69 protein-coding genes and 5 pseudogenes (2 of these 74 cut by a window edge) are annotated in these 53,924 nt (G+C 51.9%); 10 read left to right on the plus strand and 64 right to left on the minus strand.

The window, feature by feature from the left end:
- From traD to traM, 31 genes are all read right to left on the minus strand, one after another.
- Positions 1–1,697 carry the 5' portion of a type IV conjugative transfer system coupling protein TraD gene (traD, locus tag ACESQ2_RS24145; RefSeq protein ID WP_110522043.1) on the minus strand. It extends 598 nt beyond the left edge of the window, so only the first 1,697 of its 2,295 coding nucleotides appear in the window; it begins with the start codon at positions 1,695–1,697; its stop codon lies beyond the left edge, outside the window.
- 206 nt (positions 1,698–1,903) lie between these two features.
- Positions 1,904–2,431, minus strand: a complete 528-nt coding sequence (locus tag ACESQ2_RS24150) for a hypothetical protein (protein ID WP_032736843.1) — start codon at positions 2,429–2,431, stop codon at positions 1,904–1,906.
- A gap of 10 nt (positions 2,432–2,441) precedes the next feature.
- On the minus strand, positions 2,442–5,285 hold the full coding sequence (gene traG / locus ACESQ2_RS24155) for a conjugal transfer mating-pair stabilization protein TraG (protein WP_032736845.1): 2,844 nt from the start codon (positions 5,283–5,285) through the stop codon (positions 2,442–2,444).
- Entirely contained in the window at positions 5,285–6,655 is a 1,371-nt protein-coding gene (gene traH / locus ACESQ2_RS24160; protein WP_032736846.1) for a conjugal transfer pilus assembly protein TraH, read from the minus strand. The genes traG and traH overlap by 1 nt, the downstream gene beginning before the upstream one ends.
- Entirely contained in the window at positions 6,642–7,205 is a 564-nt protein-coding gene (gene trbB, locus ACESQ2_RS24165; protein ID WP_224250969.1) for a type-F conjugative transfer system pilin assembly thiol-disulfide isomerase TrbB, read from the minus strand. The genes traH and trbB overlap by 14 nt, the downstream gene beginning before the upstream one ends.
- Positions 7,192–7,428, minus strand: a complete 237-nt coding sequence (gene traQ / locus ACESQ2_RS24170; RefSeq protein ID WP_032736848.1) for a type-F conjugative transfer system pilin chaperone TraQ — start codon at positions 7,426–7,428, stop codon at positions 7,192–7,194. The genes trbB and traQ overlap by 14 nt, the downstream gene beginning before the upstream one ends.
- Before the next feature lie 10 nt (positions 7,429–7,438).
- Positions 7,439–8,191 (minus strand): type-F conjugative transfer system pilin assembly protein TraF, encoded by a 753-nt coding sequence (traF, locus tag ACESQ2_RS24175; protein ID WP_042946285.1) that lies wholly within the window; start codon positions 8,189–8,191, stop codon positions 7,439–7,441.
- A 20-nt stretch (positions 8,192–8,211) separates the two neighbouring features.
- Positions 8,212–8,538: a hypothetical protein gene (locus tag ACESQ2_RS24180; protein WP_032736851.1), complete on the minus strand. Its 327-nt coding sequence runs from the start codon at positions 8,536–8,538 to the stop codon at positions 8,212–8,214.
- 46 nt (positions 8,539–8,584) lie between these two features.
- Complete coding sequence (locus tag ACESQ2_RS24185) at positions 8,585–8,770, minus strand: hypothetical protein (protein ID WP_032736852.1); 186 nt, start codon at positions 8,768–8,770, stop codon at positions 8,585–8,587.
- Positions 8,767–9,003, minus strand: a complete 237-nt coding sequence (trbE, locus tag ACESQ2_RS24190) for a conjugal transfer protein TrbE (protein ID WP_032736854.1) — start codon at positions 9,001–9,003, stop codon at positions 8,767–8,769. The genes ACESQ2_RS24185 and trbE overlap by 4 nt, the downstream gene beginning before the upstream one ends.
- A complete protein-coding gene (locus ACESQ2_RS24195; protein ID WP_032736855.1) occupies positions 8,993–9,604 on the minus strand; it encodes a hypothetical protein in 612 nt (203 codons plus the stop codon). Before ACESQ2_RS24195 ends, trbE begins: the two co-directional genes overlap by 11 nt.
- Before the next feature lie 113 nt (positions 9,605–9,717).
- Positions 9,718–11,661: a type-F conjugative transfer system mating-pair stabilization protein TraN gene (traN, locus tag ACESQ2_RS24200; RefSeq protein WP_032736856.1), complete on the minus strand. Its 1,944-nt coding sequence runs from the start codon at positions 11,659–11,661 to the stop codon at positions 9,718–9,720.
- Positions 11,658–12,284: a type-F conjugative transfer system pilin assembly protein TrbC gene (gene trbC, locus ACESQ2_RS24205; protein ID WP_032736857.1), complete on the minus strand. Its 627-nt coding sequence runs from the start codon at positions 12,282–12,284 to the stop codon at positions 11,658–11,660. Before trbC ends, traN begins: the two co-directional genes overlap by 4 nt.
- Before the next feature lie 12 nt (positions 12,285–12,296).
- Positions 12,297–13,280 carry a conjugal transfer pilus assembly protein TraU gene (traU, locus tag ACESQ2_RS24210; RefSeq protein WP_227634472.1) on the minus strand — a complete coding sequence of 328 codons (984 nt, stop codon included), beginning with the start codon at positions 13,278–13,280 and terminating at the stop codon, positions 12,297–12,299.
- A 19-nt stretch (positions 13,281–13,299) separates the two neighbouring features.
- Complete coding sequence (gene traW, locus ACESQ2_RS24215; RefSeq protein ID WP_042946288.1) at positions 13,300–13,926, minus strand: type-F conjugative transfer system protein TraW; 627 nt, start codon at positions 13,924–13,926, stop codon at positions 13,300–13,302.
- Positions 13,923–14,312, minus strand: a complete 390-nt coding sequence (gene trbI / locus ACESQ2_RS24220) for a type-F conjugative transfer system protein TrbI (RefSeq protein WP_032736860.1) — start codon at positions 14,310–14,312, stop codon at positions 13,923–13,925. Before trbI ends, traW begins: the two co-directional genes overlap by 4 nt.
- The gene (traC, locus tag ACESQ2_RS24225; RefSeq protein WP_032736861.1) at positions 14,312–16,951 is read right to left on the minus strand and encodes a type IV secretion system protein TraC; all 2,640 of its coding nucleotides are present in this window, start codon (positions 16,949–16,951) and stop codon (positions 14,312–14,314) included. Before traC ends, trbI begins: the two co-directional genes overlap by 1 nt.
- A 92-nt stretch (positions 16,952–17,043) precedes the next feature.
- Positions 17,044–17,427 (minus strand): hypothetical protein, encoded by a 384-nt coding sequence (locus ACESQ2_RS24230; protein WP_042946290.1) that lies wholly within the window; start codon positions 17,425–17,427, stop codon positions 17,044–17,046.
- Positions 17,428–17,513: 86 nt separating this feature from the next.
- Positions 17,514–17,813: a hypothetical protein gene (locus ACESQ2_RS24235; protein WP_032736863.1), complete on the minus strand. Its 300-nt coding sequence runs from the start codon at positions 17,811–17,813 to the stop codon at positions 17,514–17,516.
- Positions 17,810–18,211, minus strand: a complete 402-nt coding sequence (locus ACESQ2_RS24240; RefSeq protein ID WP_049077823.1) for a hypothetical protein — start codon at positions 18,209–18,211, stop codon at positions 17,810–17,812. The genes ACESQ2_RS24235 and ACESQ2_RS24240 overlap by 4 nt, the downstream gene beginning before the upstream one ends.
- Before the next feature lie 84 nt (positions 18,212–18,295).
- Complete coding sequence (locus ACESQ2_RS24245) at positions 18,296–18,574, minus strand: hypothetical protein (RefSeq protein WP_032736865.1); 279 nt, start codon at positions 18,572–18,574, stop codon at positions 18,296–18,298.
- 111 nt (positions 18,575–18,685) lie between these two features.
- Positions 18,686–19,255 (minus strand): type IV conjugative transfer system lipoprotein TraV, encoded by a 570-nt coding sequence (gene traV, locus ACESQ2_RS24250; protein WP_042946293.1) that lies wholly within the window; start codon positions 19,253–19,255, stop codon positions 18,686–18,688.
- A gap of 19 nt (positions 19,256–19,274) precedes the next feature.
- Positions 19,275–19,436 carry a hypothetical protein gene (locus ACESQ2_RS24255; protein WP_154235504.1) on the minus strand — a complete coding sequence of 54 codons (162 nt, stop codon included), beginning with the start codon at positions 19,434–19,436 and terminating at the stop codon, positions 19,275–19,277.
- The gene (traB, locus tag ACESQ2_RS24260) at positions 19,429–20,850 is read right to left on the minus strand and encodes an F-type conjugal transfer pilus assembly protein TraB (protein ID WP_032736866.1); all 1,422 of its coding nucleotides are present in this window, start codon (positions 20,848–20,850) and stop codon (positions 19,429–19,431) included. The genes ACESQ2_RS24255 and traB overlap by 8 nt, the downstream gene beginning before the upstream one ends.
- The gene (gene traK, locus ACESQ2_RS24265; RefSeq protein ID WP_032736867.1) at positions 20,850–21,584 is read right to left on the minus strand and encodes a type-F conjugative transfer system secretin TraK; all 735 of its coding nucleotides are present in this window, start codon (positions 21,582–21,584) and stop codon (positions 20,850–20,852) included. Before traK ends, traB begins: the two co-directional genes overlap by 1 nt.
- A complete protein-coding gene (traE, locus tag ACESQ2_RS24270) occupies positions 21,571–22,137 on the minus strand; it encodes a type IV conjugative transfer system protein TraE (protein WP_032736869.1) in 567 nt (188 codons plus the stop codon). Before traE ends, traK begins: the two co-directional genes overlap by 14 nt.
- Before the next feature lie 19 nt (positions 22,138–22,156).
- Positions 22,157–22,462 (minus strand): type IV conjugative transfer system protein TraL, encoded by a 306-nt coding sequence (gene traL / locus ACESQ2_RS24275; RefSeq protein ID WP_032736870.1) that lies wholly within the window; start codon positions 22,460–22,462, stop codon positions 22,157–22,159.
- Between the two features lie 13 nt (positions 22,463–22,475).
- Positions 22,476–22,844 (minus strand): type IV conjugative transfer system pilin TraA, encoded by a 369-nt coding sequence (traA, locus tag ACESQ2_RS24280; protein ID WP_032736871.1) that lies wholly within the window; start codon positions 22,842–22,844, stop codon positions 22,476–22,478.
- A gap of 68 nt (positions 22,845–22,912) precedes the next feature.
- Positions 22,913–23,113 carry a TraY domain-containing protein gene (locus tag ACESQ2_RS24285; protein ID WP_060415469.1) on the minus strand — a complete coding sequence of 67 codons (201 nt, stop codon included), beginning with the start codon at positions 23,111–23,113 and terminating at the stop codon, positions 22,913–22,915.
- A gap of 84 nt (positions 23,114–23,197) precedes the next feature.
- A complete protein-coding gene (locus ACESQ2_RS24290) occupies positions 23,198–23,899 on the minus strand; it encodes a hypothetical protein (RefSeq protein WP_049078394.1) in 702 nt (233 codons plus the stop codon).
- Between the two features lie 238 nt (positions 23,900–24,137).
- Positions 24,138–24,530 (minus strand): conjugal transfer relaxosome DNA-binding protein TraM, encoded by a 393-nt coding sequence (traM, locus tag ACESQ2_RS24295; RefSeq protein WP_032736874.1) that lies wholly within the window; start codon positions 24,528–24,530, stop codon positions 24,138–24,140.
- 430 nt (positions 24,531–24,960) lie between these two features.
- Here traM and ACESQ2_RS24300 point away from each other — a divergent pair, with 430 nt between their 5' ends.
- Positions 24,961–25,440, plus strand: a complete 480-nt coding sequence (locus ACESQ2_RS24300; protein WP_032716648.1) for a transglycosylase SLT domain-containing protein — start codon at positions 24,961–24,963, stop codon at positions 25,438–25,440.
- A 37-nt stretch (positions 25,441–25,477) separates the two neighbouring features.
- On the opposite strand, the gene ACESQ2_RS24305 is transcribed toward ACESQ2_RS24300, so the two are convergent.
- The 10 genes and pseudogenes from ACESQ2_RS24305 to psiB all read right to left on the minus strand — a co-directional run bounded on the left by ACESQ2_RS24305 (position 25,478) and on the right by psiB (position 30,766).
- Positions 25,478–26,008, minus strand: a complete 531-nt coding sequence (locus ACESQ2_RS24305; RefSeq protein WP_032716647.1) for an antirestriction protein — start codon at positions 26,006–26,008, stop codon at positions 25,478–25,480.
- 684 nt (positions 26,009–26,692) lie between these two features.
- Positions 26,693–26,839, minus strand: coding sequence for a hypothetical protein (locus ACESQ2_RS24310; protein ID WP_032700834.1), 147 nt, complete (start codon positions 26,837–26,839; stop codon positions 26,693–26,695).
- Between the two features lie 93 nt (positions 26,840–26,932).
- Complete coding sequence (locus ACESQ2_RS24315; RefSeq protein ID WP_032700835.1) at positions 26,933–27,280, minus strand: hypothetical protein; 348 nt, start codon at positions 27,278–27,280, stop codon at positions 26,933–26,935.
- A gap of 25 nt (positions 27,281–27,305) precedes the next feature.
- The gene (locus ACESQ2_RS24320) at positions 27,306–27,464 is read right to left on the minus strand and encodes a hypothetical protein (RefSeq protein ID WP_162180130.1); all 159 of its coding nucleotides are present in this window, start codon (positions 27,462–27,464) and stop codon (positions 27,306–27,308) included.
- Positions 27,465–27,520: 56 nt separating this feature from the next.
- Positions 27,521–27,796, minus strand: coding sequence for a hypothetical protein (locus ACESQ2_RS24325; protein WP_032700867.1), 276 nt, complete (start codon positions 27,794–27,796; stop codon positions 27,521–27,523).
- Between the two features lie 818 nt (positions 27,797–28,614).
- Complete coding sequence (locus tag ACESQ2_RS24330) at positions 28,615–28,896, minus strand: helix-turn-helix transcriptional regulator (protein WP_004118961.1); 282 nt, start codon at positions 28,894–28,896, stop codon at positions 28,615–28,617.
- Positions 28,877–29,206 carry a type II toxin-antitoxin system RelE/ParE family toxin gene (locus tag ACESQ2_RS24335; RefSeq protein ID WP_004118963.1) on the minus strand — a complete coding sequence of 110 codons (330 nt, stop codon included), beginning with the start codon at positions 29,204–29,206 and terminating at the stop codon, positions 28,877–28,879. The genes ACESQ2_RS24330 and ACESQ2_RS24335 overlap by 20 nt, the downstream gene beginning before the upstream one ends.
- A 208-nt stretch (positions 29,207–29,414) precedes the next feature.
- Positions 29,415–29,613 (minus strand): annotated as a pseudogene (locus ACESQ2_RS24340) (theronine dehydrogenase); the annotation flags it as partial.
- The gene (locus tag ACESQ2_RS24345) at positions 29,610–30,338 is read right to left on the minus strand and encodes a plasmid SOS inhibition protein A (RefSeq protein ID WP_004118966.1); all 729 of its coding nucleotides are present in this window, start codon (positions 30,336–30,338) and stop codon (positions 29,610–29,612) included. The pseudogene ACESQ2_RS24340 and the gene ACESQ2_RS24345, both read right to left, overlap by 4 nt.
- Entirely contained in the window at positions 30,335–30,766 is a 432-nt protein-coding gene (psiB, locus tag ACESQ2_RS24350) for a conjugation system SOS inhibitor PsiB (RefSeq protein ID WP_004118968.1), read from the minus strand. The genes ACESQ2_RS24345 and psiB overlap by 4 nt, the downstream gene beginning before the upstream one ends.
- Before the next feature lie 308 nt (positions 30,767–31,074).
- Here psiB and ACESQ2_RS24355 point away from each other — a divergent pair.
- Positions 31,075–31,318, plus strand: a pseudogene (locus ACESQ2_RS24355) (hypothetical protein); the annotation flags it as partial.
- A gap of 273 nt (positions 31,319–31,591) precedes the next feature.
- Here the strand turns inward: ACESQ2_RS24355 and ACESQ2_RS24360 are convergent.
- From ACESQ2_RS24360 to ACESQ2_RS24375, 4 genes are all read right to left on the minus strand, one after another.
- Positions 31,592–32,155, minus strand: coding sequence for a trans-aconitate 2-methyltransferase (locus ACESQ2_RS24360; RefSeq protein ID WP_032700843.1), 564 nt, complete (start codon positions 32,153–32,155; stop codon positions 31,592–31,594).
- A 48-nt stretch (positions 32,156–32,203) separates the two neighbouring features.
- Positions 32,204–33,511, minus strand: a complete 1,308-nt coding sequence (locus ACESQ2_RS24365; RefSeq protein ID WP_086544384.1) for a DUF3560 domain-containing protein — start codon at positions 33,509–33,511, stop codon at positions 32,204–32,206.
- Positions 33,512–33,636: 125 nt separating this feature from the next.
- Positions 33,637–33,867 (minus strand): hypothetical protein, encoded by a 231-nt coding sequence (locus ACESQ2_RS24370; protein ID WP_032700845.1) that lies wholly within the window; start codon positions 33,865–33,867, stop codon positions 33,637–33,639.
- A 128-nt stretch (positions 33,868–33,995) separates the two neighbouring features.
- Entirely contained in the window at positions 33,996–34,244 is a 249-nt protein-coding gene (locus ACESQ2_RS24375; RefSeq protein ID WP_223306709.1) for a hypothetical protein, read from the minus strand.
- Positions 34,245–34,336: 92 nt separating this feature from the next.
- Between ACESQ2_RS24375 and ACESQ2_RS24380 the strand changes: the two are divergent.
- Positions 34,337–34,549, plus strand: a pseudogene (locus ACESQ2_RS24380) (hypothetical protein); the annotation flags it as partial.
- Positions 34,550–34,659: 110 nt separating this feature from the next.
- Here the strand turns inward: ACESQ2_RS24380 and ACESQ2_RS24385 are convergent.
- The 11 genes and pseudogenes from ACESQ2_RS24385 to parM form a co-directional block, all read right to left on the minus strand.
- Positions 34,660–34,905, minus strand: a complete 246-nt coding sequence (locus ACESQ2_RS24385) for a DNA polymerase III subunit theta (RefSeq protein WP_074172513.1) — start codon at positions 34,903–34,905, stop codon at positions 34,660–34,662.
- Positions 34,906–35,090: 185 nt separating this feature from the next.
- Positions 35,091–35,282, minus strand: coding sequence for a hypothetical protein (locus ACESQ2_RS24390; RefSeq protein ID WP_032700847.1), 192 nt, complete (start codon positions 35,280–35,282; stop codon positions 35,091–35,093).
- Between the two features lie 77 nt (positions 35,283–35,359).
- Positions 35,360–35,788 (minus strand): antirestriction protein, encoded by a 429-nt coding sequence (locus ACESQ2_RS24395; protein WP_032700848.1) that lies wholly within the window; start codon positions 35,786–35,788, stop codon positions 35,360–35,362.
- 169 nt (positions 35,789–35,957) lie between these two features.
- On the minus strand, positions 35,958–36,743 hold the full coding sequence (locus ACESQ2_RS24400) for a hypothetical protein (protein ID WP_042946295.1): 786 nt from the start codon (positions 36,741–36,743) through the stop codon (positions 35,958–35,960).
- A gap of 53 nt (positions 36,744–36,796) precedes the next feature.
- Entirely contained in the window at positions 36,797–37,216 is a 420-nt protein-coding gene (locus ACESQ2_RS24405) for a DUF1380 family protein (protein ID WP_032700850.1), read from the minus strand.
- 11 nt (positions 37,217–37,227) lie between these two features.
- On the minus strand, positions 37,228–37,449 hold the full coding sequence (locus ACESQ2_RS24410; protein ID WP_032700851.1) for a hypothetical protein: 222 nt from the start codon (positions 37,447–37,449) through the stop codon (positions 37,228–37,230).
- Positions 37,449–38,129 carry a DNA methylase gene (locus ACESQ2_RS24415; RefSeq protein ID WP_032700852.1) on the minus strand — a complete coding sequence of 227 codons (681 nt, stop codon included), beginning with the start codon at positions 38,127–38,129 and terminating at the stop codon, positions 37,449–37,451. The genes ACESQ2_RS24410 and ACESQ2_RS24415 overlap by 1 nt, the downstream gene beginning before the upstream one ends.
- Before the next feature lie 377 nt (positions 38,130–38,506).
- Positions 38,507–38,786 (minus strand): annotated as a pseudogene (locus ACESQ2_RS24420) (hypothetical protein).
- 317 nt (positions 38,787–39,103) lie between these two features.
- On the minus strand, positions 39,104–39,334 hold the full coding sequence (locus ACESQ2_RS24425; protein ID WP_032700853.1) for a hypothetical protein: 231 nt from the start codon (positions 39,332–39,334) through the stop codon (positions 39,104–39,106).
- Between the two features lie 63 nt (positions 39,335–39,397).
- The gene (locus tag ACESQ2_RS24430; protein WP_032700854.1) at positions 39,398–40,069 is read right to left on the minus strand and encodes a plasmid partitioning/stability family protein; all 672 of its coding nucleotides are present in this window, start codon (positions 40,067–40,069) and stop codon (positions 39,398–39,400) included.
- A 2-nt stretch (positions 40,070–40,071) separates the two neighbouring features.
- Positions 40,072–41,043, minus strand: coding sequence for a plasmid segregation protein ParM domain-containing protein (gene parM, locus ACESQ2_RS24435; RefSeq protein WP_032425559.1), 972 nt, complete (start codon positions 41,041–41,043; stop codon positions 40,072–40,074).
- A 231-nt stretch (positions 41,044–41,274) separates the two neighbouring features.
- On the opposite strand from parM, the gene umuD reads away from it, so the two are divergent.
- The gene (gene umuD / locus ACESQ2_RS24440; protein ID WP_001568036.1) at positions 41,275–41,706 is read left to right on the plus strand and encodes a translesion error-prone DNA polymerase V autoproteolytic subunit; all 432 of its coding nucleotides are present in this window, start codon (positions 41,275–41,277) and stop codon (positions 41,704–41,706) included.
- Positions 41,706–42,977, plus strand: a complete 1,272-nt coding sequence (locus ACESQ2_RS24445) for a Y-family DNA polymerase (protein WP_373171445.1) — start codon at positions 41,706–41,708, stop codon at positions 42,975–42,977. Before umuD ends, ACESQ2_RS24445 begins: the two co-directional genes overlap by 1 nt.
- Positions 42,978–43,058: 81 nt before the next feature.
- Here the strand turns inward: ACESQ2_RS24445 and ACESQ2_RS24450 are convergent, their stop codons facing one another.
- Together ACESQ2_RS24450 and ACESQ2_RS24455 are read right to left on the minus strand one after the other, a co-directional pair.
- Positions 43,059–44,033 carry a ParB family protein gene (locus ACESQ2_RS24450; protein ID WP_021312406.1) on the minus strand — a complete coding sequence of 325 codons (975 nt, stop codon included), beginning with the start codon at positions 44,031–44,033 and terminating at the stop codon, positions 43,059–43,061.
- The gene (locus ACESQ2_RS24455) at positions 44,033–45,238 is read right to left on the minus strand and encodes an AAA family ATPase (protein WP_011977818.1); all 1,206 of its coding nucleotides are present in this window, start codon (positions 45,236–45,238) and stop codon (positions 44,033–44,035) included. The genes ACESQ2_RS24450 and ACESQ2_RS24455 overlap by 1 nt, the downstream gene beginning before the upstream one ends.
- A 129-nt stretch (positions 45,239–45,367) precedes the next feature.
- Here ACESQ2_RS24455 and ACESQ2_RS24460 point away from each other — a divergent pair.
- A pseudogene (locus ACESQ2_RS24460) lies at positions 45,368–45,443 on the plus strand (hypothetical protein); the annotation flags it as partial.
- Between the two features lie 518 nt (positions 45,444–45,961).
- Here ACESQ2_RS24460 and repE read toward each other — a convergent pair.
- Entirely contained in the window at positions 45,962–46,717 is a 756-nt protein-coding gene (gene repE, locus ACESQ2_RS24465; RefSeq protein WP_001568031.1) for a replication initiation protein RepE, read from the minus strand.
- A 739-nt stretch (positions 46,718–47,456) separates the two neighbouring features.
- Between repE and ACESQ2_RS24470 the strand changes: the two genes are divergently transcribed.
- Together ACESQ2_RS24470 and ACESQ2_RS24475 are read left to right on the plus strand one after the other, a co-directional pair.
- The gene (locus ACESQ2_RS24470) at positions 47,457–47,570 is read left to right on the plus strand and encodes a hypothetical protein (RefSeq protein WP_162180131.1); all 114 of its coding nucleotides are present in this window, start codon (positions 47,457–47,459) and stop codon (positions 47,568–47,570) included.
- Between the two features lie 128 nt (positions 47,571–47,698).
- Entirely contained in the window at positions 47,699–47,956 is a 258-nt protein-coding gene (locus tag ACESQ2_RS24475; protein ID WP_032700766.1) for a hypothetical protein, read from the plus strand.
- Between the two features lie 56 nt (positions 47,957–48,012).
- Here ACESQ2_RS24475 and ACESQ2_RS24480 read toward each other — a convergent pair whose 3' ends face one another.
- The 4 genes from ACESQ2_RS24480 to ACESQ2_RS24495 form a co-directional block, all read right to left on the minus strand.
- The gene (locus ACESQ2_RS24480) at positions 48,013–48,801 is read right to left on the minus strand and encodes a site-specific integrase (protein WP_047722707.1); all 789 of its coding nucleotides are present in this window, start codon (positions 48,799–48,801) and stop codon (positions 48,013–48,015) included.
- Positions 48,798–49,127, minus strand: a complete 330-nt coding sequence (locus ACESQ2_RS24485; protein WP_032700767.1) for a hypothetical protein — start codon at positions 49,125–49,127, stop codon at positions 48,798–48,800. Before ACESQ2_RS24485 ends, ACESQ2_RS24480 begins: the two co-directional genes overlap by 4 nt.
- 228 nt (positions 49,128–49,355) lie before the next feature.
- Complete coding sequence (locus tag ACESQ2_RS24490; RefSeq protein WP_032700768.1) at positions 49,356–49,964, minus strand: hypothetical protein; 609 nt, start codon at positions 49,962–49,964, stop codon at positions 49,356–49,358.
- Positions 49,965–50,026: 62 nt separating this feature from the next.
- The gene (locus ACESQ2_RS24495) at positions 50,027–50,380 is read right to left on the minus strand and encodes a hypothetical protein (RefSeq protein ID WP_032700769.1); all 354 of its coding nucleotides are present in this window, start codon (positions 50,378–50,380) and stop codon (positions 50,027–50,029) included.
- A 687-nt stretch (positions 50,381–51,067) separates the two neighbouring features.
- Between ACESQ2_RS24495 and ACESQ2_RS24500 the strand changes: the two genes are divergently transcribed.
- The gene (locus tag ACESQ2_RS24500; protein ID WP_049074565.1) at positions 51,068–52,063 is read left to right on the plus strand and encodes a hypothetical protein; all 996 of its coding nucleotides are present in this window, start codon (positions 51,068–51,070) and stop codon (positions 52,061–52,063) included.
- A gap of 3 nt (positions 52,064–52,066) precedes the next feature.
- Entirely contained in the window at positions 52,067–52,999 is a 933-nt protein-coding gene (locus ACESQ2_RS24505; protein WP_063858700.1) for an S-4TM family putative pore-forming effector, read from the plus strand.
- Positions 53,000–53,372: 373 nt separating this feature from the next.
- Here ACESQ2_RS24505 and ACESQ2_RS24510 read toward each other — a convergent pair whose 3' ends face one another.
- Positions 53,373–53,924, minus strand: partial view of a type II toxin-antitoxin system PemK/MazF family toxin gene (locus ACESQ2_RS24510; RefSeq protein ID WP_049074561.1) — the 3' portion only. It continues 426 nt past the right edge of the window; the window shows 552 of its 978 coding nt (coding positions 427–978); its start codon lies beyond the right edge, outside the window; the stop codon is at positions 53,373–53,375.

Raw genomic sequence — 53,924 nt, forward strand, 5'->3', positions numbered from 1 at the left:
GGTCGGGGATTGTATTTCAGGGCCAGCTTCACGGCCGGATACGGCCCCGGCAGGGTGACATAGCAGGACAGGTCAGGCAGCGTCTGGATGTCGGAGTAGCTGACAAGGGTTTCCCGCTCTTTTTCCTTCCCGGTCGACACACCATCACGCACCGGGTCAGCCCCGTAGGAATACTGCTCGCTGGCCTTGAGGATTTCTTTCTCACCGATTTCGCCGGCGGCGAACTCGGCAATCTCCTTACTCGGGGAACGGAAGAAGGCTCTTGTGTTCATCACGTCAAACAGCGTGGCGGCAGGCTTCACGCCGTAAATATCTTCCAGCTGGGCGTAAGACTGGATACCGAACACATAACAGCCACCAAACTTACGGGCTTCCGGCAGAATTTCAACCAGGTCTGGCAGCTTGTGCAGCGTGGGCAGTTCGTCAGCGAAAATCCATACACGCCGGTTACGGTTCTCCCCCATCGCCAGCAGACCGCGGATGGCAATCGACAGCCACATCGAGATAACCGGCTTCAGGGAGGCGTGCGTATCGGCATTCGAGGAGATAAACAGCCAGCCATTAGGCTGGTCTTCACGTACGCAGCGCATCCAGTCGCGGATCGTGAACGGCTCGCCATTCTTTTCAATCCCCTGCAGGTAGCGGATGGCCTTGACATAGTTGGTCAGCACGGCACGTATGGAGATGGCTGTCTTCTCAATTTTCTCCTCGACCAGGTTGGCGGCCGGGGTGTTCTGCAGGTACGCACGCAGCTTATCGATTTTGATGGACAGCATGGTATCAACCAGCTTTTCGTAACTGCGGTCCTTGTCCCCGCGCATCAGGTAGGCACCTTCGGCAAAGATGGTGCGACCGGAACCCTGCCAGAACGGATCTTCCTTCGTGCCCATCGGGATAAGGGTGTTGGAGATGTTGTCGAAATCCGGCAGCGTCAGGCACTCTTTCCACAAATCCCAGGCCGCACAGCGCGAATCCAGCGGGTTGAGGATTTTATCCAGTGACGGGTCGTAATAGCTTTTGACAAACTCACAGGACCTGTCGTAGATGATGGCCATATCGCCCCGGGCGCGGACGTAGTTCAGCAGCCGGCGGATGACTTCGGATTTACCGGAGCCCACGGTTCCGTGGAGGCAGAAATTCTGGATTTCAGAATTCTTAAGAATAGGCAGGTCGCCAATTTTAATATCGGAGGCCGCTCCATCGCGTTTCATCTGGCGGGCCACATCTTTGGGCTTATCGGAAAGCTGGCGCCCCCCGGTATTTTCATCCTCACTCTGCAGTTTCCCCTGGCGGCCCAGCACCCAGCTGGCGACAAAGAACGTCACCACGCAGATTGTCAGCGACACAATGGCGGCAAAAACAAATGCCGTCCACAGCTGCTCACCGCACCAGATAGTATATTTATCGGCAAGAATTTGTTCCGCATTATATTCCAGAGACTTTCCGTAATAGCTAATCGTATAGACCGGCTGAGAGCGAATAATATCGCGCATCGGCGCCAGTGTCGTACACCACCAGTAAACGCAGCCGTTCACAAAGGTCTGCCAGCTGAGACGGTACATCAGCATCAGCCCACATAACACCCAGAATAAAATAAACAGCACATAAAATATAATATTGGCAATCTGACCAAACATGCGAAAACGCATATTCGCAATCTGACCACCCTGCGTCATATCTTTGGCATTAAAACTCATGGCATTAATCCGTCAATTAACCATCATGGATAAAGATAACCGGGCAAGCCGGCAACGACTCACAGGCACACAAAAAATTTGCGTACCTGTGAGTCGTTTATGAACAGAACAAGAAATATTGAAAAATAACTGATTGCAGAACATGAAGATTAACAAGCCGAATTTAAAAAAACGGCCAGTTAATAGCGGAAGTTAACCCATTATTATTACTTAACTTCTTTGCTTTTTACCGATTCGATAACGGACGTAAGTGTTGCTAACTGATAGCGACCAAGATCAATATTCATTACCATAATTGTTAGTAAAAGGCTAAATCCTGTAATAACAATAAAGACAACCGCATTAATAGCGTTATATGCGGAGAAAAATGCTAAACATGAGAAGATAACAAAAACAACCACTCCATAAATTCTGCATTTCTTAGCTAAAAAGCCAAAAAACAACGATTTCTCCCTGAAGGATTGAGGTAAAGAAAGGAAGAGTGCTCTGGTATTCGCGGTTGCAATGATAGAAAAAACACCTATTGCACCAGAAAAAACCATGGCAGCTAGTCTCTCGAGACCAGAAGCATAATCACTCAACCAGTACGAGAGATAGGATGATAGTAAAAACCACACCATGCATACTAGGCCAGGCCAGATACAGCGCCAGAATGATGGGATCTCTAAATCATTATGAACCAGGATCTGTTTTAACTCCTCGATTTCACTTTGTATTATTTTATGGGTTAACATCCTATACTCCCTATTTTTTTGTTTTATCTTTTTCTAACTTAGCTGCCTTATCCAATAGCTCTTTTGTCGTATCTGCGCCAGGCAATTTAGTCTGACTTTCTTTCCTTTCATTATAAGTACTTTTGAAATCATTTCCTTTTGTTTTGTGGTCATTTTCCAGTTCAGCATTCTCTTTTTTCACTCCAACGCCTTGCTGTTGTATGGTTTCACGGGATTCCTGATGCTGTTGGTTATTCTGCACTATCATTCCATCCACTTTCGGCCCCACATTATCCTTAATACCTGCATCTCGTGTCATGGCTTCTATATTACCGGCATTATGCCCGTAGTCGGCCGTTACCGACCCACTGTCACCACCGCCTGACACACCAGGCATATTTTGGCCAATGGCTTCACGACCTTGTTGATACGCACCATCAATCTTAGGTTCAACTTGAGCTTTGACGAATTCACGCGCCAGAGCTTCACGTTGCGCTGCAACTTCCGGAGAACTGGTGTTGGTCAGAATGGCTTCAGCATCCTGTGGTGCCTGTTGCTGAACAAAGTTTGCAAACTGTTGGGTCAGATTTTCGCTCATCTGTCCGCTCATGCTCTCTGTACGTGAAGCCATTTCACTGTATTCGTGGCTACGTGTCCGGCTGTTCGTATACTGGTCATAGCTGTTTTTAGCACTAGAGAGTGATGCAGCAAACTGATCAACACGCGAGCTGGCATTATTGTCCGTTATATTACCCGATGTGGTTGTTTTACGGCTGGTAAAGTAATCAGATGCTTCTTTAAAGTCTTTGGCTGCCTGACCACTGGTATCATGTCGACTGTCATAGGATGATCTTCCTGATTCATTTGTCGAGTCAGTAGAGCCACTTGATGCATTCAAGCCAGCACTAATTTTAGCCCCCCCCTCAGCAGAGAGACCCGTAGCCCATTTACCCAGTTTCCCAGCCAGCTGGTCACCAGACCCCCACTTAGCATTACCGTACATCTCACCAGATACAGACCCTTTCGTTGACTTATCCATCAACTGCTGGAAAGACTCTTCATTGCTGATGTTGTTGGCTTTTGCATTAGAAACAACAGCACTCCACATTTTACTTCTGGCCATCGAATCCTGCGACGACTCAGTATTATCAGCGCCTGACGTCATGGACGCACTGGTCCCCATATTTGTGCCAAACTGCTTCAGGCTGTTCCAGGCACTCGTCACACTGCTGTTATAACCGTGCAGAGAGCTTTCTGCCTGAACATCTGATTCCCGGGCCATCTGTTGCTGTGCGCTGGCTATCTGCCGACCAACATTGATATCCACGGGGAGTTTTGACATGGCGCCACTACTATCCCAGACCATAGACCCATCCCGGGTCTGGGTACCCATCCCCCCATTCGCCAGCTGTCGGGTCATCTGCCCAAACGCGGTGGTGCTGTTGGTATTCCAGCTGTTCCCGCTGACATTATCCGTCTGCATATTTGAGAACGAATAGTTCCCGTCCACTACGCTGGAGGAGGCCTGCGACGTGGAGCTGAGGCCGGACGAAGCAAAGTGGCTGTAGGCGCTGGAGAAACCTGCTCCCATACTTTTAATCATCGCCCAGCTGAGCGGGGGGATCATCATCGAGATATAGCCCGCGGTGGTGGCAATATCCGAGTTTTTCAGCTGCAGCTGAGAGAGTTCAGAGAGGACCACCGGCACCCCATTTTGCTTCGCATAGTAAGCCATCGCGCTGTTCAGGATAGCGTACAGCAGAGGCCACGACTGCAGCCACATCAGGGCAAAGACGTAGCCCTTCAGCACCTGCATGGTCATCATGTTGAACATCGCCGCCATGACCATGATCGGGAACAGGCCAAACATAATACCCAGTATCACTGTCTGCATCATGGGCAGAGAACGCAGCGCCTGATGTCCCATTGTCGCCTGGGCCAGACGTTGCTTTTCCAGCGACGAGGTATTGGCAATGTTCACCAGGCTGGCCGTATCGCCACTGCGGGCTGCGTAGCTCTGGATTCCGCTGCGCAGGGCATTCATCGTCACGTTCTGGCGGATAATCTGCCCTGCATTCTGCCCCGAACTGTAGAAGAAGTTGTAGCTGTCACCGATCATCTGGCTGAACAGCAGGTCCGGGTTAGGTTTACCCCCAAAAAGCTGGCGCACATAGTAGCTCCAGGTCTTCCCGCCGGTCTGGGTATCCAGCGCCAGGGCTGATTTCAAATCACGGGAGGCTTCCTGGCAGGTTTTAAACTGATTGTTTTTGTCAAAAACGCCGCGAAGCGGGCTGGGGTTAGAAAAAATAATCGTGTAGGGGTCAGACGAGTTCAGTAGTTCCTCAAACGTATACTTGTGATTGAGAAAAATATCTCCCATCACACAGTTCTGCACGTAGTCTGAGAACAGGGTGGTGATTTCTGGATTCTGCGAGATAAAGTCCGTACTTTTCGCCACCAGGTTCCCGCCAAATAACATCCCCGTTTTGCTGTACGTCACACTGTCCGGCAGGGCGAAAATCATCTCATAGCTCTGCACCAGAGCATTGCCCACACGCGTGGTCAGTGACGCCGGAATGGCCAGCCCAATTGGCACGTTATCAACCTGATAGACCTGGGACACATTGCTGTAGTCGATAATCTGCACCGGTTTGCGGATGACGACCAGCATCGAGACCAGCGTCAGCGCAAACACCCAGCCGACCAGATCCATGATGTTGTGTTTTTTCACCCAGCTGCCGGCGACGATCAGCACGGAAAAAGCAATGCACATTTTCTCAATAGAGGACCAGGTACCGGTACTCATGAAGGCGGAAATGGCATTCAGGTTGCCCCTGAACCAGTCGCCGCCGGCTATCGTGTAGATTTCCAGCATCAGAGGCTCCCTCCGAAATGGTAGTTGTTCTGGTAACGGGTCATCATTCGGGCAGACACCTGCTGGCGCATGTAGCTCATCTGCCGGTCAACGACCAGCAACGCGTCCTGCTGGACCTGGACCCGGGACTGGAAGGCGGCTATCTGGACACTCGCCTGATTCAGGTTTTCGAGGATCATATCCATCGTTGACTGCGGGTAGTTCCCGGTGGCCACCATCGTCCTCGCCTGCTGGATCAGCTCCTGAATGTACTGCAGCAGGATGTCGTAGCCGATATAGTCCGTCAGCTGGTAAAGCAGGGTATTCGAGACCCCGAGCATCTGCGGGTCAACCAGGTATTTAAAGACCGGGATGGTGGTGCTGGAGATAAAGCCCTTCTCCTGCTCCGTTAGTTTTTCATCCGCCACAGCCTTGTTCTGGATGCTGCTCAGTAGCGTGGAAATCTGGTTCTTCAGCGCCTTGTTTGCGGCTATAGTGACCGTCGCATCCGCAACCACCTTGAGACATTTATCGGAATCATTGCAGTGGTAAATTTTTGCTGTTCCCCCCTCCATCATCGCCTTAATCAGGTCCTGATCCGTGGTCCGTGCCGGCAGCGGCGTAATTTCACTGTTTTCCCCAAAAATCAAGGTGCCGGTCAGGGTCATCACAAACTCTTTCAGCTCTTTGTTATCGTCGAAGAGCCGGTTTTTGGACAGGGCATTCCACATGATGTTGATGTTTTTCATGACCCGCTCTTTGTCCTTGTCGCTGGCCTTATCCTGCACCTTGTCCATCTGGCCGCCAACCGAACACCCCTGACGGGAAGCCGCCCAGTCGGCAAAGATATTGCTCTCACCGGCGATGTCCTGGCAGACCTTCTGCTGGGCTACCTGGGTACGAGGAAACAGTCCCCCGACGATCCCCTGTGCCGCCTGGCAGCTGCTGAGGTTCATGCTGTTGATATCGCTGGCCATCTTCTGCAGGAAGTCTTTTGCGGTTTTGATTTCCGGTACAGTGGTCTGCAGCGCGAGGTCAAAGAAGTAGCCCGCAGCATTGGACATGATTTGTTTGCCGAAGCGCTGCAGCTGCTCGCTGTTGATAAAAGAAAACGACCCGAGGTAGGCATCGATGCCGCCACAGCCGGCATTAATATCCGGCAGGGTCATACTGACCAGCTGAATGGTTTTCACCTGCGTCCGGGCATACAGCGAACCGCCAGAGGCATAGCCCGCGGCCTGCCCCTGCCAGACCTGCGGCTGGCTGGTATTGGACGCGAACCCCAGCTTATTGAAGAAGTTATTCATGTCGCCATTGACATCAGCAGAAGCCGGGAGAGAGACCCCCACCAGAAAGCCACCTGCCAGCGCAGCCATCTTAATTTTGTCCATTCCCCGGAACCTCCATCATCTGAAACACCGTATCCATTCTGGCCATAAAGCCCTGTGCATCCGTGGCCCCCTGCAGAATCGGGTATGCCGCCAGCGTGTTCACGTTGACCAGAAACGTGGTCGGCGTGGCCACCGGAATATTCGGGAAAAAGGTCTGCATCACGTCAGGCGGTGCCGGCAGCGCTTCGGGAAACGCTTCATCCCCCAGCCCGTCAATGGTGTAAGAGAACACGGAGAAACCATACTGGCCTGATAACTGCTTCAGGACCGGGTCAAACTTGTGGCAGTACGGGCAGTGTCCCTGCATAAACAACACCACTTTCCAGTCGCTGAGGTTGACCTGTTTGCCGTTGCTGAGCCGGTACCAGCGGGCCTGAGAGACCGGCTTCGCAGACGCAGATACGCCAGCGGATGTCGCCGGAGCCGCGCCAGTTATGCCCTGCGGGTCCCAGAGTGATTTCACGTCATCCAGCGTGCCAGCGTGGGTAACGGAAGACCGTGAAAATGCCAGTAACAGCAGCGTCGCGACGCCAGCGTTAATTATCTTCAGGTTGCTTTTCACGGGCTTTCTCCTGTTTTTCAGCGTCAGCAATGAGAGCATTGAGAATGCGGTACCCTCCGAACACGACCATGCCCAGCCCGAATATTTCCCCGGCCTGGACGGCCAGCTCAGGCTGCTTCCTTACCAGCCGGGCGATAAGGTGGAAAAATACGCCCACGGCCAGCACCCACATCCCGGTAATGTCTAAATCGGGAAAACGAATCTTTCGCATGACACGCTCCTTAAAAATTGGGTTTAAAGTCGCTGGAGACGTAGAGGAACTGTTTCGCCAGGTCGTCCTGGCTAATAAAGCCGTAACTGAGAGGCTTCACCTGGCCGCTTTTCGGGTTAACCAGCATCATCGCAGGGAAGAACTTCACGCCAAGCTGCTCTGCCTGGCCCTGGTCCATCCGGCTGTCAGGGAGCAGGGGATTCACCACGCCGTCAACAGAGACCGGTATCACGCTCAGGCCGTAGGTCTCTCGGAAGTTTTTGATGACCTGGACCAGTTGCCCGTCAATGGCCTCCCGGCCGCGGTAGAAAAACATCACACCATAGTGCTGCGCCAGGGAGGAGATTGCCTTGCGTTGCTCGGCGTAGTCGGCCGCAAGCTGGTTTTTCACGGTGCCGTTGTAGTGGCTGTACTGCAGGTTGTAATCGAGCTCCGGGTTTTCCAGCATGGCCTTCTTCGCGCTCATCGAGAACAGACCGGCCTGCTGCGTCCAGTAGTTCTGCAGACGGAAATACTTCACGAAATTGTCAGACGACGGATACAGAATGGCTTCATACAGTGAACGTTTGGTGGCGCTCTGCAGTTCGGCGAGTTTTGCCATAATGTCCATTCGGGCCGGCGGAGCCGCAGGCGCGGGCGGCGTATCCGGCTCCGGTTTTTTCAGCTTTTCGTTGTACCACTGCCAGCCCGCGTCTTTCGCCCAGGCTGGCATCAGGGCGCAGCAAAGGCACCCCGCCAGCATGGCGGCATGTATTGTTCGCATGGTAAATACCCTTTTATGAATTAACGCGGCTGGCGTGTCAGGTGCTGATAAACGCTGTATTTATCAAGAAGACGCCGTGTTTTTCCTGCGTCATTGCGGGCTTCAAAGCGATACCCGCTGCAGTACAGTGGAAGTGAATTCATTTCCAGGTTCACCCGCTCCCCTTCTTTAACCACCCACGCGGCCTGAGAAACCCGGTCACACTGAATACCCCAGGCCCGGTTGGTGGCCATAAACGCATTAATCTGCTTATCGCGCCACAGGCTGTAAGACATGATGCTGATCAGAAAAACGACAAACACGCCGACAAACAGCATCACCACCCCGTACGATTTTTTCTCATCCATGAACCCTCCTGTTTATTTTGCTGATTAACGAAGTGAAGCCCCGTCTTCATGGCAAAAGTCGTCTGGCTATAATCGTGAGGAAAACAATAAATAAAAGAGAACGGACCGCCACAACAGGATCGTCACTCGCTAATAACGTCGCCATGCAGAAAATCAACAGGGCAAGCACAAAAATCATTCCTGTGACTTTGCGCCATTTTTTTAATTCTTTAAATGTGGTTATCTGCTTCATTTATTCACCCTCCTTTTTTTGAATACATCCTGAAGTGCAGTAAAGAAGAGGTAACTCACCAGCCAGAAAAAACCGACCATGAGAATAAAAACCACACTCTCAATATAATCACTACCTGACGTCCCTTTGACGGCATCCCATGAGAAATACAGCACAGGGGAGATAATGATTATTGTCAGCAGTAATCTCACTACAAAATCGACGGCAGGATATTTATGAAAGTTAATTTTCATGGTTGTGTTCCTTATTACTGTTATCCTCCTTCACCTTCAGCCCGGTTTTCCCCGCGGGAAAACTGTCAGCAAAGCGAGTGGTACATTCCTCTGCGCCTTTTGATGTAAAGAATCCGGGGTCATCCTCCCCGATAATATAATCGGGGTAGGTAGTAAATCGAATATCAGAGTGATCGTCATAGTTTAACCTGCTATTATCCCTGAAAAAATCAACCCCTCCCTTATTTTTAAAGCGTTTTGCATCCTCACCTGATACTTTCATAACCAGTGAGTCGGGGTCGACCTCCCACATATCACGAGCATCCAGCATTGTCCGGGTAGCTTTAAATTCAGCTTCAAATCGTAACGCTTTCAGACCGGTGGCGTACATGGCAACCCACCCATCCATTTTTGTTTTATTTTCACTTTGCTCCGTAACCGTATACCGGGAAATCATTCTTATTTTTGTAAAAAACGTTTCATCTGTTCTCTTACACTGAATGACAGTGCCGGGCATCTGCATTGAATACAGCTTCTCGAGTTCCTCTCTGCTTGCGGCGTTTGAAAATGGCATTATTAGAATAAAAAACAAAAAAATGGTGGACCTGACCAGTCTGTTCATTTAAACCATCCTTATTATTTTCAATACGGGATAACGCGATGACATAGAAAACAAGCGACAGTGCCCCATCCCCATACACTCTGTTATCACCTTTAAATTTAATTATTCAGAAATCATTTTGCTGAAGACTGCGTGAGAAGTTCTTTTATGCGTTGTTTTGTTTTATCAGTCAGCTCACTGTTATCCGGTATTTTCTGGTTATTTATCAGGTCCTCCATGAAGTTCGTAAAGTCCAGCTGATTAAAGTTAATGCCCTGCAGTTCTGCTACCGTGATCCCCCGGCAGTCCGGACTGCTGGCGCCACCGAACCCAATATGCAGCTGTCCGTTACGGCCTTGCTCCTGGACTATCTGAGCCAGTTTTGAGTCAAACTGGCAGTAACTGCGTTTTTTCTCCAGGCAGATCCCCAGTACCTTCTTCGAGCAAAACTCACCAATACTGACTGTCAGCTTGTTGGTTTTCGCTTTGGCCAGCGCCTTCTCTTCGCTGCTGCAGCGTGCCAGGCCCACATCCTGGCCCCATCCGCTGTCCTTGCAGCAGTTGCTGAAGCCTGCAGCGAACTTCTTACAGAATTTTGCCTTGCCGGTGAATGCCCTGACGTCCACCCCGTTCAGCGCCGCAACATCTTTACCCGCAGCGGCCAGCGCCGCGAGCTCCGAAACTGCCTGTCCAAAGCCGTTGTTCGTGCCGCTGACCGCTTTATCGCATTCACCATCAAGGCAGAATACATCCTCGCCGCAGATCATCTGCTTACCGCTGGTCCGGGTTTCGCAGGAGTACGTGGCATACTCATGCAGACAGGTCCCGTCTTCACCGGTGAAGGCACACTGACGTGAAGAGAGCGTGCAGGCTGTATTGTTCATCAGGCTCTCACAGGAGCCATGATCCGCAGGCTGTGTGAGCCAGGTGTCCTTGTATTTCCAGCATGCTTCTGTGAAGGAATACGCCTTCCCGCCCAGGTTGAGGGTTTTTGTCCCGCCCGGGCTGATACATTCTTCACCTGTTTTCGTGCCTTCGTCCTTGCTGAACGGACAACTTTCAACCCAGACCACCTCTGGTGCAAATACGGTTTCCGTCTCCTCCATGACTAGTATGACCGTCACCTGAATGGATTTAACATTCACTGATGGCTGGGTTTTCGACGTTTTCGTTACCGGAAAGCTCTGCCCGGCGACAACGTTCCGGTCCATGCTGAAAGACTGATGAATTTTCCCGGTGCCATCGTAGTAATGACTTGTACAGTGTGTGTTCTGGCCCCCGGAGCACGTCGTCACCGTATTCGGCCAGGTCATCACATCAACAGGGAATGTTTTATCAAAGAGGCTGATGTTTTCACTGACTGCAAGCTTGCAACTGTCTCTGACCTTTCCTTCGTTGTCACATTCATAAATCCAGGGAACCGGCAGAGGTTCACCGTCAACAGACACGCTGAGCAGCCGCCCTGTCGACGGGATGGTCAGCGTCCCGCTCCATCGGGTGCTGTTTCGGGTGAAATTCATCGGGACAGCCTGCTGGTAGGTACGACTGACCTTTTGCGTCGTGGCGTTGTCTTTCAGCGTCGCCTCCCGCGTGCAGAAGTTCTCCACCTGCAAATCCCGCTCGCACGTATGGTTCGTGAACTCGCTACGATTAACCACCTGTGCCGTACAGGCCTGACCGGTATCGCCGACAATGCTGTCCGCCCGGGATTCGGTGTCCTGTGCCGCCTGAATAAAGGGGGCATCCGCTGAAATACTGTCAGGGGGCCGGTTGGTGAACGACTCCGTGATACTTTGTCCGGCCTCGTTCTGGCTGAACTCCGAAGCAGAGTCACTTTTCAGGGAACTGTCACCGCTGGCTGTCACGCCACCGTAGTATTTCGTCTGGTCGGGTCGGGAGGTATAACCGGGTAAGGTCTGCTCACCATTAAAGTTTTTCAGGGCATCGAGCCCCCCTCCCTGAACCTGTTTTGCGAAATCCGAACCGGCTTTGTAATCCGTATTACTGTCTGCACCGGCTGGTCCTGCAAACCCGATAAAGGCCCCCAGAACGGTTGCAATGACGGGAAGCGATCTCATTTCGTCCCCCCCAGCATATGACGGGCTGTGTTCGCGCAGTCCCCTTTCTCTGCGACCTTCTCCAGAGCCTGTTTCAGCCTGATATTGCCATGCACCACGTCGAAGCCGGCCTGACAGCGCACCACCAGGGCCGGCACGCTACGGATGTTGTACTGCGTGTAGAGCGTCGGATCGATTTGCACACCGTCAGTCACCCCGTCGTTCACCAGGTGCATCACCGCATCCGTGGTCGCTTTCATATCGTTGTTGACCAGTCCTCGCAAGGTAGCGGGGATGCTGTACTGCCGGGTCTCATGCAACATTCGCTTCAGACCCTCTTCCGGTATCGAAAAGGAGACAAAGTACACCGCCCCTTCTTCTGGCTTTGTCTGGTTTGACGCATTCTGCTGGCTGGCCAGATTGTCGATAAACTGACGGTCAGCGCTGGCGAGTGGGTTACGGTTAATCTGCGCTTCCAGTTCCTGCTGCAGTTGTTTGTCCGGATGCTGACGTAACTGTTCACTGAGGTTTTCCTGCTGTTTCAGCCACTCCCTGTCTGCCGTAGTCGGACTACCCGGAGTAACTGCAGCGACTGCTGAACCTGACTGTAATGCCAGAATCATTAATACATTTATCAACTTCATGAGAGACTCCTGTCAGAGGTAGACACAGTTACGTTTACGCCACATCAGGTAGCCGTAGTTTTTCCGCGTGTTGGGTGGATTTCTGCCCGCCTCCCAGCGCATCACACTGCGCCCGAGAGGGTGGCACTGACCGCTGTCCGGATACATATTCACCATCTGATAGCGCCACCGCTCTTTTGGGATGATCGGAGACGGGTATTCGTAGCAGACCGCCACATCTGCGCCGACGGTCTCCATGATTTGCCCCTGCCGATGAAGCTTGTAGGCCATTCGCTCACTGAGTAACAGCGATGACTGCAGGGGACTGGACTCGTTGCTGGCCCAGCCGGAGAACGGGTACATCGACCCCTGAGAGCCGGCGCACCAGAACAAAATATCGAGTGGTTTGTTGAATGCACTGGCAATCGCATCTGCCGCACATGCGCCCTGGGCAATCGGGTTAGCAAACAAAATCGCTTCCGGATTCAGAATGGTGGTCAGGCTGCTGTCCACCCAGGTCGGGTCGATTTCGGATAAATAGGCAATATCCATATCACCTCCTTCCAGGCACCCGGCTGAGGTAATGATGTTCAGCCAGTAGGTCAGCGGATACTTGTACCAGTGGACGTGATAGAAGGCCCCGTTCACCTGCTTGTCATCCTTCTTAGCCGTACCCATCCCGGTCTTGCCGAGATTGATACTGAATCCCCCGAGGTTCACCATGCAGCCAGGTGAACGGCTGACATCCGTCATGGCCATCGGCTCCCAGTAGCCAATCGCCAGACCGATACGAACAAATATCGGGGGCGGTGCGGGACAGTACTGAACCGGACTGGCCGGATTCACGGTATCCGGGCCACCACCGGCCGCGACCGACACACTCCCGATGGACATCGGAAAAATGCATTGCCAGCAGACATCGGTGATCGGGTTAACAAAACGTCCCTCGCAGGAGGGGTCCGCAGCAGCACTGAGGCTGTATCCCCACATCATCAGGGCACTCAGAAACAGGGTCAGGGATTTCACTGAAACGTCCTTATTTAACAGGAAAGGTTTCGATATTCAGCCGCTCACCGGAGGGTGCCGGCGTAATACGCGCCGGCACCCTGGTCAGGCCGAACCGTTTTGAAAGCACACCGTTCTGGTCAAAATAAATCCGGCTGTCCAGCGCGGACGAGGTGTCAGGGACGCTGCCCCGGACCAGAATAATCTTGCTCATCAGCGTTTCCGGCACCTGGCGTTTCATCCAGGCTATCTGGTCAGGATCGTCGCCGTTGATAAAGTACAGGGTCTGCATAAAGGGCACGGTTTTCAGGGGATTGATGAGCTCGCCCTGGTGAGCAAACACCCGCCCTTCGTTATCCTTCAGGTCTTCCGTCAGGCGAATACTGGGGTCAAACCAGCGTTGCGCATATTTCTCCGCTCTGTGCAGCCCCTCCACCGGGGCCGGGCGCTGGCTGTTCTCGATCACCCGCTGCTTAAACTCGCCCATTGTCTTATCCCACTGGCCGGATTGTTGCAGTCCCTGCAGCCGCTGCGTGATAAGTTCCAGCATGTCCTGCTCACGGACGGGCCACAAATCCCCCCAGGTACCGAGGTCGGCGGCCTGTGTCAGCGGCGAAAGCAGACAGCCGGCGAGCAGACATAATTTCAGTCGCGTCATTCCTGGCCTCCTTTCATTCGCCGGGCAATGTCCGTCTGAATTTTACGGGTCACATCGGGGGCCCCCTGAACCACCGCCGGCGACACCAGGATGAGGACATGATGTTGTTGCTGGTAATCCGCCAGGCTCTGCTCCAGCGCACTGTTAAACCGCTCTGACAGCGCTTTGGACTGCGCCTCTGACAGCTGTTTCTGACTGACACTGTCCATAAAACTGTCGAGCGTTTTCTTCATATCAAAGGCCACCACCCGCGGCGTGGTGTACTCCAGTACCACCCGCGTGAGAAAGACGTTGGTCGCCAGGACGAAGACAACAAGCGCAACGATGGCCAGCCCCCGTCGATACGGCCGGGGCGTCGTTTTCTGCTGTTCTGCGTGGTTTTCCATCAGGCTGCACTCCTTACGCTGTCGTGCGCGATGCGGGCTTCCAGCTCAGCCATTTCCGCCGGGAAGTTACGACAGGCCAGCTCATACACCGCGTCATGGATATCGACACCCGCCTTCCGCCGCGCCTGGATAAATTCAAAGTCCGCGCCTTTGGAGGAATACATGGCCCGGCTGAGCGGGTCGACAAACAGACGATGCCAGGAGCAGTTCGCTTCTACCTGCAGCATGAAAGAACTGAACCATTGTTCTTTTGCAGAACCGAAACTGTTGATCATGTCCTGCTCCAGTTTTGAGAACTGATCCGGATACAGCTGGTTATATTTGGCGAACTCTTTGGCTGACTGTTTGAGGATCGACTTGTACGAGGAGTTACCCCAGGCCGCCCGGGCAGCGGTGGATGCGGTGGGGGAATCGAAGTCGACTATATTCTGGGTGATGGTGATATAGGCGCCGGTATGCCGGCGCGCGGTCCGGTACCCCTTCTCAATAAACTGCCCCACTTTTTCGTTTTTGAAATCGAGCAGTTTCCAGCCTTCGTCAATGACGTTGAGCTTTTTCAGGCTCCGGGGGGACTGGTACATCCGGTTCTCGATATAGATAATCAGCGAGAACATGACGGCAATCAGCAGTGACGGGCGCGATTCAAGCCCCCCGAGCTCCAGCACCACCATCCGGGCATCATCGCGCAGGGTGGGTTTGTCCGAGTTAAAGTAGTCCCCGTAAATCCCGTTCACCGTGTACTGATCGAGGAGAATAATCATCTCGTCCAGGCGGCTGCGAATGGTCGGAGAGTCGGCATACTCTTCACTGTCTTTTGCGCTCTGCAGAAACGCCACCACATCATCGATGCGGGCATGCCTCCGTTTGCTCAGCCAGGCCGCCTGCACGGCCTGTAACAACAGGCCTTCGTGGACCTCGTCCAGGTTACCGTTCGGACTGGCCATCACTGACATCTGGTCACGGATACGCTCCGCGGAGAGGTCAAAGTGGGCATCATCGAGAATATTGGCGAACGGGTTAAACTTTAGCGAATCACCATCGAGGTAGACCCCGCCCATGTTTTCGCACAGGGACTTATAGCCATCGCCCATATCGAACACCCAGGCAAAACCGCCGGAGTCCAGCACACTGCGGATCAGCGGCTGTATCAGCCCCGTTTTACCTGCCCCGGAGGTGCCGCAGACCGCCATATTGAAGTTGGTGTTATCCATCCCTTCATAAAAAAGGTCGATATACGCCAGCTGGTTGCGGTAGGTCGGCGCCAGCAGACCCGCCGGGGCCAGCGGGCTGTCGGCCACCACGGGCAGAAGATTGGCGACCTGGAACGTTTCGGCCCGTTTGACCACCCCGGCCGCCTGCAGCTCTTTGAACAGACCCTCACCGGATTTGAAGGGCAGCATGGCCAGAAAGTTGCGCAGGTGATGGTAGCGGGCGGGGATCAGCTGGAAACCGCCTTTACGAAAACTGTTCAGCACCTGCTGTTCGGTGGTGAGTGAGGCTTCAACATTGTCCGGGGTATAGGTGGTGATGTTGAAAAAATATGACACAAGGCTGGTCTGGTTGGTCGCCAGCCGCTGGCGGATATCACCCCATTCTTTGACTTCTTTCTCCACTGACGGGAAGTATTTGGCGTAAGAGGTTTTGCTTTTCTTCTCCAGGTCCATGAACTTCAGGTTCGCTTCATTCTGGGTTTTCACCTGATCTTCCACCATCAGGGTCAGCGTGAGGACAAACGGGCAGGAGATGGAGAGCTCAGGGTTCAACAGGTTGGCGTAGTTATCTGCACTGGTCCAGAGAAAGGCAATTTCCGGATCCCGTTCAAGGTGATAACTGGTCACCCTGGTGGCCGTCTCTTTCCCGTCGTGGCCAAGACGGCCTATTTTCAGGTGTCCGGCCGTGACCTTCATGTCAAAACTGTCTACCACACACTGATAGTTGAGGTCCTGATACGGGTCCAGTTTATAGGGCTTGTGATACATCTCGCCCGGATCAGGATTAATCACTTCGCGCATCAGTTCGACCAGTTCAGCCCCTCCCATAACACGCGTGGGAATATATGCGCCACCCAGTGAGGCGCGGATAATTTTGACCTGGTTCTCAAGCTCGACTATCTGTGCTTTGCTTTTCTTTTTTCTCGCGATACAGCAGGAAATAAAGACCCGATAGTTTCGCAGGGTCAGGGGTAAATCCATGCTTTCCGGCAAAGGGAAGCGGGTTTCTGCCGCGCGGAGATAATAGGCACGGGTAATGGCGTTGAACTTCTCCGCCTGCTTACCGCTCCAGCTAAATTCACGCAGCCCGTACTCAATGTCGTCCCCGACGAGCTTACTGGACACCAGATTAATAGTGAACGGCACGCCACGAGGGATTTTTGTCCGCAACAAATGCTCCAGAGTGGCGACAATATCTTTGTTTGCCCCCGGCAGGGGCCGGGCTTCCAGCATAAAGCCGATCGTTTTCGTGTTAATAAAAAGCCCTGTTTCAGAATCATAATCCTGATAGGGTAAAATCCGGCTGAACTGGGGGAAATTCATGCTGCCCAGCGTGTCATTCGCTTTCGCAGATTCGTCAGGCAACTGTAGTGCCGACACAAGCGAATTCACGGCCTGAGCGACGGTATCCATCAGGTTATTACGCATGTGAGCATTCCTTAATGAGCATTTAAATAATAAAAAAAGAGATGAAGCAGCAAACAACAGACATGTCAGACGCTGTATTTTTTATGGGATAACTAAGCATATCTAAAAGTGAGTACAGGGATGAACACTAACATCATCATCGAGGTGCCCAGTTGCCAGATAAAAATAACATCCGACAACAGCGCCCCCTGCCATAAACAGATAAGAAGCGAGATAATTAATGCAGCAACATGAAAAAGAATAACAGCCAAAAAGAGCACCCCTGAAAGCTCTCCGTCACTGACATCAACTCTTAAACAGGCAATATAAAACACCAGTAAGCTGCAGATAATAAACACACCGTCATGGCGTATACTCTGAATGAAATCAGGTGTGTACTCTCCAGCCAGTCCGTTGTAAGTCAATCTGACACCCAGATAGATGAGCCAGTACAACGCAGGAATAAGCAGAAAGCCATACTTTTTAATCAAAGCCATAATTAAAAAATCTCATTAATAATTATTATGCCAACCGGGTAAAATAATTTATCGCCAGCCTTATGCAATTGCCACTACGGATATATTCACCCCTCATCGGAGCGTGTTTTACTTAATACCTGAAGTTGCTTATCCCTCTCGTCACACTCTGAGGCAATTTTATTCGCTGAGCGAAGGGTTAACGTCTCCGAATTATTAAGAAGCACCTTCCGAAAAGCCTCTCCCGCACAGGGTGTTCCTTGAGAAATTTTCAGCAACTGTTGTTCAGTCGCCATTTTGTTATCTCTGTAATTCGTGTAAACAGGATAAAACAGGAATCCTGCAAAAATGATTGCTGCAGACAAATTAAGAGCATGTTTAAACCAGCTCGCCTCATCTGATTTCATTTGTTTTTAGCCTTATACAATTGCCACTCAGAGATATAACGATAATATTTTTCGGAAGGTACATTGATGATAACCCCGGCGCAATCTAACTTATTCACAGCCTCTGAAAAGGAGCCATCCCGAATGTTGACTTCCATTAGCTTGCATTCTGTTTGCCAGTGTTTACCCGCTTCCAGGTCATCCATTGATACCGTCATAATCAGGATCGGGAGTATCCCAGCCAGTCCCACCACGGCGGCCAGTGAGCTCCAGATAAAGGTGTTTCCAGCATTTAAACGGCTTTGATACTTCTGTGGGATTGCACACATTGATGCTGCCAGGATGCCCCCTACAATAAAGAGTGCCAGAAATATTCCCGCTATCCATCCCAGATTGATACCATAGTAAAATGCGTTCATTTCACTCTCCTGAATAGTTTCTCAAAGTATCGTTCCGTGGCTCACAGGTTTTGATTCCAGTATTTTCGCTTTAATCATCCTGTATCACCCCTGATTTTTAGATTTGTTATACGCGGATACTGCCTGATCGTATTTATCCGTCACTACATTCACAACAACACCTGAACAATCCAGTCGATTAATGTTACTGGTAAACATTCCTGTGGGGATATCAACTTCTTTGAGGGAACACGCAGTGGTCCAGTACTTCCCGTCTTTAATTAAATCGTCATTGCCGGGTTGGGTTTGCTTAAAAACTAACACAGCACTCATCAACACGACCGACAGCACACATAAAGAAAGCAAAGCCTTATTATTGTCCATAATCTCTCCTGCTATAAAACACGCTACCGCCCATCCCTTTCAACGCACAGGGCACTCGTTTTAAATCCGGTATTCATTGCGTCTTCACAGCGCCATTTACGGCGCTGTTAATTAGTTAATGCGGGGCTGACCCCATGCCGATGGTGTGACAACAAATAAAACCGTCGACGGCTGGTGATAAACATCATCGGTGTCGATATAGGGTGCCACCCACAACGACGTTATCTGTTCCCCCTTTCTCAGGGGACGCGGATATTGGCCGGGTACCGTCGGCGGTGAAGTCAGGGTTGATACCGTTACCGGACGCACTGACGGCATAACCGTATTCACGGTATAAACCGGTCTGGCTGCCGCAGCGGTATTATTCAGCAAACCGGAATTGCTTTTATTTACCGGCGCAACCGATGCACTTTTTGTTTTCACAAACCCGGGTTGTGGCGGCAACGGGTATGAACCCGGCGACGTCGTTCTGAAATTGCCGTCAGCCAGTCGTAGCAACCCGGCCGCAGCCGGCTTTGCCGAAGCACTTTCCTCTTTTGCTTTCGCCTTCTCATTTGCCTGCTCCATCGTCATACAGGTATCCGATGTCGTGGCATTACATTCGAACTCCGTCTCTGTGCCCGCGCACCCTGTTAAAAGCAAAGCGCTGCCCAGAGGAATTAACATTATTAATTCCTTCATATATTCACCTGTCCTCTGTTTATTTATTAAAAATTAATTTCCAGTAACTGTTCCTGAATACAGCCTCAGCGACACTGTCAGCAGTTCTTATAAGCTCTTCATAAATTTTCGGGTCTAAATAATTTGCAGATTGAGGAACTGACAGACTTTTCTTCTCCCCGATTTTTCCTGTATTAACCATTGTTATCTCCCTGAGGTGCAGCCCCCGGCGAGAACTCACGCGGGTCAAGCTTGCCCAGTTTCTTCAGCATCTCATCGGTATTAAAACCATTGAGGTTCCCGCCGGATTGCTGCGACCTGCTCTCGGGTTGTTCAGGTTGTGCCTGGTTCTGCGCCTGCTGTTGCCCGTTCTTTTCCGCTTCCAGCTCTTCAATGGTTTTCAGCTGGAAACCGTCCTGGAACACCACCGTGACTTCGTTACCGGCACCAATCGGGATGATCGGGTGATACTGTTCAGCGCGTTTGATGTAATACTCACTCAGGGTCTGTGCGGCTTTGGATGCCCCGCCGCCAATCCCCATTTTCAGCACGTCACCGGCGCCAACGGATGCCGTTGCACCCAGGCCAACAGCAGGTTGCGAAGCCCGCTCCATGCCCTGACCAATCCCGTCAACAAAGCCTGCGCCCCAGGCCCAGCCGAGGATTTTGCCGTTACGCATCACCACCTCGCCTTTCACACCGTTCTTGCCCATAAATGAGACGTGACCGTTAATCGGCTGGTCGATGGTTTTATCCCCTTTGATGCAGCTGATATTGCGGGTCCGGACAATGGCACGCTCACTGGAGACATCCCCCCAGGCTTCCAGTCCGACAAAGCAGCCGGTCAGGTCATAGGTTTTACTGTTCGGCATTTCCACCCGACCGATGATGCGTAACTGCATCGGTACGGTTGATTCATTCCCGGTCACGGAAGCATTCGCATCGGCGCCTTCGATCAGGCTGCTTTTCGCAAAACTGCCTGACGGGATATACGGCAGCTCCCTGCCCTTTTTCCCTTTGTTGTAGATGAACGTTTTACGGTTGATCTGGTTCGGTACCGGTACAGACTGATAACTGACCTGCGGGGGTTGCACAGTACCGTTACCCGGATAGAAAGCGGTCGGCGGTGGTACCGCACCACCAGGCTGTGGCGGATAATTTGCCGGTTGCGGTTCACCTTCCGGCCCGGGTGCCGGAGAGGGAGGGGTCGGCGCCGGCTCTCCACCAGGAACGGATGGCCTGACGCCCAGCGTCCTCAGTTGCTCCTGCATCGCGGCATTCTCATTGCTGAGTTGCTCGATACGAACCTGATCGGCAGCACGGCCCTTACTCAGTATGTCCACTTCGCCCTGCAGCGCGCCAAAGCGCTTGTTCAGGTCCGCAGCAGTGGCCTGCATCTCCGTTGTCGCATGCTGCTCCACTTTGCTGTTGAAATTACTGTCAACCACACCGGTCATATCCGGGGCCGGCTCTCCCTGCACAGGGGCCTCTTCTTCCGAACTCAGGTTCAGGTCAGAAAGATACATTCCCCCCCCGATGGCGCCCGCGCCACCGACCAGAATGAGGCCCAGCCACAGGTACTGCTTACGTTTGATGATCGTATTGAAGTTGGCCATCAGCGCCCCCCTTCAGAGGTGGTGATCCAGACCTGCATCCGGCCACCACCGGTCAGCTGGCCAGCAGGGCTGCTGAGCATGATGGCGCGGGTGCCGGGTTGCCAGAAATCGCTTTCGCGGATCATTCGGGGCGAAAAACTGATATTTTCGAGGCTGTAGCGCACCACTTTCAGGTGATGCCCGGTCCAGACTTTTTCCGCTGTCGCACGCAGACCAGCGGGCACCTGCAGTGATTCCGATGTGACAGGAACAGCCTGGTATTCATCAGGGATCTGACCCTGGCGAACAGCACGGTTAAGAGAAACCAGAATACCTTCATACGGACCGGATTCTTCCCATGATTTAGCGGGACCCGGTGTCCCCACGAGCTCGGAGACCAGCTGGATAGTCCGGCCAACCCCGGCGCGTGGTACCGCCCGGATGGAAAAGTTCAGTCCGCGCTCGGTTTCCACAATAAAGGTGAACGGTTTTTTGCTGACCGTGGCCAGAATGGCGCCACCGCTGTCGGTCTGCTCCTGGTTTGTCAGACCACCGTCCAGACTGTTAATTGCAGTAATACGGTCACCGGAAACGGTGAAGAGGTTGGGGTCCGTGTTACTCACGGCGATGTTTGCCTGCCCGCCGTTCGCAAGGGGAACAACGGTCGGCGCCAGCGTACCGCTGAGGGTGGCCGATATCGCAGGTAGCGAAAAAAACAGGCAACCGGAGAGAAATAACGGGTTAATGTTTTTCATTATTTATTTCTCCAAAACGCGCCAGCCAGCTGACACCATCCACACGATTAAACTGCAGGACGTAACTTTTAATTTCACTGTAGGGGGCAGAATCCCCTATCCACGTTTTCAGTTCTCCGCGGATATCCACCCGATTTTCAGCCGGGTACGCACGGACAGACGTCATATAAAAAGAGGCATTCACATTATTGTCTTTTATCCGCTTAGCATCTTCTGCCAGCTGGATTTTGAGGCTGTTCTGCGCCCCGGGAAAAACATACCGGAGCAGCTGGGCATGCTGGGCGTCGACCGTTTCCGGCGTGACGTTAAGACGTAATGCAATAAAGCTCAGGCCCAGCTGCTCCAGATATGACGCGTCCGCCTGATTCTGTGATACAGCAAATGGCGCGCTGAACAACATTGGCGTGACTACCACTTTCTGTTCTGTCTGCAGGCGATAGTTATTAATGCTCTGTATGATATTTGTCGCAAGGCTGAGGGTAAAAAGCGTCCCCAGACAGATAAACCCCACGGCGATAACACGCGTGGTACTTTGTCTGGCACCATGTTCCATATGTTATTTCCCCGTTGATTTATTTAATCCACTGCCGGAAACAGGAGTCCGGAACATCATGAAAGAAACCTTTAAGAAGGGAGGTGGGCAGATACCAGTAAATCAGGTCGCGTAACCAGGAACTGCCCCGCCCTTTTTTCAGTTTCTTGATACCCCAGAAAACCAGTGCCGCTGCAGCTATACCAAATAAGAACTTACTGGTCCAGAAACCCCAGCCGAGACAAATCCCTGCCGGGATAAGTTCATCAAGATATAAGCCAAACCAGCGGCTCTGGTTAGTCAGTGTTTCCGGGAAACGGTATTTCTTTAATTCGTCTCCCGTCATCACGTATTTCCTGTCAGTAACCGGCGACCGACATACCGATGGTAATAAAGGTCGAAATGATGGCGAAGCCGAACAGGAACTTCACGTTTTTGGTCATCATGTACATGATGCCGCCTGCTACGACTTCAGCCAGAACCACCCACTTGACGACGCTGGAAGACTTACCGAACGTGCCTTTAACGGTAGCATCCCCGGATTTCATCAGGTCGGTCGCCGTGGTGGTGGCCATCGCGGCGTCCGGGAAGAACGCCGCCAGAGCGGCTACCGGCAGCACAGCCTTGGTCACTTTCAGGGCTGACTTTTTGTTGAAAACACGTGACAGAAAAGACGGTTTGGTTTCTTCAGAGAAAGTATTTCCCTGAATACTTAATACAGCATTCATATTTATTTCCTTTAAAGAGAATGTATACGTTAGTTGAAAATCACATCTGTATTTAGTTGATTAAATTACTATCTTTCTTCCTCCTCTCGTTGTTCAGAAAAGATATAGTTTGGAAAGCGTCTCAGATGATCTTTGAGACGCATCGCGACCTCGGTTGATTTAGTTCTGCCACTACGGTTCTTTGCGCTAACTAAAACTGCATGAGTGTCGTCATCAAGGTAAACGGAAACAATATTTTTATTTCCAGTGTTGGTATAACGCTTTGACACACAACTTCTCCGATTAGAGATCTCATAGTCAAATCATTGCATAGATTTGATTGGGGGGGAATACAGGAAATCCCCCTCACTTTTTTAACAAAGCTCTAACAAAAGATAATCGAGTGTTTGTTCAATAAAAAAGTATATTGCCTTGTTACGGAAACATTCATATTTAAACTGAACAAATGAGGGGTAATACTGCTTAATTAGTTTTTTTGATCTCTCGATTCTTGAATCAATGGTTTTTGTTTCAACGTTCATAGCAATTGATATTTCTGAAACATCAAACCCGGACATATAAAAGGAGAGTGTTATGAGGTTTTTATTAGTTAAACGGCTTATTAATTCATCAAATTTTTTTCTGGAATGTAGGTCCTGTTTAAAAACTCTAAATCCTGCAAGAGGCCTAATTATTAACAAATTAAGCATCCAAATCACGATAATATCACCGTTTTCTGCCTGGCGGCATTCCATATAAACGTTAAAGCCAGTTCCTTTATTAGAAAAGGACTTACTTAAAACACCACCATTCCCAAGTAAGCTACACTCAACCTCTAGCCTCAAGAGGAACACATCAACCTCTATTGGTACAACATTTTTGAAATTAGATTTTTCTTTATTTAATAGATAAGCATACAACTGGTCAAATGAAGTGTTTTTATAGAGGAATTCTCTTTCAGAGTTTCTGACACACACAGAAACTGGTGAAGAATGATACAGTTCTTTTATGTGAAGAAGAACATCCTTTACTGATTGACTTACTCTGTCATCACCACTACGATCCATCGCACACATAGGTGCCTCCTTAGAAGGTTTCTATGGATAGTTGGTGTAGGGAGCTGATACCTCTCTACACCAATGTTTCACAAATTTTAAACTACGTTTAAATTATAAATCTCACTTCCTACAAAGTCATCAAATTAAAGCAGATCTTTATACTGAAATAACTATCAAGAAAAGAACAATAATTTTTACGATAACAATAAAAACATAATTACCAGCTAACAAGATGCATCATACGAAAAGTCTTATTCTATTCCTCGCCTTCACTCTCATCTTCAGGGAAAAATCGGTGCATGATTTCCTGAACATCCTCCTGGATATTTTGAACCATTCCCTTCCATTGCCACCGGGGATCGTCTTTAACATGGGGACTCAGGCACTCAATACCCAGAACTTTATTCACTGAAAACTGAGTCTTTATGACACTTTCAAGCAAGGCCTTATTAAAGGCCATTTGATTAAAGCCTGACTCCTTGCGCTCCAGTTGTGCTTCATATACACGCAACCCGAGTTCAAGTAACATGGATGCAATGCTTGAATAGCTGATATCTTTCTCCTTTGCACCTTCTGCACGCCTCTGAACGGCAATTGCATTGATTTTCTCAGAAACATTATCATTAACGTACACCTGAATTTTAGCCATATACCCTCTTATTTATACCCGGAGACTTAAGACATATACAACATATTGAAGAAGCGGTTTTCTGCACGATTCACCATTAGATTCATCACAACAGAATGATGAATCCCCTCACGAATCACTGTTCGATTTTTGACGAATCTAATATAGATTCACGATACTTGTAAACACATGTTTTTAGAAAAATTAGTCTCTACTGAATCGCGTGCAATTCATTAACGAATCGCTTCAGATTCATAAGCGAATCGCTTTAGCACATTAAATAATGTGCTGCACATTATTTTTTCCTTAACTCACTGTTTCAAATGCCAAATCTGCAAAATATTAATTTTGCGTGGGGTGTGGTGATTTTGTGGTGAGGAGTGCATATTTGTTGAGTCTGCATCTGGGATGGGTTAACGTAATTCCGGCATCTGGCCCCGGAGGGATAACCATGAAAGGAATGGCACTGGCATTCACTCTTTTTTTATTTTCCAGTTCGTCAATGGCAGCGGATTGTTTTGATATGGCAGGACGGGATTATCGAATAGATCCGGATCTGCTCCGGGCTATTTCATGGCAGGAGTCAAAATGGGTGGTGGGTGCCATCGGAAAAAATCCGGGAACAGGCTACGGTGCCGGACTGATGCAAATCGATTCGCAGCACCATATGCAACTGTCGCGGTACGGAATTAAACCGCAAAATCTTCTGACAGATGCCTGCCTGAATATTTACACCGGCGCATATTATCTGGCACTGGCGTTTCAGAAATGGGGTATAAGCTGGGAGGCGGTCGGTGCCTACAACGCCGGGTTCCGCAGAACGGACAGGCAGGCCATGCGACGACTGGCATATGCGAGGAAGATTGAGGTTATCTACCGGGCCATCAAAACCAATAAAAATGCAGGACAACCCCATGCTGTTAAAAAGTAAAGGCCTCATTCGTGAGGCCTTTACTTTCATTACACGACTAACCAATCGCACGCCAGATTAAATGACGTTCGGGATGCTGGATAATGTTGACATAATTCCTCAACGCATCCTGCCGGGACACAAGATGATGACAGATCCGTGCATATTCCGGCCCCATTTCTGACACCTGCCAGGACAGACTGTTCATCACCATCAGCGTGGCAATAATTCCTGCTGCATCGGCGCTGAATTCATTCTCAAAATAATTCTCAGGGATGTTCATCCTGTAACGTTGCTCACCTTCCGGCGCAATATATCTGGTCTGGGTGGTGATGAACTGGATACGGTTTGGTGCAATATTCCCACCGACACCCTGCGGAATAATCCAGTAAGACCAGAAACCACCGTCGTAATCGGAGTGCTGGCGTAACCAGTTATCTGCCATATTATCCGCAGACGGGGTAAAAAAGAGCGCCTGGATAAAATCCAGACACGCCTTGTTATCGGTCACTGCACAGCGCAGATATTTATCTGTTTTAAATTGTTCGTCTGATTCACGAGTGGCGGTGTTGACGTGTATTGTGTGCATGCTGGTTGTCTCCTTCGCGTTTTATTAAATCGTTCGACTTCATCACTGAGCGGCAAAGGGCAATTTGCAGCTGACGGGGAGTAAATAAAGGGGCGCGAAGCGTTTATATACCCTTTATTTACGCCACGGGCGATGCTAAAAGCCGCCCTCCGCGAAAGATGATGTCGGGCGATATCGCGCAGAATTGAGAATGCACACAACCCTGAACGTCAATCCGGTCTTTATTGGATTCACGTTCAGGCCAAAGAATGGCGGGTATTTATCGCCACGGTGAGAGCGGCGCATCCTGATAGGGATGCAGCAAGCGAGATTTTGAATTTGCGTCAGGATGGAAGCCCGCAGGGCAGAGACAGCCTGCTGGCTCTGTTCACGACAGCCGTGTCCCTAAAGGGACGACGCCCGGGTCAGTATTTATTTAATCTCTCACCAGAGATAAATTCCGGAAGAGATAAACAGCAGCATGCAGGAAGAGATGTAACAGGGATGAATAAAGAATATTGATGAGATAACGCCGCGCCGGAGTAATACCGGCGGCGCGTAGCGCAGCCGGTATTATTCTGCACCGCAGGTGCGCGGCCTTTTCCTGCAGTCGGGCAGGTTATCCCCTGCCCTTCCGGTTATTTACGCGGCCTCCTTATTTTACCTCCTGAAAAAGCCACCCCTTACGGAGCGGCAGGTTTCACATCACGCCAGACCGAGGCCGCTGTAGACCACGGTCAAAAACTGTTGCCAGTATTCCAGGCGCATAGCGGGGACGTGGGCACGCTTCCCGCTGCGTAAAGCATTTACAAACGCGTTTGCCTGTGCGACGATTTGCGGGTCAAATTGCATGGTTTAATCTCCATGTTGGTTTTACATATGCCGGATGCAAACTTTTGCGGGTACGTATCCGGCGCGGAATGAGCAGGCGAAAGCCTGCTTTTTTCATTTCTGGAACAGGTTAAATCCCTCCTTTATGCGCGTTTTAATCTGCGCATGGCTCAGGTTGCACACATCCCGCAGCCGGAAATATCTGGCTCCATAGCGGGCATAAATCTCTGCCACGTCACCGCAGACCATTTCCTGCAGCATGAACGTCTCCCAGCCGCCGTTCTCACTCGTTGACCAGTTGAGCGGGTACATCAGGCCCAGCGCATCATGGAAGGCGTGAACGTCGATTTCAGCGGGCGCTTTCACCGCCGCTTTCTGGCGACTGAGCCAGTATTCATGCTCGGCTTCGGCAGTCACCTGCATTCCCGGACGGGCTGAAGATTCGGTGAGGTGTAAGTACATAGTTTTCTCCTTCTGGTTCAATTGGTTACTTCACGCCTAAACGCCGGAACATATCTGCGATAATGTTTCGACGTGCATATGACGCACCGGCAGCTTTCAAATCAGCCAGGACATTAAAGGCATAGCTGGCGCTCTTTCCGTGAAATGCCAGTACCTTTGCTGCGATCGGTTCCGGGCAGGCCATAACCCATCTTTCGGTAGATTCAAAAGCGGCGGTGTTGACGTTGTTGTTTTGTGTGTTCATAGCTGGTTGTCCTGGATATTGAAGCCTGCACGCTCAATCAGGCGCACAAACTGTTTGAAATGATCCGCTTCAGCCACGTTGATATGACAGAACTGCTTATCCACGCCACGGCTGAGGGCATAGCCATAGCTGAAGCTCATTTTTTCCGGGTGGCTTCTGCGATATTTTTTCAGCGCAACAAGGCTGCTGAATTCCATGACGTCCCACTCTTCCTCTGAGTTTTTTGGCTTATCAGCAACGAGGATCGTGTATGACACGGCTTTTCCCCCCATCTTTCTGGAAGATTCTTGAGCGGCGGTTTTGACGTTTCGTGTGTGCATTCTGGTTTTCTCCTGTGGTGATGGTTGTCCATCTCCCTGGTGAGTTCTCTCGCGGCACAGGGCAAAGGAGCAACGCTGTAAGGAGGAGAACAAGGGGCGGAGACAAAAAGTTTTTGCGGTCCCTGGCAAAAAGTTTTTGGCGGAGTTTATTTACCCCTTGTGCGACGACACGGCGGTGCTACGACCAGCCCTCCGCGTGAGGACACACGGGGGATGGCCTCACCGGGGGGACAGGATGCACACACCCGACACGTCGGAACGGCGTGGCGCCATAAAAGTGACGGCAGCTTTATCGCCGGCACGGTGAAAGCGGCGCATCCTGACAAGGATGCAGCAAGCGTGAATTTGAATTTGCGTCAGGATGGAAGCCCGCAGGGCAGAGACAGCCTGCTGGCTCTGTTCACGACAGCCGTGTCCCTAAAGGGACGACGCCCGGATCGGAATTCATTGGGTTCGCCTGTAAGGATAAATACCGGAAGGGATAAAAAGCAGCATGCCGGATGAGATATAACAGGGATGAATAATTAATCATGATGAGATAAGCCCGCGCCGTAATAATACGGGCGGCGCGTAGCGCAGCCGGTATTATCCGGCACCGCAGGTGAGCAGCCTTTTCCCGCAGTCGGGCAGGTTATCCCCTGCCCTTCTGGTTATTTACGCCACCTTCTGTCATGCCCTGTCTGTGAGAATCGATACAACACATGCGCATAATTGCTATAAGACAAAATGCTGGGGCTGACAGAAACAAAAGGCCAGCCCCGGCCGGTTGCTCAGTACAGTGCAATGACAGGCTTCTTGATACCGCAGGCATGAGCGTATCGGGTCAGCGTGTCAATGCTGGCTTTGGTGATGTTGTTTTCCAGGCGGGAAATAACCGGAGGTGTAACCCCCATGCGTTCAGCAACCTGCGCTTTTGTCAGGTTGTCATGCTTACGCCATTCTGCCAGCAGCTCTCTGAGCTTCTCCTTGCGTTCTTCTTCCTGCCATGCAGCGCGATATTCATCGTCCTGCATCCACTCGCTATGCAGTTCTTTATGGCTTACCAGTTTCATTGAGTACCTCCGCTAAACGCTTTTTGGCGAGATCGATTTCTTTCGCTGGCGTTTTCTGTGACTTTTTGATGAAAACCCGCAGCATAATGATGGTATTGCCTTTGTGGTATACCCATATGCCCCTGGCGATGTCCGTCCCCATCGTGCGGATCTCGAAAAGTCCATCGCCCAGAGGCCTGGTGTCTGGTTCCCGCAGCAACCGGGCATCATATTCCAGTTTGCCGATGAGACGGTCAAACTTCACCCTGATTTTTACGGGTAATGCTGTGGCTTCTTCCCTGGCATCCGGATGATAAACGACGCTAAACATGTGACCTCCCGTTTCCTGTATATTAACCTACAGGCTAATTTCAATCAAAGTAAAGTTAACCTATAAGCTAATTTTCTGGCAGTTATCTTAGCGGCCTGGTCATTATCACGGACTGAAAGAATTTTTACGTGCCTGTGGCTTTTCAAATGGCTACGATGGATTGCCCGGACAAGGCCAGTATTTCGATAATCCAGGGGTGGATTTGTTCTGCTTGCCTTTGTCCGGGCACCAATCTAAGCGGCACGCTCTGCCTCCCAAAGAGAAAACCCACGCACACCGCATATCCTGCGCCCGCCACCCAGCGCGACATGATCGATTAGGGAGCAGGTTTCCCGGCTTCCACGACGTCGGAGACCAGTTTATGCGGTCCGGTCCAGTTTCCAGCGCGGGGAATAGCGCCACTTCATCCGCGGCTCCGGTGTGTCAGCTTGTTCGGGACCTGCCAGCGTTCTGCCTGACGCACAGACTCCGGTGTCTCTCTCACAATGAAGCTGATTTCATGCATGACACCATACAGCGGCTCCCCGGCATCCCGCAGCCAGTCCAGGGAGACCAGCGAGGCAAACCGCGATCGCCAGTTCCAGAAGGCAGGCTCCAGATCCCGCGCGTCAAACTCGTCAGCCCACTGGCGGTACCAGGTGTTAACGGTCTCCGGTGACTGAAAGTTAAGCTCCGTGATAGCCTGCCCCAGCAGGTTCTGTCGCAGCAACCAGGTATGTGCTATCTCTTTGCCTTCACGCCGAACTCTCCGGGTGAACGCAATATTTTCACGCTGCATCCGCCGATCGGTTCGGGTGTGAATCACTTCCGGAAAAAGTTCAGCCTGAACATCGGTTGTCAGCGGCAGCGGGCAGCATTCCCCCTGACTGGCAATCAGCGTATCCAGTGCCTCTTCCACCTGCTTCAGATTATTCAGCCGGTCTTTCGGATCACGGTGCAGGCCGGGAATACTCCGGGCGACGGCGCTGTTAATTCGACTGCAACCGGTCAGCATGCGCAGGAACGTGCGGACATGGGGCATCGAGGGCAAACGAGCTCCCCGAAACCGGGCGTCTTCCACGAACATGATGGCCTGCAAAGCAGCCTGGCGTGCAGGTTTCAGGGTCACAATGGCATGGGATGAGGGGATCACAGTTCGCCCTCCTGAGCCAGGGTGCTGATGATACTGGCAAAGGAATAGCCGTCAGTATCGAGACACGCTATCAGTGCCAGCGTGTGGGAGATCAACTCCGGGTTAAATGTTTCCATGCTACGAACAACGGAGAACGGCTGGCCGCCACGGGTCACAAAAACGACCATCCAGCGCGTACTCAGCTCTCCCGGACTGCAGACCGCCACATCAAAATGACCGTGAGAGGGGGAAAAACGGATCTGTACCGGAAAGAATCCGCCGAATTCACTTTTGTACTCTCCGTTGACGTCCCAGCTCTCCGGACAGGACAGATCCCGCATCACGGCATGGGTGAGTTCACGGCGAAAATCTTCACCGGCGGCGCGGTAGTCTTCCAGCTCTCCGGCGAACATGGTTTTCAGGACATCGGTGGTAATGATCGTGTGCATAGGTTTCTCCTTACCGCCGCCCCCCAGGGCGGCGTCTCCGTTATCAGGCGGCGCAGGCCGGGTTGTTATGGTCGGTGAACCTGCTGTTTTGTTCCCGGAGGTATGACCTTCACCCGTTTGAGAACCTTCGCCGCAAGGGCGTCAACGAGCACGGCCCGGTGCAGCTGTCCGGGGTGAGCGGGAAATTTTTTCCGGTCTAATGGAGAGAAGCGAAATGGCCGGAAAAAATTTATTGCGAAAGGCCACGCCGGCCCTGGACAGCCAGGCGGGTTGTGCTTGTCTCAGCCCCGGCGAAAGGGACTTAAACGGTGAAAAGGCACAGGAGAGGAAATGAGCAGGGACCCGCCGCAACGTCGGGGCGCGGCACGCGAAACGGCGGTGCCCCTTACAGCCCGGCGGTCACTGGCCGGGGTGCAGGGAGCGCAGGGCACGGCGCGACAGGGCGGCGCCTCCGGAACGGAGGCTGCAAGCCTGCCGTTGACGTTGCGTCATGGGATGGAAGCCCGACAGGGCGGAGACAGCCTGGCTGGCTCCGTTCACGACAGCCCGCCCGGACGCCCACTGCAGGACCTGAAATAAACGAAGAGCAAAAAGAAAAGCCGGCAGAAACAGATGGATGACCACGCTCCATCAGCGGCTCATCCGGAACAGGAAAAAAGGAACAACAGTAAACCAGAATACCAGAAGGAAGAGAGGGACAGGATGAACGCGGAGAGGGAGAGCCGGCGGCGCGTCAGCGCGGCCCGGTCCTCCTGCGCCGCAGGCGTGCGGCCTTTTCCAGCGCGGCCAGACGGGGGCACACTCCCCCGCCGGGCTAACCGGCTTTCAGGCAGCTATCCTGAGCAGAACAGTTGAAACGTCGGTATACGTGAATGTGCCTCGCGGCAATGGCTCCCAGACATCAGCAAGCGGCTTCAGTATGGATTGTTGTCGCGGCCCGTTCAGACAGACCGCAGTGACCACGCCGCCGGGTGCCAGCAGCGTCACTGCCCGCTGTATATGCCGGATATCCTGCGCATGGTTAAACGGTGGATTCATGATAATTTTGCTGTAGTGCTTTTCCGGCCGGTATTCCAGAAAATCACCCAGCCAGACGCTGACGCCCGGGAAATGATCCCGGAGATGGCAGACCAAATCCGCGTTCAGCTCCACGGCGTCACACTGTGCCCGTGGCGCGCCTTCCCTGACCGCCCGTAGAATGGCGCCCGTTCCGGCGCTGGGCTCCAGAACATGATCAGAGTCCACCACCTCCGCCAGACTGACCAGCCGACGACAGAGCGGATCGGGCGAGACAAACAGCTGTGAACTGGCCCGGATTTCTGTCACAGGCATCCGGTCATCCAGCCTGGCCCGCATCGTCTGAATACGCGCCCTGAGTTCTCTGTGCATAAGTCAACCTCCCTGATCTCCCCGGCAACCTGCCGGGGAGTCTGCCTGTCATTTTTTCGGAATTTCAACGGTTTTCATGTCAGTGATATAGACATTCACCAGCGTACAGCCGTGCGTCATGCAGCGGCGAAAGCGGTACGCGCCGTGCGTCTCAGTTTCGGCCACACCCCGGACAGCCTTATAGTCCCCCGGCATTCTGGCCCATTCGGCTTTGGTCATCTCCCGGGATCCCTCCCCCGGATAGTTGACGATCGGGGGACGTTTTGCGGCCTGTTTCGCGGTGCTGACCTCTTCGGCTGAGGGAGCTTTATAGTCAGTGATGCGGTCCGGGGTCAGTTTCATGGTGCCGCCGTAGCCCAGAAAACGGTAACAGGGAGTTTCCACCGAACTAACCTGACCATTGCTTTTGTTGATGCGGATGATGGTTAACCACTCGCCCCGGCTCAGCACCTGCCCGCCAGGCTCAAATTCCTGTGTCCGGGTGACCACACCGCCGCTTTCATCCAGCATGGCGCGCTCATAGCTCAGACGGTTGCGATAATGATGAACCCAGCGTTGCTGATGGCGGATTGTGCGTTCATGGCAGCGGATCGCAATATCCCGCGCCTGTTCAAAAGTAATGATGTCCTCAGACAGGGCAGAATGGAGAGACATCGAGCCCTCATACTGGCTTTTCTCTGCCGGGCGGGGGTATTTGTCTAGCGTGAAGCTGGCATAAATATGGTCATAATTACTGACCAGTAACGCCATTTTCAGATCAAGAGTCTGCGCGCGCCACATCGTCAGATACTTTTCAGACCGGGCAATGTGCTTTTCTGCCTTGCGTAATTCCGCCTCAATTTTTTTGATACGACGGTAACGCACATCCGGACGCTCTTTGTACTTCGCGTGCCGTAAAGAGGCCTGCGCGCGCTCTTCCCAGTATTCTGCGCGTTCGAACAGCATCACCGCGCGTTTCATACCGTTTTCAATCTTCTGCGCATCCCGGCGCGCGCGGCGTTCGCTGTGATGGCCAACCAGGATCGGCTGACCGAAGGGGATAGCCGACGCCAGCGCGTCCACATGCGCAAGCTCCCGCTCAGATTCACCGGCGCGTTTGTCGCTGTAGTCGTTAAAGCGTTCCGCGCGTTGCTCCTGACGGTCAAAGAGTGTGCTGTCTTCGTCCCCGATATCACCGGCGAGAGACAGTAACACATCCTCGCGGCCCGGTGTCCAGGCTGGCGCCACAAACAGTCCCTGTTTCGGCGCCCACCGGAACCCCGCATCATGCACTTTTTTATACGTCTCTTCATCGAGACGGAGCGAGGCATAAAGCCGCAACTTGTTATCATCCGGGGAATAGGTCCCCCGATACATCTGGCCGATCTCCTCTTCAGCGCCGGTCTGCGGGATAGTGTCAGCACTGAGTGTCTGTGCAAAAGCCTGAGTCATAACTTTTCTCCTTCCTGCGGTTGCCGCCCCTCGCGGGGCGGCTCACCTCATCAGTTAAATGCGCGTTTCAGTTCGAGCGTGCGGAGCACCTGCCCAAAAGCGGCGTTTTTCATCGCGGGGATATGAACGCCGCGCCCCTTGCGGTGACTTCTGGCGATATGACGGCCAAAAGCCTTTAACGCGGGGTCAATCTCCGGCGCGGGAATATCGGCGCGGAAAATGCGCGGATGACGGCGGGGCTTTACAGCCTCTGCGGAAGGTGAAACAATGGTAACGATCATTACGTTAACTCCTTCTGGTAGTTAATGAAGCCGTAGAACCGTTCGAGCGATTTTTACGGCGTGGATTAAGCAGGGGCTACCCTGCTTTTTTCATTTCTGCGGTTCGTTGTCTGCTTCTTCTGCCTCCTTTAATCAGCATCGTTTTTTTCCTGATTTTTAAAGAACATCACCCGTTGAGTTTCGGGAGCCGCGGTTTTGACGTTTGCGGGAACCGGCTGCGATATTCCCGATGGTATAAACTTCACCCGTTTGAGAACCTTCGCCGCAAGGGCGTCAACGAGCACGGCCCGGTGCAGATGTCCGGGGTGAGCGGGAAATTTTTTCCGGTCTAATGGAGCCTGCGGAATGGCCGGGGAAAATTTATTGCGAAAGGCCACGCCGGCCCTGGACAACCAGGCGGGTTGTGCTTGTCTCAGCCCAGGCGAAAGGGGCTTAAACGGGTGATGCACCAGGAGCGGAACAGAGCGGGGACCCGCCGCAGCGTCGGAGCGCGGCACGCGAAACGGCGGTGCCCCTTACAGCCCGGCGGTCACTGGCCGGGGTGCAGGGAGCGCAGGGCACGGCGCGACAGGGCGGCGCCTCCGGAACGGAGGCTGTAAGCCTGCCGTTGACGTTGCGTCATGGGATGGAAGCCCGGCAGGGCGGAGACAGCCAGGCTGGCTCCGTTCACGACAGCCCGCCTGGACGCCCGTCGTGAAAAAGGAACGTCAGGAACGGAAATTTTTTCCTTTTCTGTACAGCACAATGCTGTGCCAGGCTGAATTCAGGAAAGCAACCACTGGCCCACTCTCCTTAACTTTCTTCTGTCTTCTGATATTCAGGAGCATTTGCGCGCGGCAGCTGCTGACTGTTCAGTCTGTGAATACGCAATCTTTCCCGGAAATACTCACGGAGATGCCCAGGCTGTTCACGCTCCGCGAGTTCGGGCACAACAGGCTTGTTCATACGCTCCTGCCATGCGACGGCAGCGGCCGCTTTATCGACGGAGACTTTGTCCTGTTCTTCTTTTGAGAAAGAGGCGATATTCCACTTTGACATCGGCATTACCGGTTAAGAAACAACTCAGGAGAGAGTATCCCCTTTCGTCGATCTTATCGACCAGTAACGGAGAGAGCGTGTGCGGCGCCGCAGGCGCGGCGAAACGCCTCTCCGGCAGGCACAGCCTGCCAGGGTTTTGCGCGCGGGCAGACAGGCGCCCTCTCCTCCTGCGCCTGCCATCGTGCTTACCGTCCTTTTCCACCCTGTAAGATGAAATGACCGGCGAGATACACGGCACACTGACAGGTCATGTACTCGCAGATTTCATCCATGACCTGTGCGGTTGTCAGTTCCCGCTGACCGGCATCACGGCGGCGGGCATTAATCAGGGCTTTGTACTGTCGGAGTATTTCACGGGTTTCTGTTGCAATATTCATCGGTATTCTCCTTAACCGGCGGGATTTCCCCGCCGTGTATGATTCCGTTACTGGATACATGCCGTCCGGGTCGTTAATCAGTCCAGCGCGGCGTAAATGGCGTTGCATTCCGGGTGAAAGGTAATGTGATCCCAGATCTGGGCATCACGCAGCATGTAAAGGTGGGTCAGGGCCGGGTTACCGCAGTCATGCCAGGACGCCAGACGACGGTTAACTGCCAGGCTGGTCAGAATAATGCCCGCCGCGTCGGCACTGACGGTACGATCGAACCAGTTTTCACCGTTCACCAGATGAACCCGCCCGCAATCAGGCATCATGTAGCCACCCCCTTCTGGTAAGCGGATGAAGTGCCAGAAACCGCCGTCAACTTCAGGCATCCATTTTTTCGCCAGGGCATACACCTGTAATTCTGCGATCATGAAATCCGTGCCGAACATGTACGGCAGGAAAGAAAGCCGATCGGACTCTTCAACATTCAGGACAGGGCGCGTTGTCACATACTGCATGGTAAAACCTCCGTCATCACATGGACTGCGACACCGCCCGCACACGCACAGCACTGACAGAGTGGAAAGCTCTCAGGCAACGTCACGCAGGGACGGGGCCGAGGAAAAGCGGAGCCGGCGACAGCCTTATCCTTCCAGGATGCTCCCGGGGGCCGCAACCCCCGGCGGTTCACGACACTGACCGGATTGTTGAAAGGGCACTGCGGACAAAGGTGATTTCTGCGCGCGCTTCTGCCATGACCTCATGTAACAGGGATAAATCCATCCACCGGCGCGCAGGCTCTCCCGGTATCCGTAACACATCACATATCTGCCCACATGCCAGGATCTGATCCACTTTGTCGCTGATAACAAAGTACTCAACGGCACTGTAGCGCGCGCCTTTGTTCTGGAGGGCATCCAGTACCACCGGTACATTGTCGTCCTCTTCGTCCAGCCAGCAGGGCATATCACTTTCCTTCACAACCAGACGGAAATTTCGTGTCTGGCGGTAAAACAGCGTTTCCCCGCGCGTGGTCAGTGCGGCCTCAATCCGGCGCGCATCCTCCCGGACCTGCCGGGAAATATCCCGCACGGCACGAAACAGGCAATCCGTCACAGCCTGAATTTCAGGCTCTGTCAGCCATTCCCCGGCCCAGGGAAAGGTTATCTGTGTTCCGTCCTCCGGCAGTTGCGGCGCGTCGGCATAGCGGCTGCCGGATAAAATAATCTGCGCTGGCGTCCCGGCTATTTTTGTCATGGCAGTTTGCAGCGCTGCGGGTACTCCACCGGTACAAAGCAAAGGAAGCAGGTGAACAATAGCGGCCGCGTCCAGACGGACATAAATACTTATCCATCCCGGTTTATTTACCGGATCACGCTGGCCAACATCGGTATGGACCGGCCATCCGTAATCAGCCAGCAGATCACGTGCACGGCGCATCACAAGGGCGTTTAAGGTGGTGGTTTCCTGCATGGTATCTTCCTCGAAACAGGGTAATGACACGCCGCCCGGGCGGCGTGTGGATGTCAGTTTTTCAGTAATGCACGCACTTTTGCTGCATCAGCAAGGCGGTGAGTAACGCTTTCCGGCACAGGATAGTTACCGTCCCGGGCGGCCCATTCCCTGCCCCACAACGCCTGTTCCGTGGTGATGAGCAGGGTTTCGAGCAGGTCAGCCGGCACCAGGACTCCCGGAACGGCCTCTTTTACCTCATCGATCAGGTCCATCACCGCACCGGCAGACACACCCGACTCAAGCCGCTGGTCTTCCGGTATGGCGTCCATGCGCTCCAGCACCGCCTTTATGTCCTGTTCAGATACGACACATTCCATCCCACCGGCCAGCGCTTCGATATCCTCCGGGGACCAGACAATCAGGTTCAGCGGGGTTTCTGCGGGATAGAGCTCACTCAGCAACCGGCAGAGGGTTTCACAGGTTCCGTACATGGTTTTTCTCCTTAGTCCTTAAAGCAGGCATCCAGCTCAAGAATGTCGTTGTACGCCGCCATAAACAGGGCATTGATGCGAAAAAGCGTCTGGCGGGTCAGGCGTTCGGCCAGCACATCGGAATCAAAGCGGTAGCGGTGCTCCATGTTGTTCAGCGTTGCCCGCAGGTCACACATGTTGTTGGCCAGTCCCGCCACCTCTGCGCGCAGCTTTTCGTGTCCGGCATAGTTCATTACGCGGCCTCCGGATAAAAGACGTCGTTGGCGGCCGGGCGCTGCATGGCGCGCTGGACAGCTGACAGGCGGGCGATTCCGGCGTTGTGGTACTGCTCCATCAGTTCAATACCGATGTAACGGCGCCCAGCCTGGAGGGCAGCCACACAGGTGGAACCAGAGCCGGCAAACGGGTCGAGAACAATGGCGTTCGGGTGTGTGAAGCTCTCGATCAGCGGCTGAAGACTGGTCACTGGCTTTTCGGTCGGATGGTGGCGGTTGCCGCTGTATTTCCAGCCCAGCACGTCCGGCAGCGGGTCCTGCGGCAGAGGCGGACGGCCTTTTGCCAGGACATAGGCGCATTCATGGCGGTAGCCGACATAGGCGGATTTGGACGCGTAAGTTTTGGTGAACACCAGATGCCCGACCACGCTGAACCCGGCACTTTTCCACGCGGCCATAAAACGATCGACGCGGTTCCAGCCATAAAAACTGACCATCAGCGCGTCCTTTTTGAGTACGCGGTACATCTGATTGCAGGCAGGCTGAAGCCATTCGTCAGTTTTGTCGCCGGCGAGGGTGCGGCCGGAACGGTCACGGAAGCCGACCAGGTACGGGGGATCGGTCAGAATGAAATCGACGGCGCGATCGGGAAAGCCGCCCATAATATCGATACAGTTACCCAGGATAAAACGGGACATAGGGATACCTCGTGGTGACAGGGGGCACTCAGGAGGACGTCGGTACGACGTCCGTTCCCTGCTGCCCGGAGCCTGTACGCCGCGACCGGTAACGGGTCAAGCTGACCGTGGAATACCGCAGCCGTCAGTCTTTCCGACGGCAAGGCTATGCCGCGAAAGCGGCTTGAAGGGCGATCATCAGAATGCGAGTGGATGGCGTAAAATCACAACGACGCCGGACAGGAGCGGAAAAGCCGCCCGTCCCGTGTCCGCCCGGGCGCGGCACACTGGCTCCGGGCAGTGACTATCCCCGCGCCAGGCGCGGCATCGATGCGGAGCAACGCGACATCATTATTTTCTGACGTACCGGGCAGGAGCTCTGCCCGGCAGATGTCATGTCAGCGTGTGGTATCCCGCCAGTCATTCCCCCACTCGTCACGCAGTACCGGGGCATCCGGCGCGCCGGTCACGGTCCACACATCGAGGAACTTCAGCCCGCGCAGGGTGCTGTTCTCCACGTCCTCGAGCAGAATGATGCTGTCAAACCAGACCACCGGGATACTCCTACCGATGCCGGTCATCCTCGCGTTTCAGGGATGGCCACCAGGTGCGCCCCATTTCCAGGACACCCGCTTCGGCCTGCTCCAGGTCAGTCGCGGATACCAGGTAATACACCATCTGCCGCACCCTTTTCGACGGCGAGGTTATGCCGCGAAAGCGGCTTGAAGGGCGTTCCTCAGCATGGCGCAAACCGCCACCACGCCAGGCAGGATTTGTAAAGGCGCCCGTCCCGTGGCAAACCGGACGCGGCACACTGGCAGCGTGCGGCAGCGGAGGCACGGGTTAACGGGTGAAAGCAGAAGAAACTGTCGGGAACCCGCTATCCACAAAACGTCTGTTTAACGCTGTGGATAACCTGGAGGCAGGTGGCGGAGAAGAGCACTAAGACAGGCGCCGCGTCAGCTGTTCTTTTTTTAAGCAAAGCGGAAAGGATATCAGCGTGGCCGGGTCTTGTCTCCGGCCACGGACAGGCCAATATAGACGCCTGCCCCCCAGATGACCTGCGACAAAATGAAAACCCACTGCGGAACGTCAAAAACCAGAAGCGGAAGCAGACACAGCGTCACAATGCCAATCAGTCGGCTGCCGAATTTCCTGCGGACCAGTTCACTGCTGTCGACGGGAATGCGGGCGAAACGGAGAACACTTCTGAATCCTGGTGACATGAGAATCTCCCTGGGGATGAAAACCATTTGATATCGGTATATTACTGGATGTGACTCGTACTTTTAGTCACCGAATGCACGCCGCATATTTTTCTTTATTTCCCGGGTATCCGAACCAGACACCGGCATGGCAGATGTTGCCGGCGTATCCGGTACTGCAGCAGCAGCCCTGTTCACGGCAGTGGTGCCGGCCATCTGCTGAACCAGTGCCTGCAGCTCACTGACCGAGGTGGGCGGTACCGGCATACTGGTCAACAGGCGCGGCAGTTCCGGTGCCGTCGTGTGGAGGGCCAGACCGGTGATAATCAGGTTTCTCAGCAGATCCCCACGCAGACGGGATGACGCTTCCGTCAGCACACTTTCCACCCGTTCCCCACTCCGGCCATTTTGAAGCGTCAGGGTGTAACGCCGGCGCTGGTATTCCGTCTCCGGTGACATGGGCAGAGCAGCCTCACCATTTTCGGGCTCATCTGGAAGTCCTGTGAGTGAGGACCAGGTTCCGGAGACCAGGGCCATAACAGCGCAAAGGCGGGCAGCGCTCAGCTGCCCGGCAAAGAACACCGGGATCAGCGCCGGTAAACGGGCATCCACCTGGTATACCACCGCCCCGGCGGTGGCGGCGGTACGGATGAACTCACCGCGCAGGGGCTGTGAGATGGTGCTGATGGTTGCCATCGCCGCGATGTCGGTGCGATCGTCGCTGTGCAGATAGAAAGAATACTGGCCGTCCGGCACGTTTAGTCCTCTTTATTGTAAAGGGCAATCTCCCTGGCCAGCGCCATCTGCGGATCGCCTATAACCTCGATACGGTCAGGGGCCAGAGGCCAGGCCTGACGGATAGCTTCTTCTATGAGGGAGGCCCCTCCCCCGACCAGGAATACCCGGTTAACGTTCCTGAAGGCAGTCAGCTCACTGGTGACTCGCGCACCCAGGGAGGTGATTGCCTCTGTTATTTTGTTCCGAACCTCGTCAATTTTACCTGCATCGTTGATCACACGCTGCAGATACTGACGATCATTGCGGTTGCGGATGACCGTGTCGGCAATAAGCGCGCTGGTTTCGCTGTCTGCCGCCCGCAGCGCGCCTGCAGCTGCGCGGGTGACCTGTGACACGCCGACAGACGGATTACCGTGTACCGCACTGATATCATCAAACTGTCCGACAATCACGCCGGCATCGAGCGTGGTTCCGCCGAGATCAATAATCAGGGTGGTCTCAGCGGGTCCGGGCTTCAGCTCCGCGAGACGGGAGAACGCCGCCGGCAGTGATTCCGGCATCACCTTCACGTCCGTTACGGTAAATGCTCTGCCCTTATTCAGAACCAGCTCACGCATCAGGTTTTCTCGTTTGCGTCGTATGTTCTCCTCGTTCCGCTGGCAGTCCCCGTCGTAATATTCACTCAGGGGCAGCGTCACGGTCAGGCTCACCGGTTGCGGCTCCAGTCCGCTGTTCAGCAGCGCATGATGCACAGCCAGCAGGTTGAGATCACCGTACTGATATTCCACGTTTGTTGTCGGGATGGCATCCCGGCTGACGCTGTCCCAGGTGTATTTCAGCGTGCCCACCTGATAATTGAACGTTGCCGCACTGAATTCCGCCACTTTCCAGCCATGCCTGAAGGAGTTCGCAGAGACCCGTGTCTGAAGCTCATCTCCTTCAAACCATGCCAGCTTAACATTAGTTGAACCATCATCGCAGTAAATATTCATCATTATGCTCCGTTAATTACACTCAATTTGATACTAATTATAAGAGCAAAATGAAAAAAACAAAGTTATATTTCTCAATATGAGCAATATAAATACATCAAAATGATTAACAATGACATTTTGAGCACCTTTATTTACTCAAAATGTTCGTGCGGCGGGCGTTCTGGATTATCGTCACGCTGTCAAATATACTGTATGCATAACCAGTGTTTTGAGATATCAGGAGGAAAGATGAAACTACAGCTTTTCAGCACCGGGAAAGAACTCCCGCCACAGGCCCATCCATTGTTTGCCGATCTGGCCAGCTGCGGTTTTCCCAGCCCTGCAGCTGACTATGTCGAGTCCGATCTGGATCTCCATGATTACTGCATACGGCATCCGAGCGCGACTTACTATCTGCGTGCCAGCGGAGACAGCATGGCCGACGGCAGTCTGTACAATGGCGATCTGCTGGTTGTGGACAGTGCTGAAAAGCCGCGGCACGGCGATATCGTTGTCGCCAGCGTACAGGGGGAGTTTACGGTGAAAAGGCTTCTGCTGACGCCACGACTGACGCTGCAGCCCATGAATGCCTCCTGGTCGCCGATTTATCCTGACCCCGACGAGCTGGATATCTTTGGCGTCGTCACGCATATCATCCACCGCCCGAGAGAGATGTACTGATGTTTGCCCTGGCCGATGTGAACAGCTTCTATGCCAGCTGTGAACGTGTTTTCCGACCGGATTTGAAAGGAAAGCCAATAGTCGTCCTGAGCAACAACGACGGGAACGTAATCGCTCGCAGCGCCGAGGCGAAGCCCTGGATCAAAATGGGGACTCCGTGGTTTCAGATAAAAAACGAAAGGTACCCGGAAAAAATATATGCGTTTTCAAGTAACTATGAACTTTACGCCTCGATGTCGGCGCGCGTGATGAACTGCCTGGAGGAACTGGCCCCCAGGGTGGAACAGTATTCAATTGATGAGATGTTCCTCGACCTGACCGGCGTGGAGCACTGTATGGAGCTTGAGGACTTCGGCCGGCTGCTGCGTCAGCACGTGTATGACTGTACCCGCCTGACCATTGGCGTGGGCGCCGGACCAACGAAAACCCTCGCAAAATCAGCCCAGTGGGCCTCAAAAGAGTGGAAACAGTTTCGTGGCGTACTCGCTCTGACCAGGGGAAATCCGCAGAGAACGCGGAAACTGCTTTCACTGCAGCCGGTTGAAGAAATCTGGGGGGTGGGTAACCGTATTGCACGCAAGCTAAATGTGCTGGGCATAAAGACCGCGCTCGATCTGGCTCTGACGAACCCGGCCTTCATCCGCAAAAATTTTTCTGTCGTCCTTGAGCGAACGGTACGGGAACTGAACGGGGAAAGCTGCCTTTCGCTTGAGGAAGCCCCTCCGACGAAACAGCAAATTGTCTGCAGCCGCAGTTTTGGCGTGAAGATCACGGAGTACGAGTCGCTCCGTCAGGCTATCTGTCAGCACGCAGAGCGGGCCTCTGAAAAGCTGCGTAAAGAGCACCAGTATTGCCGGCATATTTCCGTTTTCATCAAAACGTCTCCGTTCGCCGTTAAAGAGCCTTACTACGGCAACGTGGCTACGGAAAAACTTCTTACACCCACTCAGGACACCAGGGACATCATTGCAGCCGCCACAACGGCTCTGGAGCGTATCTGGAGGGATGGGCACCGGTATGCCAAAGCCGGAGTTATGCTGAATGACTTCACCGGCTCCGGCGTTTCGCAGCTGCAGCTGTTCGACGAACGCCCGCCACGCCCTCACAGTGCTGAGCTGATGAGGGTTCTGGACGGGATCAACAACTCAGGGCTGGGTAAAGTATGGTTTGCGGGGCGGGGTATGGCCCCGGAATGGCAGATGAAACGGGAGATGCTTTCTCCTGCTTATACGACACGATGGTCAGATATTCCTGCAGCGAAACTGGCGTGAAACTTTGGCGATTTCACCTTGAAATTCTCAGCCTAAACTGCCTAATTACAATAAGTTAGATGTGAAATCGCCATGGCGAAATTATTGACTCAAATTTCTGTCAAGGACCTCGTTGATAGCCTTGTCCAGTTCATCCTGAATCACTTTTGACATACGGCTAAACTCATAAGTCAGCGTACGCCCTTTCACACGCTTACGCGCGAACTTGTCCTTTTCTTCAAAAGACCAGAGTGGGGAAACCACTGACTTTTCCTTGGGAGATGGATCTATCAATGCCTGAGATGCCTGAGAAATCAGCTTCAGAATACTGGCTTTCTGTTCGTCTTCTGGTCGTTCGCCATCACTCAAAATTGCATCGAGCTGAGCTGATACAGACTGAATGAGTTCTTCAGGCGTTAATCCCTTTTCACTGAGTTTTTCATTAACTTCTAAAAGAAGTTTATAGTCACTAAACGATAGCTCCGACTGAACCGGGAACAGAGAAATCAAGTCTTGCGGTACGGCCGCCGCCTGCAGCGCCCTGGTAACTTTAGCCTGAGATAACCCCTCCAGTTCAGCAATTTCCTTTTGATTAAATCCGGACTCTTTAAGAGCGATCAATCTCAGGCCAATCTCCCGAAGATTATGTTCTTTAGCTGTCTGGATATCTTTAGCCAGTTGGCGAGCTTCATCAGCTGATAAATGTTCTTCGGTGACCATTACATCAAGGCCTGTACGGACAAAAATTGCTGAGGCTCGCCGTCTTGAACCATCCAGTATCTCAATCCTTTCACTTTGCTTAATACCAATACAGGGAAAGAACTGCTGAAACTTAATCGTCTGGATAATGGATTTCAGGGACTCCCTGGTCAGTGCAAGTTGATCTCTTCCGTTGTTTTCCTGGTTTACGAAGGTCTTACTTTCAACTTCAGATGCAGGCACCCGAACAAACCTGAACGTTACCTTCCTGCCGGTTTTTAAGGTAAATACCTGGCTTCTACCGGTGTCCGTCATTTCGACCATTGACGCCTGAGTATTTAACTGTCTGCCGATGGTTTTTCTTTTCTCATTCGACATCACATACCTCCGTTAGTACGAATGAACTCGATGCGATCAAAGACTGCCTTCGCAAAGTCTTCCGCTGCTGATTTTGCGCTTTTTAGTGCCTCTGTACTTCCATCATAGGTTGCTGGATTTGCTGAAATAACTGTGTCAAAAGTCTCCCCGCAGCGTTCGAAACCATCCAGTCTCGGCAGAACCATGTCTAGCATATCGGCACCGAAAACCTCTTTGGCCTGACTATGGCAAATTTTGTGATCAGACTTGTTCAGGATCTTGGACATGAAGCCGACATTACCGATGAGATTGCAGGTGTGCCCATCCATTTCGATGGAATCTATGAGGGCAGGGAGGCTGGCCACAAACTTCAGGGAAGAATGAAAATCAACCGTAGCCGGTGGAAGAGGGGTCAACATCAGGTCTGCCGCCCCAATGCAGTTTTTCAGGAACGCATCAAGGTGAGGACCACTATCAAGGAAAATAAAGTCGTAGTCATGCTGGAGCTTATCGATAATGTTCTCTTTAAGCACAGCATGAATATTTTTCCCTGGAAGATGTTCTTCACACAATCCCTTCCAGCCTTCAGCAAGGAATGCATCGTCAATGGAAGCGGGGATTACATCAACACCAGGGATAATAGACGGTACTATAAAATCGGAAAGTAATTCTTCACGAGACACGTTCTGGAGCATGGCCTGAGCAGCCGTATTTTCAACCAGGCCCACTGAATTCTCATGGCTCAGGAACATTGTCAGAGATGCCTGCGGATCGAAATCGATGGCCAGAATACGCAGGTCTTCGAACAGAAGCTGAGGATGAGCTCGAAAAGCATGTGATAATGAAGCGGTAGAAACTGTCTTGGAACCACCACCTTTAAGATTACATACAAAAATCGTAAAGGCTTTATCGAAGCGATCCCTGTACTTGGGTACTTTACGATGGTTATACAGATCGATGACATTCTGAATCGTCATCGCGTATTTCATTGTATTACCAGAAGGTTTCTTTTTGAAAATGTAGCCACCGGCTTCCATTTCGGCCACAGCATACTCAACACTGCCTTTACTGAGCTTAGGCAGCTTATACAGAGCGGCTTTGCTGTATTCCTGATAGAACTCGGTAAGCTTCAATTCCTCTTTTTGCTGGCGGATACTCTCGCTCAAAGATGTCAGAAGCTTACCTGCACGTGTAGCAACTTTCCGTAACTGCTCAATATTGTCCATTTATCACCTCATGACGTTTTTTGTCATTTTGAACAAAAAGAGTCATGTTGCAAGCAAAAAATCATATTGTTTTGATTTCGCTCTCAACAGGAGGGGGGAGAAGCTCGACGGGCGTGCCACTCAATCACAGTGCCGCAACACGCAGACGCACTTATGACCATCACACAACAACTCGTACAAAAGGGTATAGAGAAGGGTATCAGCGCTCGCCGCAGCCATGTAACCGAGCGTAGCGAGCGAACTGGCGAGGAAGCGGGGAGGAACTGTACAGGCAGATAGCTCTTACGCTCAGCACAAGAAGAGTTATCCATCCTCTGTGGGAAACAGGTCAACTTCATGGACGGCCAGGGCTGCGGGAAACACCACAAGTATAGGCACACACGGATAGCCTGATCAGAGCAACAAGTGTGACAATCTGCCCTCATTGATTATGACGAACTTGCCCCCTCATGTCACATGACTAACGGGAAGAGGGGAAGACCTAGTGTGACAAACTGCACTCATTTAACTGTGACAAACTGCACTCATTTAACTGTGACAAACTGCACTCATGTATTGTGACAAATTGCCCTCAAACTTGGTTTCACTACCGGTTATAGCCAAAAAACTATGAATAAGCGCAGGCCACCAGGGATGGAACAGCAAAACTGTGACAAATCACCCTCAACCTGCCGGATCTAATGTGACGAACCACCCTCAAATCTGTGACAGATAACCCTCAAACTATTCTGTTGTCATCGAGGTAATATCACGGAAGGAAAATACGATATGAGTCGTCTGGCGGCCTTTCTTTTTCTCGATGTAAGAGAGGCGCATTGGTGTCCGGCTATTGATCTCATCAACACTTGCCTGCAGGAAACGCCGGCGAAAATCCGGCATACGCTGGTAGCTTTGAGGTAGTTGGTAGCGCTCCATGATCCAGTCGATTTTCAGAGACACGACACCTGAGCCATCAGGTTTACGGTACTGACACAGGGATTCGTATAAACGCATTGCATACGGATTGGTAATCTCTTTTGTTTCACTTAGCCGGAACTGCGTAAACCGGTTCTGTAGCCCGATGAAGAAGGGAATGAGATATGGGTTGATATGTACGCTGTAAAGCCCTCTGGATGGACTGTGCGCACGTTTGATAAACCAGGGAAAGGATTCATACCCTTTTTCATCGCCGGCATCCTCTTCAGGGCGATAGAAAACCACTTCCTTACCTGCAAAACCTTTTAAAGCCTGTCGTATATCCTTACTGGCTTCAGCGGAGGTCAGCCCGAATGTTTCAGCGTATTTAGCAACGTGAATTTCGCAAATGCCATCATGTTCTTGCAGGGAGCCGTCGGATTTTCTGATCTGATCAACGAACAGATACAGCATACGTTTTTGATCCCTGGAAAGACTATATGCCGCCTCAGTCAGCTCATTTGACTGGACAATCCGCGGGCTATTTTTACGTTTTTTATGGTTTATAACCGCTATTTCCGCCATGACAGGTCCATGTGAAGTGTGACAGGTTTTCAGATTGTCACACTTTATAAAACAGAGTCAACAGAGATGGATAACTTTGTGAAAAGCAACACTTCCTGAGGGCAATTTGTCACAGGGTTAAGGGCAACTTGTCACAGAAAGGACGGCTATTTGAGGGTAATTTGTCACACTGAAAGGGCGGTTTGTCACAGATCCCTCCCTGGAACCCGCATGGATAAAGGCCTGTGAGCATTCTAAAAATAAAGATCTAACAACTATTAAAAAAGATCTTATAAAAATATCCCCGTGGATAAGTGGATAACCCCTAGGGGAGGTGATTTTTCAGGCATTGAGCGTATGCAGAATTTATGAGTTCTGTTCCCTGGTGCTTCCTCGCTCACTCGGGGCTTTGCCCTGTCGCTCGGCTGCGGCGAGCACTGCTGGCTCGCTCATATCCGTGGCCGGAATTTAGACATACAGAACATACAGTCCAGTTCCACCGGTTGTGAGAGATCCGACCCGCCATAACTGAGTTGCGTAAGCGACTTTTCAACGCCTTACATTTAATTTTCCGCGACGTAAGGCATAAAGCTTGTTCTCTTCATTGTTGACCTACTCCGCCAACGTGACAACCCGCACGAAGATTTCTATCGTCCCTGCAGGCATATTCGAATCGTTTTTATTAACCCTGGCTGCCGTCGTGACAGAACACTACTTCCTGTAAACGCGGCCAAGGCCTATGACACACCTTAAATTAATAATGCGGAGATTTACGATAATGCCATTGCTGGAGACGTTCCTGACTGCCTCACCCGCTTCTCAGGGGGCAACAATCCTGTTCCTTGCCATGCTGATATACTGGCAAAAGCGATAAGTCCATGCGGGCTGGCCATTGGCCAGCTTCGCTGTATAAGGGGTAAAAAGCGGCATATCCAAACGCTTAGCTAGGCAATTTGAGTTCAGATATCTATGCTTGCGATCCGGACAACATGAGGAAACAAGATGAAACTTGAATATATACAGATAAACAATACCGTAAGGAGTGGTCTTAATCCTTTCACTGACGGGGTGATTATTCGTGATACAAAGGTATTGATCACGCTCAATCTCCCGGATGGTTGGAAACCCACTATTGAGGGGGAATGGCGGCATATGTCGGACGCCGACACATTGTCAGATCGTATTAAAATGCTTCAGCATGCGATTTATGAGCGGTATCAGGGATACAGTGCAGATATTCCCGCCAGTTGGGCCAGATAACTTCTGACAGACCTCAGCGGCGAGCAGGACGTTCGCCAGCATCATTCCCCTCTACACTAAGTATTCCCTTTCAGCATGGCCACCGCATCCGCTTCGGGCATCTGGAACTGAACTCGATGACGCGCAGCAACATCAAGTGCGAACACCTTCGTATAGACTTCCGTCGAGCTAATCGATTTGTGGCCCATCAGGCTCTGCAGCACTTTCAGCGGAATACCGGCGTACAGCATGTGCATCGCGTAGGAGTGACGGAACGTATGGGGGGTCACCGGTACTGAGAACGTCACCCCGTCGGCCGCTGCGGCCTCCACCGCTTCGCTAAGCCAGGTGCGAACGGTACGGTCTGTGATCTCCCAGATACGCGCCTTCTCTATTCTGCCGGTGCGCTTGTTTCGTCTTTCCAGCGGAATTTTCAGGGTGGCCACCATCATCTGCAGCTGGCTGACGTACTGGTGATCGGAGAGGGGAACCAGGCGATGGGCCTGACTGCCTGCAGGTGCTCTTCCTGCCGTTCTGGCCGCTTTCTCTGTACGCTGCTTGAGGGTGGCCAGCTGAACAAACGGATACGGTGGAGCCAGCGAAAAATCTCCCCTGGTCAGCGCCAGGGCTTCGTTAATCCGGGCGCCGGTATTCCAGAGCGTCGCCAGCAACATCTTGCGATGAAGATCAGGCACATAGTGGAGCAGGGCACTCACTTCCGGCGCCAGCAGGTATTTCGGCAGCTCATCCTGTACGAGCGCCATCTGTCGCAGGGCCAGTGCCGCCGGATAGTCGACAGCGACCGGCAGCTGCGATGGGATCACACCAGAGTGTACGCCGGGAATGGCCGGAACAGGTACCGTCATTGCGCGTTCTCTGTCCCCGTAAAGCGTTCAAGCCAGGCAACAGCGGCCACGGCGTAGTTTTCGCCGGCGTCGACGTGGATCTGCCCCTGCTGTTCCAGCTGCCGGCCCGTATCGGCCAGTCGGTTTTGCAGGGCCAGCAGGCTGTCGGTCATCGAGGCGTACAGGCAGGCCTGATGGATCTGGCGGGTGAAGTCATCAACGGGCACGCCAACCAGCGCTTTGTCAGGCGTGGGGCGCTGAATACCGTCTTTTTCTGACTGCAGCTGCAGACAGCGTGTCAGCAGTTCAATGGTCTGGTGTGAAACAGAATTGTTGTTATCACTCATATACATATACCTTTATCATTCGGGTTTTCTCTTTTTCGTACAGCATTGACATTTCGTCAAACATCATCACATGACGGGTGCGCTTTCCGCGAAAGATGCGTCTTACCGTGGCAGGGCGGCCATCGAGCCCTGAGAAGTAGCTGAAGGTATGAGGCCTGTCATAATCGATATCTCCGTATCATTGGGTGTTCAGGTAAGTCTGATGGAGTTTCGCACCGTTTCTGGCTGTCAGAAGCTGCCCAGAATACTATTCCATTCGGCGTTACAGTCCAGCAGGTACCGGAGGCGGTTATCTATTCCATCCAGTAAATCTGAAGCCTCCCCCATTTTTTCCCCGAAGCGACGAGTATTAACGTAATGGATCCCCTCGAGGCTGCGGGTGCCGTCATTTCTCCGGGCATAACGGAAATCTGTCGCCCGTTCATCCACCTGGTGAAGAGCTTTAACCACCTCTTTGACGATTTTAAAATCGGAAGGCCGGTAGCTGTCATCAACGTCCAGGATCAGCTTTTGTGCCAGCGGCCATAAGGTATTCAGGTTATGGTCATCTTTTTTGTACTGGCGTTTATCCGGCTCTTCTGTCAGTGCCAGAGCCAGCCCAATAATTTGTTTGATAATGAGTTCGATGTGATGCCTGTAGAGAAACAACACCGGATAAACCAGAAAATCCTGGTCCCGCCCGGATTCATCAATGTGGTTAATCAGAATATCAGCAGCCCGCCTGTAACCTTCGGTGTAAGCTGTACCATGATCCGGCATGTAATTCAGGCAGGCATTATTGTGCCAGTCGCTGTCGCTGGCCAGCAGCCCCGGTTCTGACGTTTTTCCCTTTTTCATTTCAGCTCCAGAATCTTTTAACAGCCCCGGTTCGGTACCTTATCCGGAAATCCCGCACTCAGCTACGGTTGTTCAGCTGCAGCTTTTGCGATCTCATCCACTGCTTCCCTTACCGAAAAGGATAATTTGTCCTTCGGTGAAAACTGCACCCAGTAGCAGAGATGCGATGCCCAGGTCTGGCCATTCTTGCGTGGTTCATAATCAACACTGAATGCGTAAATCACTCTGTTACTCAACTCCCAGTTTGTGACCTCACAGTACCGTGTATAGAGCTCCAGCAGCTCATCAAAGAACTGACCTTCCCGGAGCGGGCCAGATCCCTTTACAGCCTCACGCTGATCCATGAAATAGTCCACAGCGGCTTTTTTGGACGCAAACTCCCTTCCACCGATTTTGACCTTAACGGAACGTCCCATCCTGACCTCCTTTCTGGTTTGCAGGTTAATAATCACTCAGAGCAATTATGATGTGCAGCATCATTCACTGTCACTTAGGTGATTCTCCCTGTCGTAACATTTTCATTATCTAATAATTAGCAACCTTATAACAACACTAGTAAATTACCGGATGCCGGTTTCTGGTGAATCCGACTTTTACGCTATCTGAGACTTTCCGGAAGTGTACCACGGTCAGGAAAGAAGCAAAGCGGTGTTTACTGGCGCGGTGACACCCGCCCGCGCTGAACAGCGCGGGTGCCGCGTAATGGAAAAATAACAGTTTAAATACAGTGTATTGCATCTGATAAATCCGCAGGCATGACCGGACAAAAACGACGCAGAGGGGTGAAGATCCGGGACTTACTTTTTTCGGATCTCAGGAGGAATGAAGAAGTATTTGTGCTGATAATGCAACATTAATTGTAGATTTTAAACATAATAGCATTAATGCATAATTGACATTAATAATTTAAAATATTTGCATAATTATCAATAAAAGAGTGAGATTCTTATTTCCCATGTAAATTATATGTGCTTGTAGAGAGCGAGGCGGTTTTTAACTTACGGTAATAAGAATAAAATGTACCGACTCTTCCGGGGTACTGAAGTGTTCAGGTTTACGACAGAGCCCTGCGCGTTTTGCATGAAAAAATTAAAGGACTGAACATGGCGACCACAGTAATAGCTGCCTTTAACGAATTTATGAAAGATACCGTGAATCTCGAAAAGGCAGACACCGATGACGCGCGTGCAAGTCGCGACTGGCTAATCGGTAAGATTAATGATTTTGAAAATGATGAGGTTTTTCCGGTGAGTTATCCCGGGATCCACATTGCTTTCGGTTCGTTCGCAAGAAGAACCAAAATTCGTCCGCTTGATGATATCGATCTGATGTTTGGCTTAACCGGGCAAGGTGCCACCTATACCATCCTGAGTGACCGGGTAACTGTAACCTCCTCCGGAGAGGGGTCACGTCTGCACCGTTACCGACATTCCGGGGCAGACACCGTCTGCTCCGTCAGAATTCTGAATGCCTTTAAAAACCGTCTGCAGGATATTGCCCAGTATGCCCAGGCTGATATCAGGCGTAACCAGGAAGCCGTAACGCTTAAGCTGGTCAGTAAAGACTGGAATTTCGATATCGTGCCCTGCTTTATTACCAGTGAAGATGCCTATGGTAAAACGTATTATCTGATCCCAGACGGGAACGGACACTGGAAATTTACTGATCCCCGAATTGACAGAGACAGAGTCAAGGCTATCAACGTTAAGAATGACGGTAATGTTCTCAATGTTATCCGGGCTGTCAAATACTGGCAGCTGCGTTCGACAATGCCGTCCATGAGCTCCTACCTGCTGGAGACGCTAATTCTGGACTATTACGCCGGCAGGACCTCCTGCTTATCGTTTGTCGATATGGAGCTGGAAGCGCTATTCCGCCATCTTGGTCTTTTCGTACAGTTCTCCGTTAACGATCCCAAAGGCATACAGGGAGATATCAACTCTCTTTCTGCCGAGGCTCGTAAGGCGATATCGGACAGATGTTATCTCGATGCGCAGAAGGCATCGGAGGCGAGACAGTTTGAAAATGATAAAGAGTATGAAAAATCCATCAATAAATGGCGCGACGTGTTCGGGCCATCCTTTCCTGTTTACGGGTGAGCCATGAATGCCATTTACACGAACCAGTCGACCAGAGAAAATTTGGATTTACTGTATGCGCAGGCCCGTGTGTACGACAGGGTAAAAAACTGGAACAAGCTCAATTTTCTCTTCAGCACCATCGTGCCTCTCCTGCTTTCGCTGGTTACCGTATACAACCGAAGCCGAGGATTTGTCGATTCAGAACTGTTGTCTTCACTGTTGGGATTGTATGGACTTCTGGTGCTTACCTTTAACATTGCCATCAGTGGATACATATCGGCACTGCGCAGGAAGGCAGCCTCAATCCAGGAAATGTACGACTGCCGGGTACTTGGCATCCGGTGCAATGAACTGAAGGTGGAGGAGATCTCAAGGGATGAAATCATCCGGGCAGCTGAATACTTCAGAAACAGTCCGGAAAAAGCACGAAAGCGATTTGGTGAAGAGGGATGGTACGTCAGTAAGGTGTATGACGCGCCGCAGGCCGTAATGGCGCTCCTGTGCCACGGAAAAAACCTCGGCTGGGACAAATCGCTCAGGGAGGTGCTGCACGTGTTTTATCTTTCAGCATTCATTGTCTCGCCTGTCGCGATGCTTGTTTACGGCATCGCCATGAAATCTGGGCTGAATGAGATCCTTTTCTATGTAGTGTTCACATTGCCGGTCATACGCTATTTCTTGCTTCAGTTTCTGGATAATCGCAGCAGTATGAAAAGAAGCGAGAAGCTGAAAAAATACGTTGAAAAGGAATTATCCGGCATCCGGGTTTCCGGAAGAGCTGAAGAAGAGAAACTTGGTTATACGCTCCGGAATATCCAGGATGAGATGTTCGCTTACCGGGCCTCATGTCCGCCCGTTCCCAACGGTATCCAGCTGATAATGAAGCCTAAAAATGAGCGAATTTATGTTGATTACTTTGAAACGAATCTGAAGGAGCTGCACCTTCAGGAATAATCACTCCGTAGCTCCGGTATCGGATTTACGTATGCCGGAGCACATCACGGTAAACCATTCAGGTTGCGGAGGATATTGATTGGAAGACCATTACAGAGAGTACGCCCCTGAAGATTAAGCGTCGCAGCGTAACCAGTGTTTTAACTTATGTTGTTTAAAAAACCAGTTTATAAACAAATCACCAGAGATCTTTATTCGCGTCAAGAGTATGAAAAAAAGAATCGACCAACATAGATACAAAAAGGCCACCTCATTTGGTGGCCTTTTTGCACTGCGAAAATTTGTGTTCGTCGGCTTGCATCTTTCAGCGTCGCAGGGAGAGTGCCGTCTCTTTACCCCTACCGATGTGCTAAGTACATCACTATTCTGACTGTTAGTCAAGCTCCATGTACTCTATAACTTCTTGCTCAACGTCTTCTCTTGTAACATGCCCAGATGATGCTAGGTACAAGTCAGACAATATACGGTATTTATCCCTCAACTCCGCAAGTTCTTCCCGTATTGCTTCAACTTCAGGCCGTAACTCCTCCAACTCAGCTGACTGCAGTTGACCTTTTTGAATTGTTCTATCAAGTTTATCCTGTAAGGAGTACATACCTACGGCAGCAAGTAACCCCTGTTCAAGCGCTTTCATATCGTTACGAGATAACCGTCTACTAAACGATTCATCCCGGCGATAAGTTCGATCACGACCTTTATGATCTCTAGATTCAGGAGGAAGGATGCGGGTAGGAGAGACAGTCTGGATCATTTCACACACGGCAAAGCTACGCTTTCCAGTATCTAATTCGTTGATATGTTGGATAGATTCTGTTTCAAGCTCGAAAATCGCACGATTATACTCATGGGCATCAGGCTCTTTGGATGTTACAGGGACAACTGTAACTCCTCTTCTATCAACTTTGACGACCACCGCTGGTCTTCT

The organism is Klebsiella sp. Q11, from assembly GCF_964241505.1.
Classification (GTDB): Bacteria; Pseudomonadota; Gammaproteobacteria; order Enterobacterales; family Enterobacteriaceae; genus Klebsiella; species Klebsiella michiganensis.

Bases quoted from the DNA above. Each gene is read 5' to 3' on its own strand.
- ACESQ2_RS24195 (WP_032736855.1), bottom strand. From the start codon at position 9,604: ATGAACAGACTGGTCAGGTCCACCATTTTTTTGTTTTTTATTCTAATA.
- ACESQ2_RS24320 (WP_162180130.1), bottom strand. From the start codon at position 27,464: ATGGCCTGCCCGGAACCGATCGCAGCAAAGGTACTGGCATTTCACGGA.
- traE (WP_032736869.1), bottom strand. From the start codon at position 22,137: ATGGAACATGGTGCCAGACAAAGTACCACGCGTGTTATCGCCGTGGGG.
- ACESQ2_RS24470 (WP_162180131.1), top strand. From the start codon at position 47,457: ATGCGGAGATTTACGATAATGCCATTGCTGGAGACGTTCCTGACTGCC.
- ACESQ2_RS24240 (WP_049077823.1), bottom strand. From the start codon at position 18,211: ATGAACGCATTTTACTATGGTATCAATCTGGGATGGATAGCGGGAATA.
- traQ (WP_032736848.1), bottom strand. From the start codon at position 7,428: ATGCGAAAGATTCGTTTTCCCGATTTAGACATTACCGGGATGTGGGTG.
- traK (WP_032736867.1), bottom strand. From the start codon at position 21,584: ATGAAAAACATTAACCCGTTATTTCTCTCCGGTTGCCTGTTTTTTTCG.
- ACESQ2_RS24185 (WP_032736852.1), bottom strand. From the start codon at position 8,770: ATGAAGCAGATAACCACATTTAAAGAATTAAAAAAATGGCGCAAAGTC.
- ACESQ2_RS24385 (WP_074172513.1), bottom strand. From the start codon at position 34,905: ATGTCAAAGTGGAATATCGCCTCTTTCTCAAAAGAAGAACAGGACAAA.
- parM (WP_032425559.1), bottom strand. From the start codon at position 41,043: ATGAATATTTACTGCGATGATGGTTCAACTAATGTTAAGCTGGCATGG.
- ACESQ2_RS24235 (WP_032736863.1), bottom strand. From the start codon at position 17,813: ATGAAATCAGATGAGGCGAGCTGGTTTAAACATGCTCTTAATTTGTCT.
- psiB (WP_004118968.1), bottom strand. From the start codon at position 30,766: ATGCACACGATCATTACCACCGATGTCCTGAAAACCATGTTCGCCGGA.
- traL (WP_032736870.1), bottom strand. From the start codon at position 22,462: ATGACGGGAGACGAATTAAAGAAATACCGTTTCCCGGAAACACTGACT.
- ACESQ2_RS24495 (WP_032700769.1), bottom strand. From the start codon at position 50,380: ATGGGACGTTCCGTTAAGGTCAAAATCGGTGGAAGGGAGTTTGCGTCC.
- ACESQ2_RS24325 (WP_032700867.1), bottom strand. From the start codon at position 27,796: ATGGGGGGAAAAGCCGTGTCATACACGATCCTCGTTGCTGATAAGCCA.
- ACESQ2_RS24315 (WP_032700835.1), bottom strand. From the start codon at position 27,280: ATGTACTTACACCTCACCGAATCTTCAGCCCGTCCGGGAATGCAGGTG.
- ACESQ2_RS24455 (WP_011977818.1), bottom strand. From the start codon at position 45,238: ATGGACAATATTGAGCAGTTACGGAAAGTTGCTACACGTGCAGGTAAG.
- umuD (WP_001568036.1), top strand. From the start codon at position 41,275: ATGAAACTACAGCTTTTCAGCACCGGGAAAGAACTCCCGCCACAGGCC.
- ACESQ2_RS24305 (WP_032716647.1), bottom strand. From the start codon at position 26,008: ATGCACACAATACACGTCAACACCGCCACTCGTGAATCAGACGAACAA.
- ACESQ2_RS24505 (WP_063858700.1), top strand. From the start codon at position 52,067: ATGAATGCCATTTACACGAACCAGTCGACCAGAGAAAATTTGGATTTA.
- traV (WP_042946293.1), bottom strand. From the start codon at position 19,255: ATGAAGGAATTAATAATGTTAATTCCTCTGGGCAGCGCTTTGCTTTTA.
- ACESQ2_RS24425 (WP_032700853.1), bottom strand. From the start codon at position 39,334: ATGTCACCAGGATTCAGAAGTGTTCTCCGTTTCGCCCGCATTCCCGTC.
- ACESQ2_RS24150 (WP_032736843.1), bottom strand. From the start codon at position 2,431: ATGTTAACCCATAAAATAATACAAAGTGAAATCGAGGAGTTAAAACAG.
- ACESQ2_RS24445 (WP_373171445.1), top strand. From the start codon at position 41,706: ATGTTTGCCCTGGCCGATGTGAACAGCTTCTATGCCAGCTGTGAACGT.
- trbE (WP_032736854.1), bottom strand. From the start codon at position 9,003: ATGAAAATTAACTTTCATAAATATCCTGCCGTCGATTTTGTAGTGAGA.
- ACESQ2_RS24360 (WP_032700843.1), bottom strand. From the start codon at position 32,155: ATGCACAGAGAACTCAGGGCGCGTATTCAGACGATGCGGGCCAGGCTG.
- traH (WP_032736846.1), bottom strand. From the start codon at position 6,655: ATGGACAAAATTAAGATGGCTGCGCTGGCAGGTGGCTTTCTGGTGGGG.
- ACESQ2_RS24400 (WP_042946295.1), bottom strand. From the start codon at position 36,743: ATGCAGGAAACCACCACCTTAAACGCCCTTGTGATGCGCCGTGCACGT.
- ACESQ2_RS24290 (WP_049078394.1), bottom strand. From the start codon at position 23,899: ATGTGTGCGATGGATCGTAGTGGTGATGACAGAGTAAGTCAATCAGTA.
- traB (WP_032736866.1), bottom strand. From the start codon at position 20,850: ATGGCCAACTTCAATACGATCATCAAACGTAAGCAGTACCTGTGGCTG.
- ACESQ2_RS24390 (WP_032700847.1), bottom strand. From the start codon at position 35,282: ATGAATATTGCAACAGAAACCCGTGAAATACTCCGACAGTACAAAGCC.
- ACESQ2_RS24405 (WP_032700850.1), bottom strand. From the start codon at position 37,216: ATGTACGGAACCTGTGAAACCCTCTGCCGGTTGCTGAGTGAGCTCTAT.
- ACESQ2_RS24395 (WP_032700848.1), bottom strand. From the start codon at position 35,788: ATGCAGTATGTGACAACGCGCCCTGTCCTGAATGTTGAAGAGTCCGAT.
- ACESQ2_RS24500 (WP_049074565.1), top strand. From the start codon at position 51,068: ATGGCGACCACAGTAATAGCTGCCTTTAACGAATTTATGAAAGATACC.
- ACESQ2_RS24490 (WP_032700768.1), bottom strand. From the start codon at position 49,964: ATGAAAAAGGGAAAAACGTCAGAACCGGGGCTGCTGGCCAGCGACAGC.
- ACESQ2_RS24330 (WP_004118961.1), bottom strand. From the start codon at position 28,896: ATGAAACTGGTAAGCCATAAAGAACTGCATAGCGAGTGGATGCAGGAC.
- ACESQ2_RS24255 (WP_154235504.1), bottom strand. From the start codon at position 19,436: ATGGTTAATACAGGAAAAATCGGGGAGAAGAAAAGTCTGTCAGTTCCT.
- ACESQ2_RS24485 (WP_032700767.1), bottom strand. From the start codon at position 49,127: ATGAGTGATAACAACAATTCTGTTTCACACCAGACCATTGAACTGCTG.
- traM (WP_032736874.1), bottom strand. From the start codon at position 24,530: ATGGCTAAAATTCAGGTGTACGTTAATGATAATGTTTCTGAGAAAATC.
- ACESQ2_RS24180 (WP_032736851.1), bottom strand. From the start codon at position 8,538: ATGGATGAGAAAAAATCGTACGGGGTGGTGATGCTGTTTGTCGGCGTG.
- ACESQ2_RS24230 (WP_042946290.1), bottom strand. From the start codon at position 17,427: ATGGCTTTGATTAAAAAGTATGGCTTTCTGCTTATTCCTGCGTTGTAC.
- ACESQ2_RS24475 (WP_032700766.1), top strand. From the start codon at position 47,699: ATGAAACTTGAATATATACAGATAAACAATACCGTAAGGAGTGGTCTT.
- repE (WP_001568031.1), bottom strand. From the start codon at position 46,717: ATGGCGGAAATAGCGGTTATAAACCATAAAAAACGTAAAAATAGCCCG.
- traW (WP_042946288.1), bottom strand. From the start codon at position 13,926: ATGACGCGACTGAAATTATGTCTGCTCGCCGGCTGTCTGCTTTCGCCG.
- ACESQ2_RS24450 (WP_021312406.1), bottom strand. From the start codon at position 44,033: ATGTCGAATGAGAAAAGAAAAACCATCGGCAGACAGTTAAATACTCAG.
- trbI (WP_032736860.1), bottom strand. From the start codon at position 14,312: ATGGAAAACCACGCAGAACAGCAGAAAACGACGCCCCGGCCGTATCGA.
- ACESQ2_RS24310 (WP_032700834.1), bottom strand. From the start codon at position 26,839: ATGCAATTTGACCCGCAAATCGTCGCACAGGCAAACGCGTTTGTAAAT.
- ACESQ2_RS24480 (WP_047722707.1), bottom strand. From the start codon at position 48,801: ATGACGGTACCTGTTCCGGCCATTCCCGGCGTACACTCTGGTGTGATC.
- ACESQ2_RS24415 (WP_032700852.1), bottom strand. From the start codon at position 38,129: ATGTCCCGTTTTATCCTGGGTAACTGTATCGATATTATGGGCGGCTTT.
- traN (WP_032736856.1), bottom strand. From the start codon at position 11,661: ATGAGATCGCTTCCCGTCATTGCAACCGTTCTGGGGGCCTTTATCGGG.
- trbC (WP_032736857.1), bottom strand. From the start codon at position 12,284: ATGAAGTTGATAAATGTATTAATGATTCTGGCATTACAGTCAGGTTCA.
- ACESQ2_RS24370 (WP_032700845.1), bottom strand. From the start codon at position 33,867: ATGATCGTTACCATTGTTTCACCTTCCGCAGAGGCTGTAAAGCCCCGC.
- traA (WP_032736871.1), bottom strand. From the start codon at position 22,844: ATGAATGCTGTATTAAGTATTCAGGGAAATACTTTCTCTGAAGAAACC.
- ACESQ2_RS24365 (WP_086544384.1), bottom strand. From the start codon at position 33,511: ATGTATCGGGGGACCTATTCCCCGGATGATAACAAGTTGCGGCTTTAT.
- traG (WP_032736845.1), bottom strand. From the start codon at position 5,285: ATGCTGGAAATCTACACGATAGCCGGCGGCGACTGGTTCAGGGGCAAC.
- traC (WP_032736861.1), bottom strand. From the start codon at position 16,951: ATGCGTAATAACCTGATGGATACCGTCGCTCAGGCCGTGAATTCGCTT.
- ACESQ2_RS24245 (WP_032736865.1), bottom strand. From the start codon at position 18,574: ATGGACAATAATAAGGCTTTGCTTTCTTTATGTGTGCTGTCGGTCGTG.
- ACESQ2_RS24410 (WP_032700851.1), bottom strand. From the start codon at position 37,449: ATGAACTATGCCGGACACGAAAAGCTGCGCGCAGAGGTGGCGGGACTG.
- ACESQ2_RS24300 (WP_032716648.1), top strand. From the start codon at position 24,961: ATGAAAGGAATGGCACTGGCATTCACTCTTTTTTTATTTTCCAGTTCG.
- traF (WP_042946285.1), bottom strand. From the start codon at position 8,191: ATGCGAACAATACATGCCGCCATGCTGGCGGGGTGCCTTTGCTGCGCC.
- ACESQ2_RS24335 (WP_004118963.1), bottom strand. From the start codon at position 29,206: ATGTTTAGCGTCGTTTATCATCCGGATGCCAGGGAAGAAGCCACAGCA.